This window comes from Bacillus sp. FSL R5-0820 (assembly GCF_038593385.1).
Classification (GTDB): domain Bacteria; phylum Bacillota; class Bacilli; order Bacillales; family Bacillaceae; genus Bacillus; species Bacillus altitudinis.
This window is the reverse complement of sequence record NZ_CP151991.1, coordinates 1,569,384-1,627,054: the sequence shown is the minus strand read 5'-3', so window position 1 is coordinate 1,627,054 and position 57,671 is coordinate 1,569,384. Positions and strand designations below refer to the sequence as shown.

Genomic DNA, 57,671 nt, shown 5'->3' with positions numbered 1-57,671 from the left:
CACAGGCGCAAAATCCGTCCCTAAGTAAATGCCGTCCTCATTAATTTTCTGCTCTGTAATGGAGAGTAAGTGTGACCCCTTCTCTTGAATGAGCAATTGGGCATTTAAGGACCGTTTAATCGGATGCCATCCCTCTAAGAGCAAATCCGTTTCGATATTCCTTCTTTCAATAAAGGTCAGCAGCTGCATAAATTCTCGGTCACTTTTTAAAATACGCAGCCCCTTCCCAGATGATCCATAAGGTATTTTCAGAACCATTTTGGAGAAATTCTTCGCCTTTAATTCTTCATACGTCTGTTTTAATTCGTCAGCATGATGACAGATAGCGCCGCACGTGACGTTAAACAGATGTTCTTCTGCCCATCTTCTAGTAGAAATCTTATGATTGAACCGCTTTACGAGTGTAGCATTTGAGCCGTATATCGTTCTTTTTTCAATCAATGCTTCTTTTTCAAGGGATTCATCTAAAAGATACGGTACAATCAGTCCATTTAATGTAAATGCATGGTCTAGTTGAGTCATATGCGGAAGCTGGACACCTTGATTTTCCAAATAGGCTAAAAAAGCTTTATCAGGCTGATGATGCAAGATGACATGATGCTCTTTAGATGCAATCAAAAGCAGTTGTTGTTCTTGCTGAAGAACCAGTTCATTTTGAACATGATCTGTCATGACTGGTAAAGCTCTTGTTTGATCCCAGCTTTGTTCTTGATTCATATTCCCATACCAAATCACGTCATTTCTTCCCTTAAAATCAAATAGCGATGCCGGATCTTTCATGACACTACTCCTTATGCACAGAATGCTTGTTAATATCTAAAGATCGATTAATATGAAAGAATCGTTTACGAATTGGTTGATTCCAAGTATGAACGACATCATTTGCATCCAGCACTTCGGATAAATAAGTAAGCGATTCAGGCTGAAGTGCATCCATGACAAGTTCAGGAATCGTTTGAGGAAAGACCTCATTCACATAATGAAAAGCAAAATAGACCATCTTTTCAAAGCCATACGCTTTCGTCTGGCGGACAAACAAATCCACATCGAGTAGGTCTTCCTTCATAAACATGCCATATATATCTAGCAGTTTATAAAGCAGTAAATCTTTCATTGACTCCACTTCATTTAAATAAATCGCTTCTTTATAAAAATGAATACATAGGAAAAGAAGCATATCCTCTTCTTTTAAAGACCATACAAGGTGCTCGTCAACAGACGTTTGAATTCGTCTAGACAGCATTTCTTTGACGATTGAATCCGTTCGGTTCCCTGTCATGAGGTCAACTGAAAACTGAACATCAATTTTATGACAATCAATAAAGCGGCAATCTGGTGTAGGTTTCATATAGGTGTAGGTTTGATGTGAGTTCATGATGAGGTAAAGGATGTCTTTGCGTTTCGCAGGTGTGACTGTCTCCGTTTCATAGTTCCAAGAACCTTGAATATAGCCTAATTCGTTTAATACGTGTCCAGTTTCTTGCAGCTGATCTTGTGAGATAAAGAGATCGTTGTCCCCAAACAAGCGAAGCCCAACATCACCGTATGCCCACTGACCAATCACACTTCCTTTTACAATGGCATACTCAATTCCTTTTTGATCAAGTGCTTGAAATAACTGATCATTTAACTTGATATTGTCTCGAGCCGTTTCTAGTTGACCCTTATACATAATCTCTAATGACTTTAAAAAATAAGTCGCTTTAAACTCTTTTCTTAAATGAATGGCATAACGTTTAATATTCTTCCACGCAATTCCTGCTGTCCGGTGAACATGCAGCATTCCGAGAATGACATTCCAGTCTTGCTGCTTATACAAAAGCTCCTGCATCTCTTCAATTTGACTCGCTTTTAAAAAAGGAGTGGATAAAGTGAGAGCTGTATGTTCTTCTTGAGTCAGATTACTTTGCAGCATAGCGCTCCTCCTTTAAATGAAGCATGTCTTTCGGCCAATCCTTTCGATTTCGACCGTATGTTTGTAAAAACACTTGAACCCAACGATCGATCCCAAATGCCGCACAACCTGAATAAAGCGGCAGACCATCTTCTCCGCTAATATGGAACCTTTCACAAAGCATCTCTCCACAGTCGTTAAAAGAAGCGATTGAAACGTCTTTCTTTTCTGTCACAGCGACTAATTCATATTTGCTATTAGCCATTAATTGATAATTCGCTTTATCCATATCATCATAAAAGAAAAAAGGGTCATTTGCGGTCGTGACCTTTCCACTTAGACCAAGTTGATGAAAGCATTCCCATGTGTTCTCAAGGAGTGTTTTTCTCGTTTCATTGATAAATTCTTGATGACCAATAAAGACAATTTCGCGCATACTAAATTCTATTTTCCTGAGAGGGTCCACTTTCCAAGAGATTTCATGTCTAAAACATTGCCCCGCTGCTGTCATCATTTGATTGTCTGTATATGTCTTCCCTTCCCATTCCTCATAGCAGTGATAACAAATACACGGCTGTAAAAAACGGCCTGCCTGCTGGAAATGTTCAGGCTGAAAACCATGATGCTTTTCTCGAATATCATCAATGATTTGATAATCATGAGGGATCTCAAAAACAGAATAAATATTTTGCGGAAAATTCGTATGATACTTACATTTTTCCATTAAATCTTTACTGATCGTCGAAGGGTATCGCCTTACTTTCGCTCCAAGTGAAATCCCTATATTTAAAAATAATTGATCAAAGTAGTTTGAAAGTTCCAATTCAACTTCATCATAGAAGGTTCTTTTCTGATCTTCCTCGCTTAGTTTCGAATGAACAGGCTCACTAGATAAATGAATATTTGATTTTATTTCTTTTTCACGAAATCTCCGCAGCTGTGCGATATTTGACGATAGATTCGAAAACGCAGTTGATATTGCCTCTTTGTCTCCCATTTTATCTACGGTTACTTCAATCATAGATTCCTCTTCGTTAAGAGTCACGTGCACAATATGAGCAGATAGAAATGAAATTCTTTCCATAAAATCCGATATCATTGTATCTTCTAATGCTTCTGGTAAAGGCAGTTGAAGGGTCCTCAACTAAATACCTCCCTTTTCATTGATAACGTGCGGCGTTTCAAATGATTGTAAAACTTTAAATAGATAATCAGAAATAGGCTCCTGTAAATGAACATCACTTAACTCAATCGCCGACGGATGACTATCTTGAACGGCTAGCCCCCACTTGGCCTTCTTCAGCATCAGCCTGTCATTATGACCATTTCCAAAGGCAATCACACGATCTAAATCTCTTTCTCCAAAACAATCGAATAAATGGTGCTCAAGCATGTCTGCCTTACAAATCCCCTTTGGAGATATCACTTGAGCATTTAAAAACTGGGCATCTGCTACATCGCAATGACAATTTTTTAATTGTTGAGCAAGATCCACTTTTTCTTTTGGTAAAATAAATAGTTTAGTTACAAGGTCAAAGCTAAATTCTTTCTTGTGACCAACCTCTATTTTTTCTCGTGGAAAGCTATATAGCATGCAGTATTTCAACTTAGCGCTTTTACTTGATGCCACGTGCTTTCCATGAGATTCCATGACAAATTCAGCTTTTCCATCAAGTGATGTGATGATCTGTTGGCATAAAGCTGCATCTACATACTGCTTCACCTCAAATGTTTTCTTTTCATGATGACAAATGACATTCCCATCATTCAGCAAAACATCATGATGAAATAAGGCGAGTAGAGATCGATCTAAATCCAGAGAGAAGAAAGAATCATAGGTTCTTCCTGTCACAATAATGGGAATAATGCCTCTTTGGCGCAGCATGTTCACTGCGCCATGGACATCACCAATAAGCTCGCCTCTGTCATCAATTAATGTTCCATCCAAGTCAAAAGCGGCAAATTTGATCTTGCGAAGATTGAGTTCCGCTTCCACTGGTTACACCTTTTTCAGCTCAGCATTTGCCACATATTCATTGAACAGACGTAATGATTCTGAATCGACTTGTCCAATTGGTGGACTCTTAAATAAGAATGGGCAGACGTCATGTATGACACCGCTATGATTCATATCTTTCGCTGCTTTTGCAACACGCATCGCATTCGCAATGACACCAGCTGAATTCGGACTATCTTCTACTTGTAAACGAATTTCAAGTGAAATGTCAGAATCTAAAACAGAATTCCCTTCTAATCGCAGGAAGCAGACCTTATGATCCCCTAGGTAGCTGACATAACCATTTGGACCTGCTGCCACTTCACTGGCATCAATACCTGAAGCGAACAATGCTTTTCTCTTCGATTTTTGCTTACTCGTTGATCTCATAGGGTTGGCTAGGTTTAAAAAGTCCGTATTGCCTCCAACATTTAGTTGGTACGTATTGGTGATATCAATCCCGCGGGATTTTAAAAGTTCAATTAAGGCTGTATGCAGTGTGGTTGCACCTAAGTGACTTCTTAAATCGTCTCCAAGGAGCGGGGTCTCCGACTCTTCAAACATTTTGACAAACTCAGGATCATTTGCCACCGGTTCAGGTGTTGCATTAATAAAGGCTGTTTGAGCGTGTGCACACGCCTCTGCGTACACACGAACTGCTTCAAACGAACCTGTTGGTAAGAAGCAGACGAGTACATCTGCCTGAACATCTTTTAACCTTTGCGTCACATCATGTGTTTTCATATTCAGTGAATGTTCATGTGGTTGAATGCAGTTGGACAAATCTCCTTCAAGTCCATCACATAAAGGACCTGCTTCGACGGTTACTTGAAAGAACGGAACATCGATATGTTTCACTGCAGCCGTTGGTTTAGTAAAGATGGCCTCTGATAAGTCTTTTCCGACTTTATTTTGATCTACTTCAAAAGCGGCAACAAATTCGACATCAGATAACTGATAGCCTCCAATGACGTCATGCATAACACCAGAGAGCGTATCCTTTTTTTCCTTAGCCAATTCCACAAATTGAACGATACTTGACGCACATGATCCTACTCCTGCAATTGCTACACGAACTTTTGTCATGTTCATAACCCCTTTTTTATGAATTTATAGAGCCAATTTTCGCTTTTGACGAGATTGAAAAATACACCATTCCTGGTAACCTAATTCCTTCAGCGTTTGTTTCACTTTCAGCCAATCATCTGCCACGCGGGCGGGCTGATGAGCATCTGAGCCAAATGTGACTTCCACACCATAAAATTTGGCTCGCTCTAATAGATCCATTGATGGATACCAGCCGCCGCAGTCTTTTGTTTTGCCAGAGGTATTCACTTCAATCACAGAACCACTCTCCGCAATGACTTTTAGCGCATCATCGACAGCTTCTGTTTTGAGATGAGCAATTTCTGGATAAAAACCTTTTAAGGCGTCAATATGACCTAAAATGTCGAACATTTGACTCTCGGCAGACATCTTAATCAACTGGTAATATGTCTCTTTTTCAATGATGGCTTGTTGCTCTGTGATTCGTTCCCAGCGTTTCCGGTTAAATAGGTCGTATCCATTACTGACATGAACCGAGCCAATGATATAATCAAATGGATAATGTCGATACACGTCTCGGTAGAGGGCTTCGTGTTCTGGAAAATAATCAGATTCAACACCTAACAGCACGTGAATTTTCCCCTCATATTCCTTTTTCAATTGCAGGACTTCCTCTACATATGATTGAAATTCACTCTTCGCCATCGCTACCCATGGTTTAAAATGATCAGCTTCTTCACCAAAAAACGGGGAGTGATCCGATATTCCGATACATTCTAGACCTAGTTTGACAGCCTCATCGATATATTCTCTGATGCTTCCCTCCGCATGACCACAGCGCTGATGATGTGTGTGCAGATCAAATTTCATCAAAATGTTTACTCCTCTACATGGCAGTATAGCCGCCGTCAACCATTAGATTTTCTCCTGTGATAAAACTCGCTTCATCAGAGAGAAGAAAGATGACAGCAGATGCGATCTCTTCTGGATCAGCTGTTCGTTTTAACATGTGCATCCCTCCAATATCAGGGTGCTGATTTGCTTGATCTCTTGTCAACCCAAGTTCTTCTAAATGAAATCGTTCGTTATTTTTGTTCCACACCGTACCGGGATTCACTGCATTCACACGAATACCTGCATCCGCCAAATCCATTGCCATGCATCGCGTCATATTCACAACGGCTGCTTTTGTTGCGTTGTATGTTAAATATTTCGGCTGGGCAATATGACCTGAAATGGAGGCAATATTTACAACGGATCCTTTTCCTATTTTCTCCATGTAAGGTGACGTGTGTTTGACACATAGGGCTTGCCCCATAATATTTAAGTCCATGATGCGCCGCCATTCTTCAACAGTAGCTTCAAGGCCACGCATGATAAAAACGGCTGCACAATTCACAAGCATGTCAATTTTCCCAAAATGATCGACTGTTCTTTCTACCATTGAGACAATAGCTGCCTCATCAGCAATATCAGCTTCTATAAACAACACATCATATCCGTTTTCTTTGAGCTGTTTTTCTGCTGCTAATCCGTAATCTACATGGTGATCAGCAATGACGACTTGCGCACCTTCTTGTGCTGCTCGTTCTGCGACCGCATATCCAATCCCCTGCGCCCCGCCTGTCACAATCACTGTCTTTTCTTTCATCCCTCGCATGTAGCTGCCTCCTCTTACCACTGAAGTCTTTTTCCGTCTCTTAGTAGCTCTCCTGTTGGTCCATCTCGGGGGAGCTGTGCCGCCCATACGATTCCTGATGCACCTTCCTGTACAGTTTTAACAGCCTCTGATGTCCCCATGTCCGTTTGTACCCAGCCAGGACAAACCGCATTCGCAAGAATAGAAAATGGCGCCCCCTCTAAAGCCGTGACTTTTGTCAGAACGTGCAAAGCCGCTTTTGACATCCTGTAGTAAGGACCGCTTTTTCCGTCACGCCTAACATCGTTTGAAGCGGAGATGGCGGAGAGCCTTCCCATGCCGCTAGATACATTGACGATTCGTCCATATCCAGCCTCTTTCATGTAAGGGAAAACCGCCTTGGTCATTCTAGCTGCGCCATATACATTGACATTCATCGTTTCTTGAAGTGTCGATACAGGAAGATCTAAAAAAGATGGAAAGGCGTCATCCATTATGTTGTCAAGAAAGACTCCCGCATTATTAATCAGCACATCCACTCTCCCGTACGAATCCTTCATAAATGCAGACAGACGTTCAACCGATTCTTCGCTTGTCACATCCAGCTGGTATGGCACAACCTGCTCATTCATATCAGATGCAGCTAATTCAGCATTTTCAATCTGCCGTGCTGTTAAAATGACAAGCATGCCATCTTGTGCAAGCTGTCTGCACACTTCTTTTCCAATGCCTCTATTTCCACCAGTGACAACAGCAACCTTCATATCCTCATCTCCTTTTGGAGATACCACTCTTCTTTCAGCTGGTTTGATGCGGATTCTAGTGCTTCCAAGGACCAATCAATATACCAGTTCAATAAGTGAGGTGTGTAAGTATGCAGAAGTGTTAAATACCGCCCTGTCGGAATATATAAAAGTCTGATAAAACCAGATATAGAACGCCACTCGTTTTCAGATAAGTCATTGGCATATGCCTTTAAAAATTGAATCGTTTTCACAATGTCTAGTTGAAATGTTCCCCGCTTGATTCTCGTTAACAAAAAAGCAGATATGGCCGCATCATAAATTCGGGGTCTATAACCTGCTGTATCAAAATCAAGAACCATGGCGAGCTTCTTATGACGGATGAGCAGGTTGCCAGAATGAAAATCGCCATGTGTGACAGCATGAGGTAATGCCTCATACAGACTGGGATTTAGCAGCGTGAGTACATTCATCAGCTCCTGTTCATACACTTTGAGCAAAGAAGCAGCCTTTTTAGAAGAAACAACTTTCTTTAATACACTTGCCGTCTTATCCAGTGTGTCGTCCGGTGAAGTTATCCAGTTTTTCAATTCACAGTTTGGGTTCACAGGCCCTTTCGGTAAGTTCTTTAATGAATGAAGTTGTCTTAATACCCGAATGGCTTCTTGTTCATCTGAACGGTTTCCCATTTCATATGGCCTTCCTTCAAAATAGGGCCGCAACTGCCAAAAATGTTCTTTGAATAAAATGGTTTTACGACCGTTCTCAGCCTCTATCATGGGTTGAATCGGGAAACCATGATCAAGCAAAGCATCTGTTAAATCTTCTAAATATTGAAGCCACTTTGCATCATGATTTCTCACACATTTTTTTAAGACAAAGCGGTTTTTAGCATCCTCTACAAGCCAGCCTTCATTAGGACTTCTTCCGTTTAAAGGTGTTAAGCGGATTGGCTGTTCCGAAAACCAATATTTCAGGACATTATCAGCATCATCAGATTTCATCATGTCCTCACCCCTTTTTCTCAAGGTTTTTGATTTTCCTAAGTACCAGATCTGCTGCTTCCTGCTTGTCTATGCGCAGGCATTTCACACGTGATTCTTTTTTTAATTTATGAAAAAGCTTCTCGTTTTGATGGAGCACCTCTGGATACACATGAAAGGCATATGAGAAAAATTGGAGCGCATTACCTAGTCGCTCCTTATTTCCATTCCAAAGTTTTTCCCTTGTCATGAGCCGCTTGAACGTCCTTTTCATGAGACGGGGGAATGTCTTCCTTCTCTTCACATCAAGCCATATGATCGTATCAGCATATTCAGTCAAGATATGGTGAACAGATGAATATTGACCATCAATCACCCATTTCTTTTGTTTAACAACTTCATGGACGTTATCGATAAACAACTTCCGATCTGTTTTTTTCCAGTTCGCTTGCCAAAATAGGGCATCGAGCTCATAGTGAGGTAACATGAATTCCTGTTTCAAGTGATGGGCAAGGGTCGTTTTTCCAGATCCAGGTGGACCAACAATCCATATTCGCTGGCTAGCTCCTTCATTATTCAAGTAGTTCCCCCCTGTTACAGAACACGTTCATGCTTTTGAATGTCGTTTCTCACTTTTGTTAACAGATCTAATGATTCATCCCAATTGAGGTTTTCAGTTAATTCAAATACTGGCACTTCGCTTGAATGAATGGACACATCTTCACATAACAGATCTAGTGATTCATCCGAAAAGCCATTTTTCTTTAACAACTGGCCAAAAAGTGTATGTGCGGGAGTCAGCCTTGTTTCAGGTGTACGAAAATAGTGAATCATTCCCGCCATTGCTTCTACAGGTCCTGGTGACAGGTGAATGCCATTAAATCGAGTACACACGTTCGTTAAACCAAACCGCTTTTGCTCCGACAGCAGCATGTGTTTAAAAGAACCTGCTTTTGCCTCTTTAGGGTCCGTTGCACCGATAAAATCTTCTCTTAACATCCTCATAGGCTTCTTTGAAAAACATTCCATGACGATAATAGACTTTGCAGGTGCAGTGAACCACTCAATTTGACAAGGGTGGAATGAATTGAGCAGAAACATCTGTTCTCCATCCACCTCGGCCTTTATGGCGTATGTGCCCGCACCTAGCTTGTCCACCTTCAAGTTCCGTGTCAGAAGCTCTAAACCATACGGCGTAAGCTCTTCGTACTTTTGTAAAAATTGATGGCCTCCATATATGAAATGTTCCTTCTGTTTAAACTCTGGATATTTAAAGAACAGCATCTTTTTTGCCGTATCTGACAATTCACTCAGACCGTTTTTAGAGATTTTGTTCAGCATCCCATATTGTTTTTCTATTATTTTCTTTTCTTTCAAATATAAGGATGATATAACGCGCACGGCTCCTATTTCTACATCATGATTATCTAAGCGTAGGAGAAGTTCATCTAGTATTCGATCAAGCTGTACACCTTTATGGATACTGGTTAATTCAGGCTTTAGCATCAATAGAAGATGATGTTGATCCAATTGTTGGTGTTTTTCAATTTCATATGGATGAATGGTCACTGCCATTGGTTCTTTTGTATGAATACATGCATGAACGGCATCAATGACTTTTTCTTTCATCCTTATTACCACATTGTCACGCCTTTAAAAATTAAATCTTTTGTCACATCGCCCATCGAATGAACCGCATTCATGACAATGTCTTCAATTCTCTTTCTATCCACTTCATTTCCATCCCACTGTTCAATACGGACGGCAATTTCATCAGGGTTGTGGAGCGGTGCTTCTTTTGAAGTAAAGATATGCACTTCTGTTGGCTTTTGAATGGTCTCAAAAATTTGATCTGCCAATCGTTGCGCGAGCACTCCATACAATTTCCCTGTATGATCAAGCGGGTTTTTACCAGCCGGTGCTTCAATACTCATAGACCGCATTGGGGTGATCAATCCATTTAATCGATTTCCTCTTCCAACAACACCTACATCGCCTGTATCTGCTACAGAACCAAGTGCTGTTAAGTACGGGCGACCATTGCGATCTGTTGCGTTCAGCATAAGATCAGGGGTAAGTCCTAACGTTTCATGAATATAGCGTGCGATTTGATCCTGACATTCTTTTTTACGGGAAAAATATTCCTCAAGACTATGAATATCTTTTGCTAGAAAAGGCATGTTTACTATGAGTTTGAAATCTTCATGACGTCTGCTTCCAAATATTTTCACATCCCAGCCGGTATCTGGGTTCACCTTTTTAAATTCCGGTCCATTCACATAACGCTCTGTATAGAGAACGAGCTTCTCAAGACGGCTTAACGGGGCATGAGCATGCAGTAAATTACAGTCATTTGAAACAAGCTTTGGATCCCCGATCTCGATCATATCTGTTTCAACCATCGGACGATATCTTGAATTTTTACGGCCTGCCCCTTGATGATCAACAATCCGGCAGTCAATGACGAGATGTTCGTCAGCATCAAATCCGGTCGTCACCTCTGATAACACATCTTTGGCTGCATCGAAAAGAATCTTTTTAAGAGGAATCGGCTCATCACCGTATGCGTATGCCCCTTTTCCAGCAAACACAACTTGATAAGGTTTGACCATTGTTCCTTTTCCGTACGATACATCAGCATCTCCGCCAAGAAGCATCACTTTGTCAAACCAGTGGTGTGCTACTCTGCCGAAATGTTCCATGCAATATTGAGAATAATATTGAGAAGCTCTTTCTGCGATGGCGTCACACATCGTATCTGGATGCCCTACTCCTTTACGTTCTACAAGCTCATATGGAATTTGTTCGATATCCTGGCCATCACCTTTTAAAATATCAAGAATGGTTTTTTGAATTGTTTTCATTATCAATCGCCCGCTCTCTTTTAAAATATAAAAATATTGATCGTTCATCTTAAAACAACATGAAACATTTGGTAATATATATATATTCTGTATGAAAGAGGTGTCTATTTTGATCAATGAATCGATCCTACAACGCTTGCAAGATACAACCACTGACATGAAGAAGTTATTGAATCAACATCAAATCCCTGGCTGCTCTATTTGTATTTCTCATGAAGATAAGCACATTTGGTCGTGGCATGAGGGCCTCGCTGATATTGAAAGCGGCACCCCTATTACAAAAGACACAACCTTTCGAATTGGTTCTGTGACTAAGCCTTTTACTGCAATGGTCATGATGAAAATGCGAGAGGAAGGATTGATTCAACTCGATGAGCCTATTCATACTTACGAACCTTTACTATCTTTCATAAAAAGTCACATATCTGAACCAATTCCACTCACTTTCCGAATGATTGCCTCTCATATCTCAGGACTGCCCAAAACACTCGATAAAGCAACTCATCTGCGAGATATGACATTAGCTCAGTGCATGGAAATACTGACTATTTTTACACCGCCTTGGTCTATCATCAATTATTCCAGTCTTGGCTATTCAATCTTAAGTAAAGTACTAGAAAAAGTGAGTCAACAGCCATTTAGAGAATTAGTGCATACCCGCATATTAGAACCGCTCGATTTGCAGCAAACTGGATTTATTGAAACTGCATCAACAGCCAAAGGGTATACCCTTTCTTCCTCTGGCCTTTCCGGCATATCTTATCCAAGTGCTGAAACACCATCTTGGGAGGACGGTTCAAGCGGACTATTCTCTACAGCAGATGATTTGATTCGATTCATTCAAGCTCAATACGACGGAAACCGTCTGCTTCATCAGCATTCGCTAAAAGAAATGCAAAGCCCCGTTATGGTTGAAGAAGATTTCACTAGAGGTGTTGGTCTTTCATGGTTTTTGAGACCTTTTAACGGATTCACCTTAGCTGAACATAGCGGAGAAATTAAAGGCTTCACCTCCTATATTGGCTTCATTCCAAAGCGTAAATTAGGTGTTTGCATTCTCTTAAACTCTGACGAAAGGCTCGCTCGGCCGATTGCCGACATGCTCTTTCAAATCTTGCTGCCAGCAGATCACGAACAGATAAAAAAGCGTGAAGACCGGCTCAAACGAATGTTTAGACAATCGTCTCTTTAAATGGAACTCACTTTTTTGTTTAATAGATCTGGAATCGCGTCCTGTAAATACCGTGGATCACCCTCTAAATAAAAACATGGCATATTGAATAAATGATGGATTAGCTCAGATGCCTTTTGTTCAAGAAAGGTATCTGACACATGCCGAAGGCCGAGCCAGCCTTTTAAATAGTCAGGATCTTCTGGTTCTCTTATATTGGCGACCATGATATCTTTTGCTCTCTGATCATCGTTTTTTACTGGTACAAGCCTGATCTCACCTGAACCTATTTTGAGTGAAGGAAAAATCACCATATTTACTTTCGTAGAGCTCCGAATCGTTGTTCCTGTCATGTCAGCAGCTTCTTTTGGTGTAATTTCAAACTTACAGCCGCTCGCCCATTTTTCTTTTGCCTCTTCCTCTGTTGATATGGTTTCATCCCATATTCTTTTATCTTGAGACCGGCTGAATTTTTTGTTTTTCAGTTCCTGTATATTTGTTGTGGCTTGGACGGTTCCTACTCCAAGCGCCAAGCACATCGGCCATCCATACACAGTAAGTTCCTGATCTTCAAGCACTGAAATGGAACGATCGTTTGTGATAAAATCTGCTCCTCCATGATGCAAAAACTGCCACATAGTGGTTGACTTCCCGGCACCTTTATCGCCAATAATGAGCGCTCCTTTTTGGCCATCTTCAAAAGAGACAGCTGCTGCATGCGTAAAGCATCCACCTTGGTTTTCTAATGTTCTAAGGGCAATTTCTCGAACGATTCGCAGTGGACAGCGTATCGCAGATTCATTATTGTTTTCTCCAATCACAGCGTAACGCCCTTTATCCACCGCCACACTGTGCGGCTCGTCACCTTCATGCGAGGCAAACAATACTTGATCGTCTAATTTCAATCGTTTGTAAGTAAACTTCCTTTTTGCTGTAATCGTTTCACCCTTTTGAAAGCACGCATTGCGAACGGACTGTTCAAGCTCAGGATCAATGATAAACCGTATATCAATCTGTGAAGACATATCCCCCACACTGTCTGGTTCTTTCGGGATATAATGTTCGATATCTTCAATTGCCAGCGATTCGGTTGATAGAATGTTAAAATGAATACCTGCAAACACAAATGATTTTTCATAAGGAAAATCGTTCTTTGGCTTTTCAAAAAGCGCTTTTATCTCCATATAGAATCCTCCTCTTCATTTTGCTACTGCCTTTCAGGGAACAGCTGTACGACAGGCTCCTCTTCAAGCTCATCACGATTATCCAAGCTGAAAAAACGCTCAACAAAAGATTTCTTCCACATTTTCGAAGAACCGAAATCATTTTCTCCATAGGCTTCTAAGAACGATTGGTCACTCATATCTAACTGCTGCAATTGATCGATATAGTTCGTTTGATACAATAAATCTACAAACGTAAACGTGTAAAAAAGTGCTTTCTCGGCCCCTAATTCCTTCGCTCTTGCTTGCAAAGCATGCCAATCAAGTTGGTTTTGCTCTTCAGCAAACTTGACGTACTCCCTTACATCGCAAAACTTAATCAAATTGAGATCTGCATGTAAATAGACATACTGTACATTTGTTGCTTCCTTGTATAAATGGAAAGCAAGATGAATGAGAAAATCTAAAGGTTCAAGCATATAAGTATCCGTTTGCAAAAATGACTTTTCTATAGCAGCATCTAGCAAAGCATTTGTAGCGTCGTAGTTTTTTTTCAGCTCAACATCGTATGAGAAATCAACACGGTGAACCTTCAAAAAGTCTTCTCCGCTTCGTTTAATATGTGAATAAAGATTCCCGGCATTCATTCTCCACATCATTTCTTCTTCTCGGGAAATCGGTATTTCTTGATCGGTTGCCCAGTCATATTTACCGATGATAAACCCTTCCTCCTTGAGCAATGAAGAAGCTCTTTTTCGATCATCTGGATGAATTAAGAAATCAATGTCTGACATCATTCGGAGTCCATAATCTTTGTAAACAAGAGGCGTTAAAATGGCTCCTTTGAGAGGGACTGCTTTCAGCTTTGCTTTTCGAAATGTTTGTAAGAGACGCTTTAATTCCTTGAATCTCTCCATATTTTTTTGACGATTCCCGATATAATGATAATGAAGTAAAAATTTGTAGGTTGTCGTGATTTTTTTTTCATCATCAAGGCGAATCAAATGAGGCGTCATCAGTTGAAGTACCTTATGTCTTGATGCAAGTCCAATCAATTGAGGTACATCGATGCCGTCTTTTAATAAATCTCTCATCAACTCTTCTTCTTTTTCATTTAATTGAATACGTGAGCCAAGTAATAGCAGCCTCTCTTCATTTGTGAGAGTGGATTGATCCAAAACAGCCCGCATGTTGATTACTCCTTCCCGTATAGTGATTTAAATCTAGTGATAAATCGAGAGCGTTTCCCTTTTCGATTGACTGGTATGTCCAAATCATCCGTTAGTCTATGAAACCATTGATCTGCCTCATATGCTTTTTCACTGTCATATTCAATTTCTAATTCATGATCTGTGATGCCAAGATAGCTGCTTTGATCCAAATCCACTTTGATGCCTGTCTCGATATAAAAGGTAGTTCGTTCAGTAACCAATAGTCCTAACAACTCTGGCTGTTCAGTCATTGTAAAAGGTAAAGACGTTACGATGTTCTGTACATCTAGTTTTTGCGGTAGATCCTCAATAGGAAATGACTTTTCTTCTCTTACTCTTTTATAGCCAGATGTTTGACTGGGACATTTGATCTCAAGTGTTCGTTTGCCGCTGGTTTGACGGATCCGTACGGTATAGCCATATCGTTTTAATAAAAAATCTGAGGTGTCATAATAGTAATTGAAGTTAAGTAGATACGCGGGTTTATGATTTTGACTTAATATGTTGTAGATGTGTTGAAAATCTGCTTGTGACAACAAATATTTATACTCCTGCTCAACCATGACTCACCTCCAAAACGTCTTACACGACAATATCGGATTGTTCAAGAAGCTCTTGAATGAGAAAGGTTCCTTTCTCTAAAGAAGTAAATGCCTGTTTTAATGAATAACAAGGGATCTTTTCCGCTAGATGTTTAAGAAATGGTTCTAGCGCTTCGGGTGTCGGTAATGTGAAATATGGTAAGAGGAACTCATTATGTCTTCCAGGATTGATGACTGCGTGCTCCTTTAGACGTTCCCCTGCTTCATGTGGACTGATTTTCGAAAGTGTGGCGCCCGTTTGCCCATGAGGTAAAAACTCAGGAAACACCATGACGTCAATTTTCCCCATTGTTTTGACTTCACGTGAAAACCATTTTTCTAATTCCTCCGGATAGACGAAATGATAGTTCTTATCATCTTCATTAAATGGGTGACTCGATGTTTGAAGCCTATATGGTGTATCAAACTTTTCAATGGCTTCAAAAGAATCTTTCCGAATACTCATAGATCTCGGCCAACCAGTTCCTTTGTACTCGTTGTTCGTATATGAAATCCCTATATCATCGTTTGTGATGTACGTTGCATCGGTTAAGGATAACAAGGATAAAATGGTGGATGTTTTGCCCGCTCTTGATCCGCCTACTAGTGCAACCCCTTTTTGATTCATCTCCATCATGCCGCCATGCAAATAGACAAGTCCATCCTGATAACACAAAAGGCGAAGCAGTACTCTTATTAATCGCAGTGCGTGTTGTGCTGTCCATCTGACATCTTTTGGTTCATCTATTACAACGACTTTCTTCTCTCCGTGATACAGGTAGCGGCAGCGAGGTTCCATCTTGGTTTGATAAAAGACTTCTTCAAGTGGCACTTCTGTTTGTATGTCTTGTGCATATTTGCTGGTTAAAATCGTCCAAACGTCTCCTTCAGGTCTGTCTGTTATTTTGCTGCACTCAACATAGGGATGTACTTTACTGATGACTAAATTCTGAACTGATTCATCTGCCCCTAATACCACACGAACATTATTTTTTTGATAGCTTACATATGACAATGAATGCCACCCCTTATGATAGATTGATAAAAACGATTGCAATTTTCTTCTTCATCCACCAAAATATAACACATATTAATCTTTTAGAAAGGAGCCACGACATGAATGAACTGACACGAACAGAAGTTGAAGAAAAAATTGTCCAACTTGTGATGAATAAGTTATCGCTCACTGAGCAGCCAGGCCTTGATGATAGTTTAAAAGCTTTAGGATTAAATTCTGTCCAAATTGTCTCTTTTGTTATTTCATTAGAGGACACCTTTCACATTGCGTTTGAAGACGAAGAATTACACCCTGACCACTTCCGCACCTTAGATCGACTCTTTACTTTGGTCAACACCAAACTGACTAAGACGCTGTGATGACCTGCGCCATAAATAAAGAGCGGTAATGCGAGGAGGCTTCCATCAGCTCCTCATGAGTACCGCAACTTTGAACAGCACCGTCTTCAAGTACATAGATCATATCTGCATTTTGTATGGTCGATAATCTGTGTGCAATTACAAGCAAAGTGCTTCCTCCTTTTGCATCATCTATCCCTTTTTGAACCTGCCTTTCTGTCTGCCGGTCAAGGGCCGATGTCGCCTCATCTAATATCAGAAAATCAGCCTGTTTTAAAAGCGCTCTAGCGATAGCTAAACGCTGTCGTTGTCCCCCTGACAAGGAAATTCCCCTCTCTCCAATGACTGTATCAAATCCTTTTTCAAGTCCTTTAATGAAGGGAAGAATTTGTGCAATCTCACAAACCTGTTCAAGTTGTTCTTCAGTAATATCAGTTAATCCCATGATGAGATTGAGACGTATGGTGTCTGGGAAGAAATAGGGTTCTTGCGGGACAACGGCTACTCGTTTTAAGAAATGAGATGGCTCTATCTCTGATCGTTCAACGCCATTTACTAAAACGTTTCCGCTATCCGGTTGATAAAGTCCAAGTGCCAGCTTTGAGATAGTCGATTTCCCGCTGCCGCTCGCTCCAACAATGGCCACTTTTTTTCCTTTTGGAATATGAAGATTCAAGTCGTTTAAAGCCCCTTTAGATGTTTGTTCATAAGAAAAACAAACATCTTCAAACACCACATCTTCCACAGAATGTATTCGCTTCGTTCCTTTTTCTTCGTTTTCTATTTGCAGTACGTCTGCAATTCGATGAACAGATGCACGCTGCTGGAAAAATTCAAATACATACTGGAATAACTCCTGATAACTTTTCATTAATTGAGAAGCATATTGGTAAATGACCACAAACAAGCCGATTGACATGTTTCCTGCTGCTACTTGATAAGTGCCAAACACAAGCACAGATAGTATTCCAAACCATTTCAATGGTTCTGTTAAAAATAGAAGCTTATTTTGAAACTTACCTTCTTTAATGACACGATCCATCATCTTGTTAAATAGCTTTTTATACAAACCGATTTCCCATTTGCGTCGATCAAATGCAACCACTTCTCTTGTAGAAGAAATTCCTTCTTCGACATGCACGAATAGATCTGACTTTCTCTCTTGCACTTCTTTTGCGATGTTTGTTGCCGTTTTCGCCATTTTTTTACCGACAATGAAATAACACGTACTTGCAAAAAGAAGCAAGAGAAATAATACAGGACTCACAGATAGTAAAATGATCGATAAAACAACGGCCATAAAAATGGTTTGTACAATCTTCGGTATATGTAAAGCAGCTGTGACAGCGACTGTCTTTACATCTTGGTTAAGCTTGTGTAAATAATAACTAACTGGATGAATTTTATATGATCTCATCGATACTTGCTGAAGCTGATCTAACATCTTTTTTTGTAATGAATGGTGGATGGTAAGGTAGTTTTTGTGCATCACATATGGACTGGCGACAAACATGACAACATAGACAAGAAAAATGATGGCAAACAGCATCAAGATATGGGGGAAATGTTGATTGCCGCTATTCAAAAGGACATCGTCAATGAGCCACTTTTGCAGCCCGATCATGGCTAAATTAGCTGCTGCTTCAATCAAAACGAGTAAAAGAGCAAGGATGAGCATCCATTTTTGCTTTGTGATCAAAAGAAACAGCCAATTTTTCCTCATGTTACACCTGCCTCCTTTTCTGAGCGGTCAGACGCCAATTGATAAAAATGTCCCTTTTTTCTCATCAATTCATTAAAATGTCCAGTTTCTAACATACGACCGTCTTCTATCAAAATAATTCTGTCAAAATGTCTTACAGTAGATAAACGATGTGCGACTGCAATGACAGTAGATTCCTTAAATGTTTGATGTAATGCCTGCTGGACTTTTTGCTCGCTGACACTGTCAAGAGATGCTGTTGCTTCATCGAGTAATACAACACTTGGATTTTTAGCAAATAGCCGGGCAATGGCGATCTTTTGCTTTTGACCACCAGATAGTTTTAATCCTCTTTCCCCAAGTATGGTGTCGTATCCGTTTTCTAGTTCTCTTATAAATGAGTCGCAATCAGCTTTTTTAGCGGCTTCAATAATCTCTTGATCTGAAAGACTTGTATCTCCAAAACGAATATTGTCCTTTACACTCATATTAAATAAAAACGTTTCTTGAAAAACAAACCCCATCGCACCTCTTATTTGACTAGTAGGTAAACAGCGAAAATCAACTCCATCAAGTGTGATCATCCCAGATGAGGGATCATAAAAGCGTCCAATTAATTTAAGAAGCGATGTTTTCCCTCCACCACTCGTACCGACAAGCGCCACTTTTTCACCACGCCGAATATGTAGATTCATCCCCTTTAATAAAGGAGGATGATTGGGATAATGAAAATCAACGTCATGAAACACGATATCGCCTTCGACTTGATCAAGCAGCATAGGCTGACGAGGCTCTCTAATATCGGGTGTTTTTTTCATAAAATGATATAAAGGTTCAATTTGAAAGGTTAAGATTCGTTGTTCTGTTAGAAGTGTGACAATAGAAGTAAGCATATGCATTGCTGAAAAATAATATAGTATATATGCCACAAAACCGCCTGTCGTCAGCTGGCCATTATTTACAAGGTAGATGCCGAGAGCAAATGTAGCTAGAGCACCAATATAATAAGTGAGCCTGCGGTTGCTTCCTCGTAAGTAAGCGAAAAAAACATTTTTTTCATGATCTTGGCGGACCTGTTCATGCAGCTTTTGAATCCGCTCCATGTCCCAATTCATATAACCTAAAATTCTAAGCTCTTCCATTGAAGCAAGACTTTCGTATAATTTTGTTTGCAACGTGCGAAAACCTTCTGCACTTTGTCTTCCGTAGATCGTTGCCTTTTTTTCAAGCCAAGGGCCAAAGATATAGTAGAGAATAAAACTTGGAATGATGATAAGAGTGAGTAAGATAGAAATTTGTATCATAAAGTATAGTGAGATGGCGATAAATAGTGTCTGATTAATAAATTGTGGGAAGTAGCGTCTGTAAATTTCTTGTACAGCTCGTGTTTGTGTGTTAACAAAGGAGAGTGTTTCACTAACAGAATGTTGTTCGTAGTATGAGAAACCGAGTTGACGGATTTGCTGGAAGGCAGCAAATTGTGAATCTCTTGAGGCTTGTTCGATTAATTTTCTTTGCCATAAATTTCGTGCAGCTGTCAGTATAATACCAAGTGCTATCAAGCCAGTCAGGCCTAACAATAATCCATTCATTTTAGAAAAGTCTTTTGCTGGCAAAATCGTTTCAATAAAATATTGAATAAATTTAGGTATAATGAGTTCGCTCAAGGTAATAACGAATCCACTCATAATGACTAGAATCACTTTACCTGTATAAGGCTTTAAAAATGAGAGTGTCCATAAATATACACGCCATAACTGCTTTGAATCTTTGTCGATTTGTTTCAATCCATCACCAGCCTTTTGCTCTTTTTCAACAAAAAACGGAATTTTTTTACAACTTTTTCGATCCTTGTTTGGATTATATAAAATGTTTCTACTCATGACAATGTGTAATTTGTATCATTATAACAAAAAAGGCAGTGACTTCCATCACCGCCTAATCGTCCTATATTTCACTGTTATCTAGTGATACACGTATACCAATGAGGTTCTATTTGACGAAAATAATCATGATCTTTTAATACATTTTCTAGTCTTTCGATCATCTCATCCATTTGACCTGGATCAAATTTAATGACCCACATAATCGATGAAAAGATGCTCATTGCGACATATACAGAGTAAAGCTGCCAAAAATCAGCTGGTATTTCACCATCAAAATACCCATTTATTTGACCAGCCGCAAATGCTTCACTTGTTTCTCTACTGAAAAGAGCTACTTTATAAAAATCATGAATGGGGTCTCCCCAATCAAAATTATTAAAATCAATAACGCCTGCATAGTTATTATTCTTTATAATAATATTCCCTAAATGAAAGTCATCGTGCTGAAATTGGTTAGGTCTTCCCTTCACCTTATCTATGTGCTGTGCGATAAACTGCGCAACTTTTTCATCCCCTTCTATGGAGATACCGCTTTCCCGATAAGCAGCTAAATATCGATGATGCTTTTTCACAACACGCTCTTCCCAAGGTTCGATGTGTGATGGCGCTGGGTATGTATGCATGTTTCGTAAATCCTGTCCTGCACTTACCCCGATCGCATACTGCTGTTCTTCTGTTAACTGACTCATGATTTCTTTTGCTTCTTGACCTTCTACAAACGATAAAATATAGTACACTTGCTGTGTTTCATCTAGAACACCCATTTTCACTGGATCAGCACACTGAACACCGTGACGTCTTAATTGGGAAAGGAGCTCAAATTGCGTCTTTGTTTTGTCATATTGGTCTTGATCTGTGAATCGAAGGACATACTTTTCACCTGATGACATCGTCACGACCCATTTTTCATCTCGAGAATAGCCTTTATCAATTTGGTCTATGGAGATCGCTTTTTTTAATAAGGGAATGTGCTGCACAAGGTCTGTTTTATTCATGGATTGATCCATCCTTCCCAGTCTCTTTTCTTCTCACTCTACCAAATTTTTCATTTGAAGAGAATGATCAACAATTCCTATTTATCTCGAAACTGCTTTACAATGTTTTTCCATTCTAATATAGTTAATTTATGTAAAGAATAGAAAATTTGTAAAGAGGAGCGTTGCAGATGAATGAAACGACGGATGCCCTTTCACTATCAAGTCAAGTAAAAGATTTGGTCCTGCGTTCTTTGGACGATGATAGCAAGATTTCTATTGGTGCAGATGAAGAGTTAACAAATCACGGTCTCGATTCAATAAAAGCAGTTTCACTCATTTTGGAATTAGAAGAGGTTTTTGATATTCAATTTGCAGATGAGGAATTATTGACAGAGCACTTTTCGACAATCAATAAAATTGTTCATCAGCTGCAAAACAAGTTAGCTGATTAATCTTTAGACATGAAAAAAGGCATCTCTTTTAAAAGACATGCCTTTTTTTGATTAAGCAGAAGGTACATCACCCGTCGGACTAATAAGCGAGAGGGCATAATCTTCTGTAAAGATTCTTTTCGATAAATTGTTCACGCCGTCTAATGAGACGCGATTGATTTCATCAATAATTTCATCAAGCGTACGATGTTTGCCAAGGAGTAATTCATTTTTACCATTTCGGCTCATCTTGCTGTTTGTGCTTTCAAGACTAAGCATGAGGTTGCCTTTCATTTGCTCCTTAGAGTTTTCAAGTTCTTTCTGCGTAATTCCCTCACGTTTTAAGACGTCTAATGTTTGTAAGATGGTTTCAGATAGCAGATTTAGCTGCTTCGCTCCAGTTCCACCATAGATCGTCAGCATTCCGTTATCTGCAAATGAACTATGATAGCTGAATACAGAATACGCAAGTCCTTTATCTTCTCTTACGTCTTGGAACAACCGGCTGCTCATGCTACCGCCTAGAACATTATTTAAGACGATTAAGTCATAGATGCCCTGATCTCCAGCAGGAAGTCCGTTAAAGCCCATGCAAAGGTGCGCTTGTTCTGTTTCCTTTTTGCGTGTCAGTTTGTCATAGTGGAATTGTGGGGCTTCGACAGGCTGCTTTTTCCCCTTTCCTTCATACGAGCCAAATAATGTTTCGACCTCACGAATGAAGGTGTCATCGACGTTCCCTGCAACAGAGATGACGACGCGATCTGGCGTATAGAATTCATCCATATATTTTCTAAGGGAATCACCGTTAAAAGTAGAGAGTGTTTCCTCTGTTCCTAAAATCGGATAACCTAATGAATGATCACCGTAAATGGCTTTACTTAACAAATCATGAACGATGTCATCAGGAGTATCTTCATACATTTTAATTTCTTCATAGACCACATTTTTTTCTTTCTTCAGCTCTTCTTCGTCAAAAGCAGAGTTGAAAAACATGTCACTCAACACATCGAGGGCATACCCAGCATGTGAATCAAGTACCTTTGCATAATAGCAAGTATATTCTTTTGACGTAAAGGCATTCACTTGACCACCAATGCGGTCAAAGGATTCTGCGATATCACGTGCAGATCTCGTCTTTGTTCCTTTAAAGAACATATGCTCTAAAAAGTGTGAGATCCCATTTACTTCTGGTGTCTCATGTCTAGAACCTGTTCCAATCCAGACGCCAATTGCGACAGACCTTACAGTGGGATTGTTTTCAAGTACAATTCTTACTCCGTTTTGGCATGTATACGTTTTGACCAAGTTTTGCTCCTCCTATTCAACAAACAGATCGCATCACGGATGTCTTTTTTCACTTAGGAGGTCAGAAACCGTTCCTAATTCATATCCTCTTTCTTTGATTTGAGTGATAAGTGCGTCAAGACTTCTCGCTGTTGCGTCTGTTGGATGCATTAATATCATCGCCCCATTGTGAATTTTCCCAAGCACTCGTTTTTGTAATACAGCTGGTGATGGTTTTTGCCAGTCGATCGTGTCTACTGTCCACATAATGGTTTCCATTCCTTCTTGTTTCGCAAGCTTTACTGTTTCTTCTTTAAAGCTGCCACTTGGAGGCGCAAACCATATCGGTTTTTTCCCAAGGGATTCTTCAATTTGGCGATTTGTTTTAATCATCTGCTCTAATGCTCGTTCTCTTGTCAGTGTGCGCATATCCGGGTGATTGTATGAATGATTTCCAATTTCATGACCATCTGCCACGATTTTTTTAGCAAGATCTGAACTGTTTTTCACCCATTTGCCCTCTAAGAAAAAGGTTGCCTTCACTTGATGCTTTTCTAGTGTATTCAACATCTTTGTTAAATGCTCGTCGCCCCAAGCTACATTGATCAGGAATGCATTCATCTTTTTATCTGGATGTCCCTTATAGATAGGTTCAGCACCAAGTTCATGCAAATGGACAGATGGTTTTGTTTCTTTAAAAACAAGCAGCTTTTCATCGAAAGAGCCCTGTTTTTTCATTTTTTCGTAAGAAGCATCGATATCGACTGTCTGTCCATTTAAACCAGGCATCTTTTTCCACACTTTATCAATCTTAGCATTTTGCGGCTTCTCTTCATAGTCAGAAGACTTCGATTCGATCTCTTGATACAGAATATCTTTTGAAACAGATGCTACCTCGGCGTGCTCTTTCATTGAATTCATATATGTAACAGCAGCCGGCTGCTTCATCGTTTGATATGACACGAGCAGTAAAAATACAAACACAAAGAATGGTATCGTTTTTTTCAATGGTTGTCCCTCCCCTTTACCACAAATTATGATGGGGAGAAACAAGCTAGAACTATTGTTACGCGCAAGAAAAGAAAGAAGCCTGGCACGGATACCTGGCTTCTAACACATTTTATTTGTTCTCATTAAGACTGCTTTTCTTCTTTTTCTTTTTCTTCACGTAAAACAGCTTTACGAGAAAGGTTCACACGGCCTTGTTTATCGATCTCAGTGACTTTGACGAGTAGTTCGTCACCAATCTTCACGACATCTTCTACTTTGCCAACACGTTCAAGTGCAAGCTCAGAAATATGAACAAGTCCATCTTTGCCGCTGAAGATTTCGAGGAAGGCACCGAATTTTTCAATTCGTTTTACTTTACCTAGGTAAAGTTGACCAACTTCAACTTCTCTGACAAGATCTTCTATGATTTTCTTCGCTTTTTGGTTCATGTCTTCTTCAGTAGAAGAGATAAAGATTGTACCGTCTTGTTCAATATCAATTTTCACACCGGTATCTTCAATAATTTTATTGATTTGTTTACCGCTTGGTCCAATGACATCGCGAATTTTATCTGGATTGATTGTCATCGTTAAGATTTTTGGTGCATAACGTGACAATTCTCCTCTAGAAGCTGGAATCGTTGACAGCATGCTATCTAAAATTTCCATTCTTCCTTTTTTCGCTTGTTGAAGTGCTTCTTCTAAAATGTCTTTTGATAGACCATCGATTTTAATGTCCATTTGAAGCGCTGTTACACCTTTAGATGTACCTGCTACTTTAAAGTCCATATCTCCAAGTGCATCTTCCATTCCTTGAATGTCTGTCAGCACTGTGTAGTATTCACCAGATTTAACAAGTCCCATTGCAATCCCTGCAACTGGTGCTTTAATTGGAACACCTGCATCCATCATCGCAAGTGTGCTCGCACAAATACTTGCTTGTGAAGTAGAACCGTTTGATTCTAACACCTCAGACACAAGGCGAACCGTATAAGGGAAATCTTTTTCAGATGGAATAACTGGCTCTAATGCACGTTCGCCTAGCGCACCATGTCCAATCTCACGACGGCCTGGACCACGCATTGGGCCGGTCTCACCAACACTGAATTGTGGGAAGTTATAATGGTGCATGAATCGCTTAGACTCTTCAACACCAAGACCATCAAGAATCTGTACATCACCAAGTGCACCTAATGTACAAATACTGAGTGCCTGTGTTTGGCCTCTTGTAAACAATCCTGAACCGTGCGTTCTTGGAAGAAGTCCTACTTCTGAAGAAAGTGGACGGATTTGATCGACGCCGCGTCCATCTGGACGTACTTTCTCTTCAGTAATAAGGCGGCGAACTTCGTTTTTCACAAGCTTGTTTAAGACATCCTTCGCTTGTTTAATCGTTGCTTCGTCACGCTCTTCTTCTTCAAATTTTTGAACGACAGCTTTTTTCACAGCACTGATGGCATCTTCACGAGCATGCTTCTCATGTACTTGAATCGCTTTCAGTAGATCCACTTCAGCAAGTTGTTTTACTTCCTCTGCTAATGCTTGATCGACTTCATATAAAGGAATATCGATTTTTTCTTTACCGACAGCTTTTACAATTTCTTCTTGGAATTCGATTAAGCGTTTGATCTCTTGATGGCCGTACATGATGGCTTCAAGCATTGTTTCTTCTGGTACTTCATCAGCACCAGCTTCTACCATGTTGATTGCATCTTTTGTTCCAGCTACAACAAGGTTGATATCGCTTTGTTCAAGCTGCTCAACATTTGGGTTGATGATGAGCTTTCCATCTACTCGTCCTACTGTCACGCCAGCGATTGGTCCCTCAAATGGAATGTCAGACACACATAAAGCTAAAGATGAGCCAAACATTGCAGCCATTTCAGATGAACAATCTTGATCCACACTCATGACAATACTAATGACTTGTACTTCATTTCTAAATCCGTCTGCAAATAGTGGACGGATCGGTCTGTCAATTAAGCGGCTCGCAAGGATTGCTTTTTCACTTGGGCGGCCTTCTCTTTTAATGAAACCACCAGGAATTTTACCAACTGCATATAATCTTTCTTCGTAGTTTACAGTGAGCGGGAAAAAATCAAGTGGTTTTGGTTCTTTAGAAGCTGTTGCTGAGCTAAGCACAGCCGTATCTCCGTAGCGTACGAGAACTGCTCCGTTTGCTTGCTTTGCAAGCTGGCCAGTTTCAACTGTCAGTTGACGTCCAGCCCAGTCTATGGTGAAGACTTGTTTCTCTTGTCCCATTCTGAGATAAACTCCTCTCTTGTCGTAAAGTTTTTAGGTTATTTCTTATTATGAACAAAATGATTTTCACATATCAATGTGAAAGCTGTATGTAGAAGGGTTTTTGCCATTCTTTCAACATTTTAACCATAAAATATTAGTGATTATACGATAAAAAAGCGGGAATCCTCCCGCTTTTTACGATTATCGACGTAAGCCTAGTTTGTTAATTAACTCACGGTAACGAGTTACGTCTTTATTACGTAGATACGTAAGAAGATTACGACGTCTACCTACCATTTTCAAAAGACCGCGACGTGAGTGGTGATCTTTCTTATGAGTACGTAAATGCTCGTTCAAGTTGTTAATTGATTCTGTTAGGACAGCGATCTGAACTTCTGGAGATCCAGTATCAGATTCGTGTGTTTTGAACTCATTAATTAATTGAGTTTTACGCTCTTGAGTAATAGCCATCCTGTTTCACCTCCAAATCATGTTAGCCCCATCTACCTCGCAACCGTCGGTGAAGTCGGCCTGCCAAGTAAGTGGTTTTAAAGCTACAGGAATTATCATACTAAAAATATGCCGATTTTGCAAATGATAGAGCGGTTTTTCTGCGATTTTTTTGTTTAATGAAGATGATTTTGAAAAAACTGAATCGCTTCTTCTTTATCTTGACTAATTTGAGCCGTTAATTCTTGGATACCGTTAAATTTTTGTTCACTGCGAATCCGTTTGTACCACTGTAATTTAATCGGTTCACCATAAATTTCTTCGTTAAAATCAAAAAGGTTCACTTCAATGGCAGGCTGATCAGGACGTTTTTCATAAAATGTTGGTTTGTAGCCAACGTTACAAACACCGTCATACACCTTGCCTTTCACTTCTGCTCTCACTGCATATACGCCTGTTGGCGGGATGATGTATTCAGCAGACAAACCAACATTGGCGGTTGGAAAGCCAATCGTGCGTCCTCGTTTATCTCCATGAATCACAATGCCGCGCAGCTGATACGGTTTCCCTAAAAGCTCACTCACATATTCAACGTCTCCATTTTTCAATGCGGAACGTATAAGGGTCGAGCTGACTTTCCGGTCTTGGTTGGAAAGCTTAGGTACAATGGTCGCAGAAATCCGCCCTTTCCCGTATTCGTCAAACGTTTCCATTGTGCCTGCGCCAAACCGGCCGAAGGTAAAATCGAAACCAGCGACTGCATGCTTCACATTCAGTTCGTCCAAATATTGATCGACAAAGTCTTGAGGAGACAGTGCTGCAAAGCTTTCGCTGAATTGCACAATGTATAAGTAGTCAGCACCTAATTGTTCGATAAAATCAATCTTATCCTCAAGCGGTGTGATTAAGTCTTTTGGTTCACGTGCTTTTTGCAGAACATGTGATGGATGCGGATGAAAAGTCATGACAGCTAGAGCTAAACCCTCTTTTTCCGCAATGTTTTTCGCTGCATCAATCACTTTTTGGTGTCCGAGGTGAACACCGTCAAAATACCCTAAAGCCATCACAGACGGGACTTGATCCTTTTGATTCAATGTATGTGGGTGTGAAATATGTATAGTCTTCACGAGATGGTCACCTTTTCTTTAAGATTGCTTGTCCTGTGATAAAATCTTCGCCGGCTTCATCAGGTTCTGTTTGGTCGGGTGCTTCATATAAATCGCCATACAACGGCCTGAAGGAGCAAAGACAGCGACACGATCTTCCTCTGCAAAATGAGCAAATTCATCAGGCATAGGTAGGACTGCACCGTTTTCCACTTTACTTGCTAATGTATCATTTATCTCCCATTTCGGCAAATGATTGAGCGCACGCTCGATCGGCACAAGATGTTCCTCAACCGTTCCTTTCTCGCTGATCTCCCGCAACTCATCAAGAGTGATACATTCATCTAACGTAAAGTCACCAGATCCTATGCGAATGAGGTGAGACATGTGGGCTGGAAACCCAAGTTTTTTTCCGATATCGACGGCTAACGTTCTCACATATGTGCCTTTTGAACACAGTACGGTGAATCTAAATGATACTTTACCATTTTCAAATGTGACAGGTGTTGTCCGCTTGATGCGATGAATGGTAATTTCACGGCTTGGACGTTCAATTTCAATGCCTTGCCTCGCATATTCATAGAGCTTTTTCCCGCCAATTTTCACAGCAGAAAACATCGGAGGGATCTGTTCAATGGTTCCTTCAAATTGTTTCAACGCAGCATCAATGTCATCTTCTAACATCGGTACCGGCACTTTTTTTTCTTCTACTACTTCACCTGTTTGGTCTTCTGTCGTTGTAGAAAATCCAATGGTGATTTCCGCATCATACGTTTTCGATTTATCTGTTAAGTACTCCACAATTTTTGTCGCTCGTCCAATACAAATAGGCAGAACACCTGAAACCTCTGGATCGAGTGTCCCTGTATGTCCCACTTTTTTTGTGTGTAAAATCTTTCTCACTTTAAACACACAGTCGTGAGAGGTCATGCCTCTTTCTTTATGTAATAAAAGAACACCGTTTTGCACCTTCGTTCTCTCCTTTCATAAACGATGAAAAAGGACAGACGATCATCGCCTATCCTTATTTCAACGTCTTATTCGTGATCTTTTGTGTTTAGTTCAGCAATCAGGCTTTCAATTCGGTTACCGTAATCTACAGACTCATCGAATTCAAAGTGAAGCTCTGGTGTTTTACGAAGTCTAATTCGATTGCCAATTTCAGAGCGGATATACCCTTTCGCCTTTGCAAGGCCTTTTAGGGTTTCCTCTCTTTTCTTCTCGTCGCCAAGAACAGAAATGTAGACTTTGGCAATTTGCAAATCACCGGATACTTCAACATCCGTTACAGTCAAAAAGCCGATTCTTGGATCTTTTAGCTTTCTGCCAAGGATGTCGCCTAATTCTTTTTTCATTTGCTCACCCACACGGGTTGCTCTCATACTCATGATCTTATCACCTCTAATTAAAACCACTCAGTTTTCGTGATCGTTCGTTCAATTTCAGGAAAAGAATCAATAAAGCTTAACACACGCTGAAGTTCCTTTTCCACTTGAACCCGGGAGGAGGAAATGACGGCGATTCCGATCGAAGTACGCTGCCATGTATCCTGATAGTCCATTTCAGCAATGGTCACATTGAATTTATGGCGCGTTCTTGTCATGATACGCTGCAGAACCGCACGTTTTTCCTTCAGTGAGGATGCATCATAGATCATACACTCACACTCGGTATAACCGATCATTTTCTTTCGATTTCTTGCATAACGAATGATTCCATGACATCACCTTCACGGATATCATTGTATTTCTTAATGGTAATACCACATTCATAGCCTTGTGAAACTTCTTTCACATCGTCTTTGAATCGTTTTAATACGTCGACTTCACCTTCAAAGATAACGACGCCATCACGAATTAAGCGGATACCACTGTCTCTAGTAATGGTACCTTCAGTGACATAGCCACCAGCAATTGTACCGATTTTTGATACTTTGAACGTTTGACGAACTTCAACTTGACCGATGACTTTTTCTTCATATTCAGGGTCAAGCATTCCTTTCATCGCAGCTTCAATTTCATCGATGACTTTGTAGATGATGCGGTGTAAGCGGATATCTACGTTTTCTGTTTCAGCTGTGCTCTTCGCATTGCCATCAGGACGTACGTTAAATCCAATCACGATCGCATTAGAAGCACTTGCTAAAATGATATCAGATTCTGTAATCGCTCCAACACCCGTATGGATGATTTTCACTTTTACGCCTTCTACTTCAATTTTTTGAAGAGCTGCCGTCAGTGCTTCAGCAGAACCTTGTACGTCTGCTTTTACGATTAAGTTGATATCTTTCACATCACCTTGTTTGATTTGCTCAAATAGGTCATCGAGAGATAATTTCGCTTTGTCTGAACGCTGTTCATCAAGTTGTTTAGACGCACGCGCCTCACCGACTTGACGAGCTGTTTTTTCATCTTTGAATACGAGGAACTGATCCCCTGCATGCGGTACATCATTTAAACCAGTGATTTCAACAGGTGTAGATGGTCCTGCTGTTTTCACGCGGCGTCCGATGTCATTGACCATTGCACGTACACGGCCAAATGTATTTCCGACAACGATTGGGTCACCTACTTGAAGTGTACCAGTTTGAACGAGAAGGGTTGCAACAGAACCTCTTCCTTTATCAAGCTCAGCCTCGATCACAGTTCCTTTTGCCGCACGATTTGGGTTAGCTTTTAGTTCTGCTACTTCGCTGACAAGAAGGATCATTTCGATCAATTCGTCAATGCCTTCACCTGTTTTAGCAGATAAAGGAACGAAAATGGTTTCGCCGCCCCAAGCCTCAGGTACAAGACCATGCTCAGTTAATTCCTGCATCACGCGGTCAGGGTTCGCTGTTGGTTTGTCAATTTTATTGACAGCAACAATGATTGGCACCTCTGCCGCTTTTGCGTGGTTGATCGCTTCAATCGTTTGCGGCATGACACCGTCATCTGCTGCAACGACCAAGATCGTCGTATCTGTTACTTCAGCACCGCGTGCTCGCATCGTAGTGAAAGCTGCGTGTCCTGGTGTATCAAGGAACGTGATTTTCTTACCGTTTTCTTCAATTTGGTATGCACCAATATGCTGCGTAATTCCACCCGCTTCGCCTTCAACAACTTTCGTTTTACGAATGCTGTCAAGAAGCGTTGTTTTCCCGTGGTCAACGTGTCCCATGATCGTTACGACTGGAGGGCGTACTTGCATATCTTCTTCTTTATCTTCAACTTCATACTTTTCAAGTTCAGTTTCTTCTAAAATGATGACTTCTTCTACTGGAACACCATATTCAGAAGCAATTAATTCGACTGTATCTTTGTCGAGCTCTTGGTTGATCGTAGCCATAACACCAAGCATCATCAGTTTTTTGATGATTTCAGCAGTTTCTTTGCCAAGCTCGTCAGCAAGCTGGCCGACTGTCATTGAATTTGTAAATTCAATTTTTTCAGGAAGCTCTTTTTTCGGCTTCACAGGTCTTGCTTGCTGATGCTGCGCCTTGTTGTTGCCGCCGCGTTTATTTTTGTTTTTGTTTTGGTTGTTGTTTTTTTTGTTTTTATTAAATTGATTATTCTGCACGTCATTCTTCTTTCTATCATTGTTTTTGTTAGATGATTGTTTTTTTTGTTCTGCGGGTTTCTCGTTAGCTGTCTCTTTTGCTTTGGCTTTTTTATAGATAGCGTCTAGCTTTTTCACAGTGTCGTCTTCAAGCGTCGCCATGTGGTTGTTCACTTCCACGTTCATATCCTTAAGCGCTGCTATAATATCTTTACTTGAAACATCTATGGCTTTTGCGTATTCATATACTCTCACTTTAGCCATTCGTTCACCCCCAAATAAATTAATCGAGCAAGCTTATGAGCTTCTTAGCGAAGCCTTGGTCAGTGACAGCGACAACTACGCGAGCTTCCTTCCCTATAGAACGTCCGAGAACGGAACGGTCTTCAACTTTTCTAACCGGAACATTGTAAAATTTGCATTTGTCAGATACCTTTTTCTCTGTGTTGGATGAGGCATCTGCTGCAAGAAGAACCAGCTTAGCACGCGCATGTCTAATTTCTTTGATCACCAGATCTTCTCCTGACACGACTTTACGAGCTCGATTTGCTAGACCAAGCAAAGGATACCATTCAGATTCAGTCATTAGGTTTTTTCACCTTTTCAGCTAGTTCTAGTAATTCTTCAAAAATGTGTTCGTCAATCTGTGTCTGAAATTGCTGCTGTAAACTACGTTTGTTCTTCGCCGCAAGAATGGTTTCTTTATCGAGAGAAAGGTAAGCGCCGCGCCCGTTCATTTTTCCAGTTGCGTCAACAGACACTTCACCTTCTTTTGAACGAACAACGCGAATCAGTTCTTTCTTTGGTTTCATTTCTCCCGTCACGACGCATTTTCTAAGCGGGATTTTTTTTCGGCTTTTCACCTTTTATATCACCTCTTATTCGTCAGATTCCTCAGCTACTGGTTCAGCCTCTAAGAAAAGAGATTCAGAGTCTTCAGTTCTTGGGAAAATACCGAGTTCTCTTGCATCTGTTTCGCTTTTAATGTCAATCTTCCAGCTCGTTAATTTCGCTGCAAGACGCGCATTTTGACCTCTTTTACCAATGGCTAATGACAGCTGATAATCAGGGACAATGACAGTTGTCGCCTTATCTTCTTCATTTACAATGACATCAAGAACTTTTGATGGACTTAACGCATTGGCAACAAATTCAACAGGGTCATTCGACCAATGAACAATGTCAATTTTTTCGCCTTTCAGCTCATTGACAATTGCTTGTACACGCTGACCTTTAGGTCCTACACAAGAACCAACTGGATCAACATCAGGATCATCTGTACGAACAGATATTTTAGAACGGTCCCCAGCTTCTCTAGCGACAGATTTAAGCTCTACAGTACCATCATAAATTTCTGGCACTTCGATTTCAAATAAACGCTTTAAAAGACCTGGGTGTGTTCTTGATACATAAATTTGTGGTCCTTTTGTTGTTTTTTCTACTTTCGTAATGAACACTTTAATACGGTCATGTGGTTTGTAGTCCTCATTTGGCATTTGTTCGTTTACCGGAAGAAGGGCTTCGATTTTGCCAAGTGACACGTAAATGAATTTACTGTCAATTCGCTGAACGATTCCCGTCATGATGTCTTCCTCACGATCGATAAACTCAGTGTAAATCACACCTCGCTCTGCTTCTCTCACTCGCTGCGTCACGACTTGTTTCGCTGTCTGAGCTGCAATGCGTCCGAAATCTTTTGGTGTGACTTCAATTTCAACGACGTCACCAACCATGTAATTCGGGTTCATATTTGCTGCATCATCTACAGAGATTTCAAGGCGAGAATCATACACTTCATCTACAACATCTTTTCTTGCGAATACGCGAATCGTTCCCGTTTCACGGTTCAAATCAACACGCACATTTTGTGCTTGATTAAAATTACGCTTGTATGCAGAAATGAGTGCAGCTTCTATCGCTTCAATAATAATTTCTTTACTAATGCCCTTCTCTTTCTCAAGAACAGTCAGGGCATCTAACAACTCACTACTCATTTTTATGGTTCCCCCTTATATCAATGAAAAGGTTAATTGAACGAAACTGCTAATCTTGCGTTAGCGATTTTTTCGTATGGAATATTGATCTCTTTCTTTCTTGTCTTGATCTTCACTGTCACTGTTGCAATCTCACCATCAAAGCTTGTAAGCTCACCTTCAAATGCCTTTTCACCATCAATTGGTTCGTATGTTTTCATGAAAACATTTTTTCCAAGTGCTTTTTCAAAATCAGCTTTTTTCTTTAATGGGCGCTCCGCTCCAGGAGAGGACACTTCAAGAAAGTAGTTTTGGCTAATTGGATCTGCCTCATCAAGCTTTTCGCTCAAGGCTTCGCTCACTTTGGCACACTCCTCGATATCGACGCCTTTATCAGAGTCAATAAATACGCGAAGGAACCAGTTTTGACCCTCTTTGACAAATTCAACATCAACGAGTTCAAGCTGTAAGCCATCTAAAATTGGCTGCACCATGTCGCTTACGATATCCACTACTTTTTTGCTCATTCTCTTCCTCCTTGTGCTTTCGATAAACGCTCTTATCAATCATTCTGCATAAAAACCCTGCTTTATTGTGAGCAGGGGGAGCAGAAAACGGATGAATAATGTCGAGACAAAAATTGCCTGTTCAATACAAAAGAGCGGGTTTCCCCACTCTTGTCTCGGTAATCGTTAGCATTTCCATAAAAACTATACCATATCCAATTTTTTTATGCAAATGAAGTTCCTTATAAACAGGCATTCTTCATCAGTTCTTTTCATTCATTCTTTTGGCGTGTTCACGAATGATTCCTGCCTCCCGGCTCTCCTTTAAAACTCGAAAACCATCATAATCCGGGTAGAGGGAATCATCGTCTTGAATGCTTGTTAAAATCCAAAATTGGCTACCTGCGCCTCCGAGCTGTTCAATTGTCTTCAGCCAGCTATCATATACATCAGGACGGGCTGTTTGATTTTGATAGCCAAACTCTTCTAATACAACAGGTTTTCCGATTGCGTTTCCTCGGGTGATATGATCTTTGATCCATTTCACTCCCCATGCAGCAGACTTATTCCAGTGATCCGGGTATAAATGATAGGTTCCATAATCAATATGAGGGAGAGCAGTCAAACGATCCCAATCAACACCTTCTCCTCCACTGTAAAACCAATCATCATGACCTGTCATGCGAAAGAACCCTTCGTCTCCTACTGCAACAAGGTGATTCGAGTCAATTGATTTGATCCATGCACTCATTTCATCTGCCCAGTTTACTAGTATATCTCCCGAAGGGTCTGACTGAGCGCGCGGCTCATTGGCGAGCTCCCATGTCATAATAGCAGGATCATCTTTATATTGAACACCTGAGTACGTATTGGTTCTCTCTAATACATAGCGCACATAGTTTTTGTAAGCTGTTTTAATCCGAGGATCTGTATAAAAGTGATCATGTGATCCTGCCTGAAACCACTTCACATATTGATTCATCCCGCCAAAATCATCCCAATTGTTCACAAGCGGGATGACCAGCTTGATTCCTTCCTGCCCTGCTTTATGAATCGCATAGTCTAGTTTTTGAAAACCGGATTCTTCATAAACACCTGGACGAGATTGTAAGACTGAATTTTCTTGAGGGGTGCCATCGTGAAATCCCCAAATACGAATAACCTTTAAATCCATTGCCTTCATATCGTCAAAAACAGCATCTACCATCTTTTTTGATTTGTAATGGAAATAATAATTATTTGTGCCAGCAAAGTAAAATGGGTGGTTGTTCAATACAAAATGTGTACCAGATGTTTGCACATAGGAGGAGGCCTTTACGGTCAGAGTGAACCAACCCGCCCATAAAGTGATCAGCAGCATAAAACAAGCCACCCGTCGAACCCATTTTTTCATTCCATTCTCCTCACAATCTCTTATTCTACTGGTACGATGATATCTAGTTGAAGAGGTGTATGTTTGGTTGAGTCAAGTTCAATCGTCTGCTGCTGCAACATTTTACTTTCTTCACCAATTCGAACCTCATACGTCCCGTGAAACGCTGGACATGTCACTCGGCCATTCGCATCTGTTTTTTCCACTCTTTGTGTCGTCCATTCCTGCAGTAACTTTTCATAACGCCTGCCCGCTTCATTTAACGACCAATCATGGTTCACGATGGCTGCGTGCTCACCTCTCCAATGAGCACCTGCCCAAAATCCCCACATCAGCACACCTTTTACGGCTGGATGACTAAAGGCAACCCGATATAAAGCTTCTAAGTTATCCGCTCGTCTATTGGCATCCGGATGAACAGAGTCATACTCTGTCACCCATATCGGTAGACCAAGCTCAGCAAGCACATCTAGTCTTTCTTTTACAACGACTGGATCCACTCGATCTTCAAAGTGACCTTGAACTCCAATGGCCTCAACTGGTGCCCCCAACTGACGAAGTTCATTGATATGTGCTTTATATGCGTGATGTTCGCCGTATGAGATTACATTATAATCATTGACAAACAGCAAGGCTTGAGGGTCAATTTTTTTCGTTTCTTCATACATCCATTTCCAAATCTGTTTCCCAAATCGGTCTTTAAAAAATGAACCATGCATCATTTCGTTGTTTACATCCCAATGACGGAATTTCCCTTTGAAATGATTGCCTGCATGCTCAAGCCGCCTTTTCATGGCTTCATATACTTCATGATTCGGTAATGATTTCAGCCAGTTTGGATTAGCATCCTCTACCTCCCAAAATAAGGCGTGCCCCCTCACTGGAATTTGGTGTCTATTGGCAAAATTCAGCATGGCATCTGCTTTTTCGTAGGTTATTTTCCCTCGTTCAGGCTCATTTGCATACCATTTTGCCTCATTTTCAAACACAGCCCAATTAAAATGTTGAACAAAAAAATCAGCATACGTTTGATTGAATAGTACTTGGTCATTCATTGCTGAACCAAATGCAAATTCATGTCTGATTTGTTTTATTTCAACCTCTATTCCGGCTAAGGGTTTTTTTTCTTTATCGATGACGTTTATGACAAGCTCTCTTTGTCTATGCTGTAAGATTCGATCATTTGCTTCTTTTCTCCAGCTTTGATTTTCTTGTTCCTGTGATCCGCCATTCGATGAATGATTCATAAATTCTTTCTTTTTAACCATAATGACATCACCTTTGCTTTCACTTCATTTATCTTATGAGGAGACCGCCGACTAAAGAAGCCGGCAGCTGCACTAAGTTCTATTCGTTTATGAGACGATGGTATTCTGCATAAGCCGTAGCCATATCAACTTGCGACCAGAAACGGTGATAGGTGAAACTTGGCGCTCCGTTTTCCCATTTGCCTGTTGCTTCATTAAAAGATGCTTGATATTTACTCTCCAGTGCTGACCAAGCTGGGTCTTGCTTGATTTTCGGACGAAGATCTGCAAAGCTCGTATACACTCCGTTACCTCCTCGCTGCGGGTCAGAAGGAGTGGTGCTGGAACCAGGGATCTGATTTCCTTGACCAAATGTTCCGTTCCAGCCATTAGGGAAGTACACTTCTTTTTTAAAGAAACGGTGGTAGTCTTCTCTGTCTTCCTCTGTCACAATCCCTACACCATCATTGTAATTCCAAGCAACCTCAAGGAGCTGTGCCGCTGTCTCTTTTGCTCTTATGCCAAGTGCTGTGTAGTTTCCTGTCTCTTTCTGTGTTGCAGCAGCAAAGAATGTGAGTGCTTTGATTAGACTGCCCAGTACACCAGTATCTTGAGTAGGATCTTTTGTAACTGCCGTTAAATTTGGATTACCTGTTGCAGATTGGAACCCGCTCCAAGTGTCAGGCTGGCCGCTCCATTCTATATTCCCAGGAATCCAAAACTCTCCAGGTGCACTTGTCGTAGCAACAGCAACATTTGTCCCCCCTAGAATTCTTTGACCCTGACCATCTAAAAAATATCCATCTTGATCCGACACAGGACGAGTGCCAATAAAAATATAATCTAGTGAATAGTTGACCCATTTTGTGATGACAGATTTGGCCATTTGGAAATTTTCAGATGTTTTGTCGCCATCTTTTGCAAAGATATAATAAAGCTCTGCTACACGCTCAATCGGCCATGCTTGCATTCCAAACCAGTTATTGGACGGAGGATCATGGTAAACAGGCGCATCTTCATAAGCCATATCATAAAATGTGCTTCTTCCTGCTGGATAAGCGCTATAGTCTCCATTCCAGCTGTTGGTAGCACCTCCTGCAATCGCTCCCTCTTTTGATTGAAGCCAGACGTAAAATTCAAGCTGTCTCTTTAACGTCTTTTCCCAATCACTTGCACCAGTCGGTGACGATGGCTTTAAGCCTCCCTTATCTGAGGATAAAGCGTAGGCAGCGACTGGGTTTTGATACCCTTGATGACAATGGCTCGCTCCGATACGCCATGACCAATTCGCATATTCTCCAAGTCCCCCGCCCCAAGAGGTATACCATGCCATTAAGTGATGACATGCACTTTTTCCATTTCCAGGATACGGATTACCTTGCTTGCCGCTTCCAATTGTTTGAAAATATTTATCGTACATTCCGTAACGAAGGAAATCCCCCATCTTTTTCGCTTTATCAAGATAGGCTGACCCGTTATAGCCAAGTTCCTTTGCCCAATACATTGCCTGTATCGCACGTGCATCAGCGTCCGTCGCATTTGTGTAGCGCCACTGGGCGGCTGGCGCTTGATTTTCTTTTGTGAACAAGCTCATGAAACCTTCATTGGGCTTTCCGGCCGTTTTATCATCTTGTGATGGATGAGGAATGGCCTCCCATACGGATTCTTGCGGACCCCGCTGGAATGTGTTTACATATGCGGCTGTATGTGATGGGTTGAGCAAATTCCCATATTCATACCAGTTGTCTACATCAAGAAGCCAGTGCATTAAATACGTTTCATTCGTTCCGTAAGTTGACCTCAGTTCATGATCAATTGGATCTTGACCAGCAGGGCGAGCACCCGTCAACTGGCTCGGATATTGATCTGGATATGGTTTTTCTGAAGCGTATGTGGCTGGGCTAGATGGATTGTAAGAGCTCATATGCGGCTGTTCGTCATGTCCATCTTCGTTTACTGGAATAATAAACTTCTCCATATTATCCCAAGCAGCTTCTAGTTTGCTCCAATCGCCTGTGTAATGCCCATACAATACTTCAAGCCATAACCAGTAGCTGTAAGCTTCTGAAGTTGTCATATGCCCGTAATCAGGCGCCTCGCAAATGAGTGTCTCAACGGAATGATACGGAATGCCTTCTTTTGAAAAATATCCATTCGCATCGTTTTTCATTTGATGATAAAGCGCTAAAAACCGTTCTTTATTTGTCATGTCCTCACCCTTTATATTTATTTATTCGGAAGCGTACCAAATGCTAAAATACCTTGTTCAAAAACAGGAATTCTCGCTGTTTTCTGCATATTGGATGTTAATCCTTGAAAGGAATAATCATTTGAGGCATCCCATATATTCGCACCATTTGGCGCAGATAACCGGAACTGTATTTCTTTCTTATGAAGCGATTCGCCTCCTGGAAAAATAGCTACGCCAGTAAAATCGATTTCTGTAAAATAGATATGGGATGATGCGTCATACACCGTTAACGGAGATAAGGAAGCGCCTTCATTGTAGACAGCTGTCACTTGAATATCTTTATCAGTGAATCCCTTCGCAAATATCTCGCTCAGATTGACATAATATCTAAAAGAAAGTGATTGACTACTTCTTGCCGGCCAGCCTGATCGATTGTATAGAATGGCTTTGATCTGAGTAGATGTTGTATCGTTACTCATGACAGCTGCCTCTACAAAAAACTCATCTTCCACTTTTTCTTTAGGCGGAAAATTCGGCAGCTTTGACTGCCCCTGACCAAACAGCTGCACCATTTTGGCTACATTTCCAGTAAAGGCGGCATTATAGTCTGTTGCTACCTCGTTTGATACATAGTCAGAGATGTCATCGGTATACTGATCCTGTGCATTAGGCCCCCCAACAAGCGCTCCATAAAGCGTGTGCCGATGAGAAGAAGGAGTTGTCAGCTGATTAGACCATGAGCCATGTGCAGTTCGATGGTGTGGATGCATCGGCGGATTTTTGCCAAACCCAACGACATAGCTTCTATTTTGCGGATTATCCCCTAACATATAGTGTGTTTGCCTGATCGCAAACGTTTGATATCGATTCTTTTTTTCTTGATCAGAAACCCAATCTCCGTATACAAACGCTAAAAATGCGGCATTTGCTGTATAACGAAGTGACCCCCATTGATCTAACCACGCCAACCCGCCAGGCGTATAAGTGATTCTTTCTACTTTTCCATTTTGAACAAAACCCGTGGACCAGTAATCGAGATTACGCTCTGTCGATTCGATAAACCTTTTCTCCTTTGTGATTCTCGCAAGTAAAATTTGCGAAGCAAAAAAGGTATTGTCCCACGACATCGTAAACGTATAATCCCAATCCTTCGGCCATTCTTCTACTGCTTTTAGTGCTTTGTTTAAATAGGTCTGGTCATTTGTCGCCAAGTACAGCCATATTCCACCCCAAATGAGCTCATCAATATAGCCGCTCCAGGAGTTATAAAATGGCTGAGCATTGGTGACACAATCTGTATACTCACCGCGATATTGGTCAGCAAATGCATAAAGCTGCTTTGCATGGGTGAGAAGTTTTGCGGCATATGGCGCGTCTGTTTCTTTAAAAATAATTGAACCTGCTGCTAAAGCGGCTGCGGTTTGGGCGGCTACTTCTGTTCCTGGACAATGTTCATCAATTTTAAATGCTGGCCGGTTCATCGGCATCACTTCTGCTGGACCCCACCAGCCATGATCTGCGTTCCCATCGCCTACTTGTGCCCAAAATTCATTTGGACCTGTATGGGCTTTCAAAAAATAATCGGTTGCCCACTTGATTTGATCTAACATATCATCAAGCAGTTCTGCCTCTTCGTAAGCTTCTCGGTACTCATAGACTGTCCATGCAAGCACAGCTGCAGAGTAAGCCATCGGAAGCCCGAACTTCACATGATCACCAGCATCGTACCAGCCGCCTGTTAAATCATGACCAACATCTTTCCCATCCTCTAGTCCAGAATCCCCTCGCCAGTTAAGACGATTGCTTTCAGGAAGCTTTCCGGAACGCTGGGCTTCGTAAAACAAAATTGATTTTTGAAGCACCTCTACATAGTTGTAATCTGACATGTACCTACTTCTCACCCCTTCTTTTTTCTCAAACGTGAAACATTGAACAAGAAATGACCACCTCCTTGTCATTCCGTTCGTGTTTTGTACAGTGTTGAAAAGAATCAAGCGTGTTTCAAAAATGTGCATAGTAAACAGCCATCAGCTTGACGCTCACCGAGGGTTTTCTCCTGATTCTTCATGTGACTGTACCCAAAATGATCATATGTCGTATGAGAACATTTCAGACGGCTAAATTCTCTTTTTTGCTCTATTTGGGTAGAAAGAATGACATACAATCTCTTCTCTCAAAACACGACGTTAAATCAAGATATATGAACCAACAAGAAAATAATTCCAGTTAAAATATTTAGTTAACATAATAATATTATTGTATATATAAAAAAGAACGCCCTTTAAGGGCGCTCTTCATTTTTCACATTAGAACAAAGAAAGCTGGTTTTGATCAGGAAGTGCTTCTAAGCAGCCTTGACGATCCAAATACTCAAGGATGGTCTTAGACACTTTTCCTCGTTTTTGTAAATCTTCTTTTGAAAGGAATTCACCATCTTGGCGTGCGCGTACAATATTTAACGCAACGTTTGTTCCGAGTCCAGGGATGGAGTTGAATGGCGGGATTAACCCGTCTCCATCAATGATAAACTCAGTGGCACTTGATCGGTATAGGTCTACTTTTTTAAAGTGATAGCCTCTTTCACACATTTCAAGTGCAAGCTCTAGTACAGTTAATAGGTTCTTCTCTTTCGGTGATGCATCAAGACCTTTTGAGTTAATATCGTCCATCACCGCTCGAATCGCATTCGATCCTTTTGTCATCGTTTCGATATCAAAATCATCTGCACGAACGGTAAAATAAGCCGCGTAGTACAGAAGTGCATGGTGCACTTTGAAATAAGCAATCCGAACGGCCATTAATACATAAGCAGCCGCGTGGGCTTTAGGGAACATGTATTTAATCTTTTTACAAGAATCAATGTACCAGTTCGGTACGTTATTATTCTTCATTTCTTCTTCCCATTCAGGAGGAAGTCCCTTCCCTTTACGAACAGATTCCATAATTTTAAAGGCAAGTGACGGCTCTAAACCTTGATAAATCAGATATACCATAATATCATCACGACAGCCAATCACTTCACTTAGTTCACACGTTTTATTATGAATCAGCTCTTGAGCGTTGCCGAGCCATACATCTGTACCGTGAGATAGACCAGAGATCTGAACAAGCTCCGAGAAGGTGGTCGGTTTTGTATCCTCAAGCATCTGACGAACAAACCTTGTGCCAAACTCTGGGATCCCAAGTGTTCCCGTTTTACATCCAATTTGTTCTTCTGTGACACCGAGAGGTTCCGTTCCTTGGAAGATTTTCATGACCTCAGGATCATCTGTCGGAATCGTTTTTGGATCAATTCCGCTCAAGTCCTGAAGCATCCGAATGACCGTTGGATCATCGTGTCCAAGAATATCTAGTTTCAGCAAGTTATCATGGATTGAATGGAAATCAAAATGTGTCGTTTTCCAATCAGAACCTGTCGCATCTGCTGGATATTGAATTGGTGAGAAATCGTAAATGTCCATATAATCCGGCACTACGATAATACCGCCTGGATGTTGGCCCGTTGTCCGTTTGACCCCCGTACAGCCCTGTACAAGCCGGTCAATTTCAGCACCTCTCATATGAAGGTTATGATCTCCTGCGTAGCCTTTCACATAACCATATGCCGTTTTTTCTGCAACGGTACCGATTGTACCTGCGCGGTATACATACTCTTCACCAAACAGCTCTTTCGTATAGTTATGGGCAATCGGCTGATATTCTCCTGAGAAGTTCAAGTCGATATCAGGCACTTTATCTCCTTTAAAACCTAAGAACGTTTCAAACGGAATATCGTGTCCGTCTTTTTTATACGGCGTCCCGCATTCAGGGCAGTCTTTATCAGGAAGGTCAAATCCTGAGCCAACCGATCCGTCATTAAAGAACTCAGAGTGCTTGCAACTTGGACATACATAGTGCGGCGCAAGCGGGTTCACTTCTGTAATCTCTGTTAATGTCGCAACGAGGGATGAACCAACTGACCCCCTTGAACCAACTAGATATCCATCATCAAGTGATTTCTTAACAAGCTTATGAGAAATTAAATAAATAACAGCGAAACCATGACCAATAATACTCTTTAATTCTTTCTCAATCCGGTCTTCTACAATTTTCGGTAAATCGTCACCGTAGATGCTGCGAGCCATGTTATAGCTCATTTCCCGAATTTCTTCATCTGCACCTTCGATTTTTGGTGTATAAAGATCGTCTTTGATTGGTTTAATACTTTCGACCATCTCAGATACTTTTTGCGTATTCGTCACGACAATCTCTTTCGCCTTTTCGTCCCCTAGGAAAGAGAAGGCTTCTAGCATTTCATCAGTTGTTCTAAAATGAACTTTTGGCAGTTCATGACGATTAAGCGGATTCGCCCCGCCTTGTGATGAAATTAAGATTTTGCGATAAATTTTGTCTTCTGGATGCAGGTAGTGCACATTTCCAGTCGCCACGACTGGTTTATTCAGTTTTTCACCAAGTTTTACAATGTTTGTGATGATCTCTTTTAATGCACGTTCATCCCGAACAAGCTCCAGCTGGAGTAAATGCTGATACACTTCTGGCGGATGAACTTCTAAATAGTCGTAAAATGCGGCAATGTCTTCTACCTCATCAGGTGACTTCTGCATCATCCCTTCAAACACTTCACCCTTATCACAAGCAGACCCAACAATTAAACCTTCTCGATATTTCTCAAGCTGTGAGCGAGGGATACGCGGCACGCGGTAGAAATAATGAATATGAGAAAGTGAAACAAGCTTAAATAAATTCTTTAGACCCGTCTCATTTTGTGCAATCACCGTTGCATGGTAAGGACGTGAGCGCTGATACGCATTGGACTGCCCCATGTTTTCATTCAATTGATCGTGGTAGGCAATCTCTTTTTCAGCCGCATCTTTTAGCATCTTCAGCATGAGGTAACCAGTTGCTTCTGCATCATAAATCGCCCGGTGATGCTGCGTGAGTTCAATATCGAACTTTTTACACAGCGTGTTCAGCCGGTGATTTTTAAATTCAGGATAAAGGAATCGGCCGAGTTCTAGTGTATCAATGACAGGGTTTGACGCTTTATCTGTTTTTAACAGTCGCTTATATGCTGCATTTAAAAAGCCCATATCAAAGCTTGCATTGTGAGCAACAAGGATATCTTGTCCAATCCACTCTTTGAAATCCCGAACAACATCGACCACATCTGGTGCATCTCTCACCATGTCATCCGTGATACCGGTTAGTTCAATGGTTGTTGCTGATAACGGATGATGAGGGTTTGCAAATGCCTCAAAGCGGTCAATGATTTCCCCGCCTTTGATTTTCACGGCTGCAAGCTCAATGATCGTATCATACACAGCAGAGAGTCCTGTTGTCTCAACATCAAATACGACAAACGTCGCATCTTCTAACAAGCGGTGCTCTGGATTATACGCAATCGGTACCCCGTCGTCGACTAAATTGATTTCCACCCCGTACATCATTTTGATGCCATGCTTTTTACTTGCTGTATACGCATCTGGAAAGGATTGTACAACGGCGTGATCTGTCAGGGCAATGGCCTCATGCCCCCATTTTTTTGCTTGTTCAACAAGTTTACCGATGCCAGTGACAGCATCCATCTGGCTCATTGGCGAATGCAAATGAAGCTCAACACGCTTTTCTCCCTCAGGTGCAGTATCTTCTTTCAGCTGAGGTTTCATTTCATTGACGTCATTTGCGATCATGACAAGATCTCTCACAAACGTATCGTTTTGAATGCTTCCTCTTGCTTTGACCCACATCCCTTTTTTCAAGGATTTCATGAGCTGGGCATCTTCTTTTTCTCTCGCAAACATTTTGATCAAAATACTATTCGTATAATCGGTAATTTTAAAGATACAAAGGGTTCTACCGCTTTTTAGTTCGCGCGTTTCTGCATCGAACACGTATCCTTGGACGGTGATTCGTCTTTCTTCGTCCATAATACTATCAAGCGTACGTATTTCTTCATTGTCTTTGATTTGATAGCCAATCATCAGAGGGCCAGAAGGAGCTTCCTCTTGATCCTCACTTTCCTTCTTCTCCATCTCAACAAGGGCTTGCATGGCTCTTTCTTGATCTTCAGCAAGTTTTTGTTCTCTGAACTTCTGAATCTCTTGATCTGATACAAAAATTTCTGTATCAAATTGAAGTTCTGGAAAACCAACTTGTTTAAATGCAGCCTGAAGCATTGGGCTATATTTCTTCTTGATGGCCAGAGCCTCAGTTTCGCTTTTTGTTTTGATGATGATCTTATGTCCAGACAGCGCTGGTTTTTGCTGTTGAAGCAAGCTGATGATTGGGGGAGAAATTCCTTGAAGCTCTTCCACACAATGGGACCAATACGATTGAACGAGCTCTTCAGATATGTGCGGATCATTGACTTCAATCGTACAAGTGACTTGTGCGATATGAGAAAATGCATTTGTCAGCCTGCTTAAAAACATTGCATATACTTGGTAAGGCAAAAGCGCCTTAAATTTAAAATGGAAATGCCATGTTTTTGCCGCCTTATGCACCGTCAATTTGACGATCTCGCCTTCTTCAAAGTAACAGCTGAGGTCATCATCTGTCATTTGAATCTGATTGAGTAATATATGAAATTGCCGCCGGGTAATCGGTAATTGTTCATCCAAGACAGGACCCTCCTTTTGTAAATCAGAAAGGTACCTCTTTTTTGCAGGAGGTACCTTCATTTTTTTGTTCGTTTTTTATGCTTGGCGTATAAATGAAATCAGTTCATCAACAGATACTTCGTGTGATTCACCTGATTTTCTGAATTTCACTTCGACAATACCTTCTTCTGAACGTTTCCCGCAGCTAATGCGAATTGGCAGTCCAATTAAGTCACTGTCGGCAAATTTGACGCCTGCTCGCTCTTGGCGGTCATCGAAAAGGACATCATAGCCCTCTTCCTGTAAACGCTCATACAACGTTTCAGCCAGTTCCTTTTGTGCATCGTTTTTCATATTTAAGGCAAGTAGATGAAGATCATATGGCGCAACTGTTTCTGGCCAAATAATCCCCTTATCATCATGATGCTGTTCAACAATCGCAGAAAGGGTTCTAGAAATTCCAATACCATAGCAGCCCATGATCATTGGCTGCGCACGTCCATTTTCATCAAGGTATGTTGCATCCATTGCCTCTGAATAACGTGTGCCTAGCTTAAAGACTTGTCCTACTTCAATTCCTTTTGCGAACTGGATTGTGCCTTCACCATCTGGAGAAACGTCTCCTTCTTGAATCAAGCGAAGATCTGTATATTCCTTCACTGATAGATCACGAGCAGGATTGACATTGACATAGTGATAATCCGATTCATTTGCACCTGCAACTGCATTTGTCATTCCTTTGACAGCGTGGTCTGCATAAATCGTTACTTCCGCTTCAAGCTTCACTGGTCCAACAAATCCTGGTTCTGTTCCGATCACGTCTAGTACTTCCTCACGTGAAGCAAGCTCTACAAGCTGTGCTCCAACTAAGTTTTTCACTTTCACATCATTTACTTCATGATCGCCTCTTGTCAGGACAAGTACATACGCATCGTCCGCTTTAAACAAGACAGATTTGATACATGTAGAAGGAGCGACTTCTAAGAATGCCGCAACATCTTGTATCGTCTTTACCTGCGGCGTGTGTACTTTCTCAAGTTCTTTGAAGTCCGCAGGGTTTGCTTCTTCTCCGTGATACACAGCCTCAGCCATTTCAATGTTCGCAGCGTAGGAAGATGTGTCAGAGTATGCGATTGTATCTTCTCCTACTTCTGACAGCGCCATAAACTCATGTGTATCTTTTCCTCCCATTGCCCCAGAATCGGCAATGACGGGTCTAAAGTTAAGACCTACTTTTGAAAAGACATTCGAGTAAGCTGTAAACATTTTGTTGTATGTGTCATCAAGGCTCTCTGGTGAAGAGTGGAATGAATAGGCGTCCTTCATAATAAATTCACGTCCGCGCAATAACCCAAAGCGAGGTCTTTGTTCATCACGGAATTTAGATTGGATTTGATATAGTGTCAAAGGAAGCTTTTTATACGATTTTACTTCACTGCGTACGAGTGATGTGATCACTTCTTCGTGTGTTGGGCCAAGTGCAAACTCGCGGCCGTGGCGATCTTTCATACGCATGAGTTCTGGACCGTATGTATACCATCTTCCTGACTCTTGCCACATTTCTGCTTGCTGCAGCACTGGCATTAACAGCTCAGCTGCTCCCGCCTTTTCCATTTCCTTGCGAACAATGGATTGAATGTGCTGAATCACTTTATGTGCTAGCGGCAGATAATGATAGATACCGCTTGTGTTTTGTCTAATAAATCCAGCTCTTACTAACAGCTGATGACTTTTTGCCTCAGCATCTGCCGGCACCTCTCGAAGAGTTGGAATGAAAGTCAGGGATTGTCTCATGTCGTTACACCTCATTTAAGAAATAGGACTTCTCACAAAAACTCTTGTTTCCCATAATGAGAAACAAGAGACAATGGTTTTTATAAAAATAATCGCTGGATGTCATTCCATGTCACTACTAGCATTAATAGCATGAGGAACGCAACACCAATGAAGACAACAAGTGCCTCTTTCTCACGATTAATTGGTTTGCCGCGAATGGCTTCAACGAATAGGAAAAGTAATCTTCCTCCGTCTAATGCAGGAATCGGTAATAAATTCACGATCCCTAAGTTGATACTAAGAAACGCAGCAAACTGCATTAATGTTAACACACCTTGTTTCGCTACTTCTCCTGTCATGTCATATATTCCAACAGGACCTGCAAGCATATCTAACGAAAATTGTCCTGTGACAATCTTTTGCAAGTTCGTTAAGATGAGACCTGCTGTAGATATCACTGTAGTGCCTGAGGATGAAATGACTTTGAGAAAGCCATTTTCCGTTGGCGGATAAGAGCCAAAACGGCCAATGGTTTTTCCTTCTGCCTTCACAGCTTCCGGTACAACTTGAATGGTGCTTTCTTTGCCATCTCGGTCAATGACGACATTCATTTTTTTATCTGGGTTCTTTTGAACCGTTTGAACAACATCTGTCCAAGAATTCATTTTATCCCCGTTAATTGAAACGATATGATCTCCCTGCATAAGCCCAGCTTGCGCTGCCCGGCCGTCTTTTGTCAGCTTACCAAGTACAGGATCATCCACGGTTACACCTTGAATAAATCCTAAAGCCACAAGAATCACATATGCCAAGATAAAGTTCATAATCGGTCCAGCTGCAATGGCTTTAATGCGCTGCCATACTGTTTTTGAACCAAACTGACGGTTGTATGGTGCAATTTGAATTTCTTCACCATCTGCAATATAGAAGCTTGTTTGGCTTACATTGTAGCCAGTAAGGATGTCTTCATTTCCAGCCTCATATCCTGAAATTCTCATCGCATGATCTAAATCAATTTGTTCAACTTCAATGACAAGTGCATCAGGATATTTCTCTTTATCATTTAAAATGATTTTTTCTACTTCATTTTGCTCATTGAATAAGAGCCCCACTGTATGACCCGGTTTAATTTCAATGACTTCAGGATCTTCTCCAGCCATTTTAACAAATCCGCCGATTGGCAGAAGTCTGATGGTATAGACGGTTTCTTTTCGTTTAAAGGAGAAAATCTTCGGTCCAAAACCAATTGCGAACTCGCGGCATAAAATGCCTGCGCGCTGCGCCATAATTAAATGGCCAAGCTCGTGGAAAAAAACGAGCGTTCCAAAAATAATAATAAACGCAATCACTGTATTCACGAACATACCACCTTATGCGAGGATTGATTGAACAAAGTCTCGTGTATCTTTGTCCACTTCATGGATATCTTGCAAACTAGGCGTTGAAATCACATGATGTCTGTTCAGTGCCTTTTCAATCAATTCTTCAATTTGCAGGAACGTTACTTTGCCTTTTAGAAATGCATCAACAGCTATTTCATTGGCTGCATTAAGCACAGTAGGCATTGTCCCTCCTATTTTACCTGATTCATAAGCAAAATGTAAGCAGTGATACCTGTCAAAATCCGCTTTTTGGAAATTTAATTGTCCAATCTCCCAAAGGTTTAATGATTTCGCTTCTTTTAATGGCGCTCTATCAGGGTAAGTGAGCGCGTATTGAATCGGAACCCTCATGTCAGGTGTACCTAACTGAGCCATGACACTTTTGTCATGGAATTCCACCATGGAATGGATGATGCTCTCTTTATGTAACAGCACATCAATTTGATCGTATGGGATATCAAACAGCCAATGCGCCTCAATCACCTCAAGCCCCTTATTCATCATGGTCGCTGAATCAATCGTGATTTTTGCGCCCATGGACCAGTTTGGATGATTCAGCGCTTCTTCAACCGTTACACCTTCAAGCTCCGTGCGTTTTTTATCTCGGAAACTGCCGCCCGAAGCTGTCACGATTAAGCGTTCAATGTTTTTAGCTTGTTCACCTTGCAGGGATTGAAAAATAGCGGAGTGTTCACTATCGACAGGAAGTAAAGGCACGTCATACTTTTTGGCGTACTCTTTTACTATATGACCAGCTGTCACAAGTGTTTCCTTATTTGCAAGTGCGATCGTCTTTTTTTGTTCAATGGCTTTTAATGTTGGCACAAGTCCGACACTTCCTACCAGTGCATTGACCACAACATCCACTGCATCATAGGTCGCTGCTTCGATGTTCGCTTCATCACCCGCAGCCATTTTGACATCGTATTGAAATGAATGACCTTTTAACGTGCGATAGGTCTCTTCGTCTACACATCCAACAAATTCAGGGTGAAATTGTTCAATGATAGGGATGGCCTTGTCTATATTTCTGCCAAACGTCATCGCTTTCAACTTGAATTTGTCTGGATGCTGCCTGATCACATCTAATGTTTGTTCTCCAATTGATCCTGTTGCGCCTAATAGCGAAATATATTTCAAATTGCCACTCCTTCTCTCGTTCAATTAGTTTCTATGAGGTTAGCTAGCAAACGTGGCCAGCAATAGATATAAAAACGGCAGAACGAATAAAAAGCTGTCAAACCTGTCCAAAATTCCGCCATGACCTGGGAGTATTGTCCCTGAATCCTTCACATGGTAATGACGCTTTAAAGCAGATTCCACAAGGTCGCCAAGCTGTCCAAAAATACTGAGCAAAAGAGTAATAAACATAACAAGCAGATATGATGGCAAAAATCCTGTAACCGCCTGGAACACAAGTGACAGCACGACCGCTGTGACGATTCCGCCGATAAATCCTTCTACTGTTTTGTTTGGGCTGATCTCTGGCCAAAGCTTTCGTTTCCCCATAGATTTCCCAATAAAATAGGCACCTGAGTCAGTGGACCAAATAATCACCGCTGCGAAGAAGATCGCACTCATGCCATACAAGCCTCTAATTTGAATAAAATAATAGAAACTAACGCCAATATATAATGTGGCTAATATAACAAAAGCAACCTCATCGAATGTGAAAGAGTTTTTGCTCAGAACTGTATAAGTTAAAAGGATTAAGACTGCAAATAAAGCAATCTGCATTTTTGATGCGTCTACGTTCGGGAAGAAGCTATTTTCTCCGCCCATTAAAAGCCAAAGCAATATTAAGCTGACAATGCCAGGAAAGCTGAAAATCGAAATCTTTTTCATTCTAAGAAGCTCAAAGAGAGCGACACTTCCCATTAAATAAATCAGCAGGGTAAATGGCATTTGTCCATAAATCACTGCAAGTAAAAACACTGCAGCTGCCAGAACACCCGTCAAAATTCTTTGTTTCATCTGCACCACCCTCTAAATTCCACCGAACCTCCGGCCGCGGCGCTGGTACTCTCCGATAGCGCCTATGAGATGCTCATCAGAAAAGTCAGGCCAAAGCACATCCGTAAAGACAAACTCGCTGTATGCAATTTGCCAAAGCATAAAGTTGCTTAATCTAATTTCTCCACTCGTGCGAATAAGCAAATCCGGATCTTGAAGAGATTCTGTCATTAAATAAGCTGAAAACATCTCTTCTGTGATGTCTTCTGCTCGAAGCTTGCCTTCTTTGACTTTTTCAGAAATTTGTCTGCATGCAGAAATAATTTCTGTCCGTCCTCCATAATTGAGCGCAAAATTTAAAATGAGTCCGTCATTATTCGCCGTACTCTTCACTGCGTTCTCTACCGCTTTTTTCGTATGCTGCGGGAGGCCGTCTGGATCACCTGTTAAACGTACACGGACATTTTCCTCGATGAGTTCAGGCAGATAGATGTTTAGAAACTCTTCAGGAAGCTTCATTAAAAAGTCTACTTCTAGTTTTGGACGTTTCCAATTTTCTGTAGAGAAAGCATACAAAGTCAGCACTTTGACATTCAGCTCATTTGCAAGCTTGGTCATGCGCTTGACAACTTTCATTCCTTCATGATGTCCTGCTACCCGTGGAAGCGCACGTTTCTTCGCCCATCTTCCATTCCCATCCATGATAATGGCGATATGTTCAGGAATTTCTCCATTTAATATGTCTTCTTTTGTCAGGCTTTCTAAGTTGGAAGCTGCTGTTTGCTGATTCTTCCAATTTTTGAGTATATTGAGCATGAGATTCCTCCATCACCCAAAAAGGTTGCGTTCCCGCTAATAATATAGTCCTCAACAGTATTAACAAAAAAACCCCCTGTAAACATGAAGAGGGTCTTTTCACTATTATCTATTGTACATAGTTTTTTCTTAAACTTCCATGATTTCTTTTTCTTTATCTTTTGTCACTTCATCAATTTTAGCGACATATTCATCTGTCAATTTTTGAACATCCTCTGTAGATGATCTTAATTCATCTTCAGTGATCTCCCCATTTTTCTCTAGCTTTTTCAATTCATCGTTTGCATCACGACGAACGTTACGAACAGCTACTTTTGCTTCTTCTGAGTATTTTCTCACAACTTTTACAAGTTCTTTACGTCTTTCTTCTGTTAGTGCTGGGATCGCAATACGGATCACGTTTCCGTCACTTGTTGGTGTGATACCAAGATCAGACTTTTGGATCGCCTTTTCGATATCACCGATCGCTGTTTTATCGTAAGGTGTGATAATCAGCATACGTGCTTCTGGCACTGTAATTGACGCAATTTGGTTTAGTGGTGTTTGCGCACCATAGTAATCCACTGTTACTTTGTCTAAAAGGGAAGCATTAGCTCTGCCCGCACGGACAGTTGCTAGTTCACGCCCGTATGCTTGAACGGCTTTTTCCATTTTTTCTTTTGTTTGGTTCAACACTTCTTTTGACACGTTATTTCCCCCTCACGATCGTTCCGATTGATTCGCCATTGACGGCACGTTTAATATTTCCTTCTTCCATAATAGAGAAGACGATTAATGGAATGTCATTGTCCATACATAATGAGGACGCAGTAGAATCCATTACAGCAAGCCCTTCTTTTAGTACATCAAGATATGAAAGCTTATCATATTTTACTGCATCCGCATCTGTACGAGGATCAGCACTGTAGACACCGTCTACATTGTTTTTCGCCATTAAAATGACATCTGCTTCAATTTCAGCTGCACGAAGTGCTGCTGTTGTATCAGTAGAGAAATAAGGGTTACCAGTACCTGCAGCAAAAATCACGACACGTTTCTTTTCAAGGTGACGGATCGCTTTTCTTCTTATGTATGGCTCTGCAACCTGTCTCATTTCGATAGAGGTTTGTACTCTAGACTGAATGCCAAGCGTTTCTAGGCTGTCTTGTAATGCCAATGAATTCATTACTGTTGCAAGCATCCCCATATAGTCTGCTGTTGCCCGGTCCATTCCTAAGTCACTGCCTGTCTTACCACGCCAAAGGTTTCCTCCACCTACAACGACTGCAACTTCAACATCAAGTTCTGCAATTTCTTTTACTTGCTTTGCAATTGATTGAATGACAGTTGGGTTAATTCCATTTCCAGCATCACCAGCTAGTGCTTCTCCACTTAGCTTAAGTACAATGCGATTATATTTCGGTTTGCTCATGATAACCTCCAAGTGTAAACTATACCGTCTCTTATTATGCGTAAGAAACCGTCTTTTGTAAATCAATATCCTCTAAAAAATAGGGAACACAGTGCTTGTGCTCCCTAAAAAAGCCCCAGAGAGCTTTTCAAACATTATTTTTTCACTTGGCTCATGACTTCTTCAGCAAAGTTGTCTTGACGTTTTTCGATACCTTCGCCCACTTCATAGCGAACATAAGTTTGAACAGTTGCGTTTTTCGCACCTACAACTTGTTTCACTTTTTCATCTGGGTTTTTAACGAATGCTTGGTCAAGTAAGCAAATTTCTTCGAAGAATTTGTTTAGACGGCCTTCTACCATTTTAGCAACGATATTTTCAGGCTTTCCTTCTTGAAGCGCTTGTTGTGTTAATACTTCACGCTCACGGTTTGCTTCTTCTTCAGACACTTGGTCACGAGAAATGTATTTAGGGTTTACAGCAGCAACGTGCATTGCGATGTCTCTCGCAAGCTCTTCATCAGTTGTTCCGTTAAGAACCGCTAATACACCGATGCGTCCGCCCATGTGTAAGTAAGAACCGAATGCAGCGTTATCTTCTTTTGTGATGACTGAGAAACGGCGCAGCGTAATTTTTTCTCCGATTTTCGCAATTGCAGAAGTAATATGTTCTTCAACTGTTGAACCATTTTCCATTTTAGAAGCATGTGCTTCTTCAATTGTTGCAGGTTTCGCAGCAAGTAAATGATCAGCAAGTTCGTTAAGAAGATTTTGGAATCCTTCGTTTTTCGCAACGAAATCAGTCTCAGAGTTCACTTCTAGGATAACACCAGTGTTGCCGTCAGTTTTAATAAGAGTTAATCCTTCTGCCGCAATACGGTCTGCTTTTTTCGCAGCTTTTGCGATCCCTTTTTCTCTTAGAAGATCGATTGCTTTGTCGATGTCACCATCAGTTTCTGTTAACGCTTTTTTACAGTCCATCATACCTGCACCAGTTTTTTGACGCAGTTCTTTTACTAATTGAGCAGTAATTGCCATTTTACATTTCCTCCTTCTATGTTAAAACACGGATTACTAGGTGAAAAAAAGGTGATAAAAGGCAGTTCCCTCTTATCACCTTTTGAATAGGTTACGCAGTTGTTGTTTCAGTTTCTGTCGTTTCTTCTACAACAGCTTCTTCTTCGCCTTGTTTAGACTCAAGAATCGCATCTGCCATTTTAGCAGTTAGAAGTTTTACAGCACGGATTGCATCATCGTTTGCAGGGATCACAACATCAATTTCGTCTGGATCACAGTTTGTGTCAACGATACCGATAATTGGGATATTCAATTTACGAGCTTCTGCAACTGCAATACGCTCTTTACGAGGGTCGATAATGAAAAGTGCATCTGGAAGACCCTTCATGTCTTTGATTCCGCCTAGGAATTTTTCAAGACGTTCTAATTCTTTTTTCAGTTGAACGACTTCTTTCTTAGGAAGAACTTCGAACGTACCGTTTTCTTGCATTTTTTCAATATCTTTTAAACGTTTGATACGTTTTTGGATTGTTTCAAAGTTTGTTAACGTTCCACCAAGCCAGCGTTGGTTTACATAGAACATACCAGAACGGATTGCTTCTTCTTTCACTGAATCTTGTGCTTGCTTTTTCGTACCAACGAAAAGGATTTTTCCTCCATCAGCAGCAAGGTTTTTCGTGAAGTTGTAAGCTTCCTCTACTTTTTTCACCGTTTTTTGAAGATCGATGATGTAGATACCGTTACGCTCTGTAAAGATGTAACGCTTCATTTTTGGGTTCCAACGGCGTGTTTGGTGACCGAAGTGAACACCAGCTTCTAGCAATTGTTTCATAGAAATAACTGACATGTTGTTGCCTCCTAATATAATGGTTTTTTTTCCTCCGCTTAAGTCATGTTCACATAAAACTGCGCCACGGCAGCACCTTCATACGAATCATTAAGCGTGTGTATTTAACACCAAGAAATAATATAACACATGATGGACTGACAATCAAGAATCCTTTACAGCTTTCCGCTAAATTTTAATAAAAGTTCGATTTCTGTCTTGCCCGTTTTTAATTCTTTCGCTATTTCTTCTAATGATAGCCCTTGATCATATAAGGCCTTTACTTGTTCCTCGAATGTTTCTTCTATTTCACTTTCAGAAGGCGTAGAAGCTTCTGTTTCGAGACTTGAAACGGGTTCGTTTACCTTCTCTTCCTGCACCTCAACTTCGCTAAGGAGAGTCGACAGGTGCTCTGGAACTGGATCTTCACTTTCTACCGATTGCAGGGATTCAATTGGTGGTTGTGGCTGCTTTGGTGTCTGAAGATCCGATTTCAGCTCTTCAGCAGAAAAATCAGGGGAAGTGGCTGCAGCTTTTGATAGTTTTTCATTCTCTTCTTTGACTTCCATCAAAAATGCAGCCAGGGTATTTTCCGTTTCTTCTAAAAGCTCTCGCTGCTTTTGTTCTGTTGCCTTCAGCGAATTCATTCTCGTGTATAAAATGATCACAAAATAAATAAGTGCAGCATGAAGCATAAAGCTAATCAGCCATAGCATATTTTTTCACTCACTAACTCTTTAAGATTGAATGGCTTTATCAAGCAGATGCTTAAGCTTGAACAATGCCTTTGAATGAATTTGCGAAATGCGGGAGGTCGATAAATTAAGCACTTGACCAATTTCCGTTAACGTCAATTCCTCTTTATAGAAAAGACTTATCACAAGCTTTTCTTTTTCCGAAAGCTCTGTCATTTTTTCGGCAAGCTGTTCAATTAATTCATCTTTCAGCATTTTTTCTTCAGGTGTCACAGTCTTTTCGTCGCGAATCATGACTTGAACGTTTTCTCCGTCTTCTTGATCATGCAGCTTCTCATCAATCGAGAGCAAATTCGCAAAGAACCCTTCATTCATCGTTGTGACCACATCTTGTTCACTCATGCCGAGTTCTTCAGCAACCTCTGTTGGTGTCACATTTCGTAAATATCGCTGTTCAAGCTTTTCAATTGCCGCTTCTACTTTTTTTGTTTTTTCTCTTGATGTACGAGGCAGCCAGTCCTCTTTACGAAGACCGTCGATGATGGCCCCACGAATTCTGAAGGATGCATATGTATCAAACTTCAGATCTCTTCCGGGGTCAAATTTTTCAAGGGCATCATATAAACCGAGCATCCCTAGACTGATCAAGTCTTCTTTGTGCACTGACTTCGGGAGACCGATGGAAATTCTTCCAACATGATATGTGACGAGCGGCATATAGCGGCGCATAAGATCATCTCCAGCAGCTGGGTCCTTCCACTCTTTCCATCTAGCCCATAGCGCCTGATCTTCGTAATTTAAGGATTGCATCTTTCTCCCCCTATACTTCCTTAGTTATATCTTCATAATGCCTTGTTTCACAGTGCGGATCTCAAGTTCTGTTGTAAGCGGATCGAATTCAATCGTGCGTCCATTGTTTCCGCCCGTGTCCTCACTAATGATCGGGATATGATGAAGAGACAGATGTTCTTTCACAGCTGATACATTTCTAGGTCCAATTCTCATCAGATCATTGGTTGACTTAAATTTAAACATTTCTGCGCCGCCAGCAAGCTTCGCTTTTAGCGCATGTTTGCGCGCTCCTTCTTTTAAGAGCAGATCAATTGTATGCTTGACACCTGTATCTGCATACTTAGCCAAGTTCTCTACCGCTCCTTTTGAAAGAGAGGAGTCTGGAAGCATGACATGGACAAGTCCTGCCAGTTTTTTTTCTTGGTCAAAAAGGACAAGTCCTACGCAAGAACCGAGACCGGATGTCCGAATACGGTCCGGTGTTTTCACAAGCTGAACATCCGCTATACCAACCTTTACAACTGCCGGAATCTGCACGTTCATTATAGGTTACCTAATGCTTTGAACAGTTTTTCAAACGATTCAAAGTCTGGTAATAGAAACATATTTCCTTTCAGCTCTTGCTGATTTTGATCATCAAAAATAGATGTATCAATCACAATCGCCTGATCGCCGAGAGGGCTAAACTGCATTAATCCTTCACTAATGACAGCCCCAAACATGTCGAGCGTGACATCTGGAACACTTGGGTGAAGCTGCAGTTTTGTTAAATCGGCAAGTGCTGATAAATAAGAGCCTGCTAAAATATTTCCTAACTCATGAAGCGCTGATGTTCCTAGCATGTGTTCATGAATCGTATCAATATCAAATGCTGGGTCCTGAACAAGCTCTCTTACAAATTGTTCAGCTTGTTCAAACGGCATAATGAAAAAGATTGAACCGGTAAGATCACCCTCCATTCGCAAAAAGATACTGGCAACTGGAAGGTCTGCTCCACCAAAGAAATCCATTAAATCTTCAAACGAGAGAACTTTGACAAAAGGAACAGCCATATCAATTTTGCGATTCAATAGGCTGGCAAGAGCAGACGCTGCATGGCCTGCTCCGATATTCCCAACCTCACTTAATATATCTAGCTGTTCATCTTTAATTTCATTGAAAATGCTCATTTCACATCCCCCTTAATGAACAGGTGCATCTTGCACGCTCTTGTCGAGGACCGCACCAGCATGAATGATATTGAATAGGCGCTGATCATGCTTAATAATACCTGTCACCCATGACAGTCCTTCTTTTTCAGCTGTATCAGTAGAAGATTCTACCTCTTCCTGATGAACAGTAATGACATCATTTGCTTCATCAACAATCCAGCCGACTTCAATGTCACCAACTTGTACAATAATCATTCTTGTTTCGTCTGTAATCTCGTTGTCAGTTGATCCAAGTCTCACTCTAAGGTCAATGACAGGTGTCACGACACCACGTAGATTAATGACACCGCATATATAAGGGGCAACGCCAGGAACTCTTGTCGGCTGCTGCCATTTTTCAATGGACTTTACTTCTGATACTGAAATGGCGTATTCTTTTTTGTTTACGATAAACACAATCATCTTTTCGCCAGTTTTGATATCTGTACTCATTTCAGACCGCTCCTCTATTGTTTTTTACTTAATCAGTGCATTACAGTCAACGATGAGTGCAACCTGACCGTCACCTAAGATTGTTGCGCCTGATATCGCAAATACGTTTGGTAGGTAATCTCCAAGTGATTTCAATACAACCTCTTGCTGACCGATAAACGAATCGACCACAAATGCTGTTAGCTTGTCTCCTTTACGGACAACAATAATGTGCAGTTCTTCTTCTAAATCATTCGCATT

Annotated in this window: 55 protein-coding genes (2 of these 55 cut by a window edge); 3 read left to right on the top strand and 52 right to left on the bottom strand. The window is 41.0% G+C overall.

Translation table 11 applies throughout. The annotated features are described in order from the left end of the window. The 12 genes in view from NST15_RS08285 to NST15_RS08230 are tightly spaced (at most 24 nt apart) and all read right to left on the bottom strand, a layout consistent with a single transcriptional unit that may run on beyond the window. Positions 1–780 carry the 5' portion of an ATP-grasp domain-containing protein gene (locus NST15_RS08285; protein ID WP_053069926.1) on the bottom strand. It extends 477 nt beyond the left edge of the window, so 780 of the gene's 1,257 nt are visible here — the first part of the coding sequence; the start codon lies at positions 778–780; its stop codon lies off the left edge, out of view. Between the two features lie 4 nt (positions 781–784). Continuing rightward, the gene (locus tag NST15_RS08280) at positions 785–1,915 is read right to left on the bottom strand and encodes a nucleotidyltransferase family protein (RefSeq protein ID WP_041507277.1); all 1,131 of its coding nucleotides are present in this window, start codon (positions 1,913–1,915) and stop codon (positions 785–787) included. Beyond that, positions 1,902–3,038, bottom strand: coding sequence for an aminoacyl--tRNA ligase-related protein (locus NST15_RS08275; protein WP_342499002.1), 1,137 nt, complete (start codon positions 3,036–3,038; stop codon positions 1,902–1,904). Before NST15_RS08275 ends, NST15_RS08280 begins: the two co-directional genes overlap by 14 nt. After that, positions 3,039–3,890 carry an HAD hydrolase family protein gene (locus tag NST15_RS08270; protein WP_342499001.1) on the bottom strand — a complete coding sequence of 284 codons (852 nt, stop codon included), beginning with the start codon at positions 3,888–3,890 and terminating at the stop codon, positions 3,039–3,041. Between the two features lie 3 nt (positions 3,891–3,893). After that, a complete protein-coding gene (locus tag NST15_RS08265; RefSeq protein ID WP_057079536.1) occupies positions 3,894–4,976 on the bottom strand; it encodes a myo-inositol-1-phosphate synthase in 1,083 nt (360 codons plus the stop codon). A 24-nt stretch (positions 4,977–5,000) separates the two neighbouring features. Continuing rightward, complete coding sequence (locus NST15_RS08260; protein WP_342499000.1) at positions 5,001–5,807, bottom strand: histidinol-phosphatase; 807 nt, start codon at positions 5,805–5,807, stop codon at positions 5,001–5,003. 16 nt (positions 5,808–5,823) lie between these two features. After that, the gene (locus tag NST15_RS08255; RefSeq protein ID WP_250026510.1) at positions 5,824–6,597 is read right to left on the bottom strand and encodes an SDR family oxidoreductase; all 774 of its coding nucleotides are present in this window, start codon (positions 6,595–6,597) and stop codon (positions 5,824–5,826) included. A gap of 14 nt (positions 6,598–6,611) precedes the next feature. Continuing rightward, a complete protein-coding gene (locus NST15_RS08250) occupies positions 6,612–7,340 on the bottom strand; it encodes an SDR family NAD(P)-dependent oxidoreductase (RefSeq protein WP_148943092.1) in 729 nt (242 codons plus the stop codon). After that, positions 7,337–8,326: a phosphotransferase gene (locus NST15_RS08245; protein ID WP_268439259.1), complete on the bottom strand. Its 990-nt coding sequence runs from the start codon at positions 8,324–8,326 to the stop codon at positions 7,337–7,339. The genes NST15_RS08250 and NST15_RS08245 overlap by 4 nt, the downstream gene beginning before the upstream one ends. A 4-nt stretch (positions 8,327–8,330) precedes the next feature. Further along, positions 8,331–8,882: an AAA family ATPase gene (locus tag NST15_RS08240; RefSeq protein WP_052472184.1), complete on the bottom strand. Its 552-nt coding sequence runs from the start codon at positions 8,880–8,882 to the stop codon at positions 8,331–8,333. A 14-nt stretch (positions 8,883–8,896) separates the two neighbouring features. After that, positions 8,897–9,931, bottom strand: coding sequence for a hypothetical protein (locus tag NST15_RS08235; RefSeq protein WP_342498999.1), 1,035 nt, complete (start codon positions 9,929–9,931; stop codon positions 8,897–8,899). Between the two features lie 5 nt (positions 9,932–9,936). Continuing rightward, positions 9,937–11,166 carry a methionine adenosyltransferase gene (locus NST15_RS08230; RefSeq protein WP_073413546.1) on the bottom strand — a complete coding sequence of 410 codons (1,230 nt, stop codon included), beginning with the start codon at positions 11,164–11,166 and terminating at the stop codon, positions 9,937–9,939. Positions 11,167–11,275: 109 nt separating this feature from the next. Between NST15_RS08230 and NST15_RS08225 the strand changes: the two genes are divergently transcribed. Continuing rightward, entirely contained in the window at positions 11,276–12,358 is a 1,083-nt protein-coding gene (locus NST15_RS08225; protein WP_342498998.1) for a serine hydrolase domain-containing protein, read from the top strand. Here NST15_RS08225 and NST15_RS08220 read toward each other — a convergent pair. Genes NST15_RS08220 through NST15_RS08205 form a run of 4 tightly spaced genes read right to left on the bottom strand, consistent with a single transcriptional unit; the run spans position 12,355 to position 16,307 of the window. Next, positions 12,355–13,521, bottom strand: a complete 1,167-nt coding sequence (locus NST15_RS08220; protein WP_342498997.1) for a hypothetical protein — start codon at positions 13,519–13,521, stop codon at positions 12,355–12,357. The two genes, NST15_RS08225 and NST15_RS08220, sit on opposite strands and share 4 nt — an antisense overlap. A 23-nt stretch (positions 13,522–13,544) precedes the next feature. After that, entirely contained in the window at positions 13,545–14,690 is a 1,146-nt protein-coding gene (locus tag NST15_RS08215; RefSeq protein ID WP_282833621.1) for a nucleotidyltransferase family protein, read from the bottom strand. Between the two features lie 5 nt (positions 14,691–14,695). Further along, the gene (locus NST15_RS08210) at positions 14,696–15,274 is read right to left on the bottom strand and encodes a CYTH domain-containing protein (protein WP_342498996.1); all 579 of its coding nucleotides are present in this window, start codon (positions 15,272–15,274) and stop codon (positions 14,696–14,698) included. A gap of 19 nt (positions 15,275–15,293) precedes the next feature. Next, positions 15,294–16,307 carry a hypothetical protein gene (locus NST15_RS08205; RefSeq protein WP_342498995.1) on the bottom strand — a complete coding sequence of 338 codons (1,014 nt, stop codon included), beginning with the start codon at positions 16,305–16,307 and terminating at the stop codon, positions 15,294–15,296. A 101-nt stretch (positions 16,308–16,408) separates the two neighbouring features. Here NST15_RS08205 and NST15_RS08200 point away from each other — a divergent pair, with 101 nt between their 5' ends. Then, positions 16,409–16,669, top strand: coding sequence for a phosphopantetheine-binding protein (locus NST15_RS08200; protein ID WP_041090484.1), 261 nt, complete (start codon positions 16,409–16,411; stop codon positions 16,667–16,669). Here the strand turns inward: NST15_RS08200 and NST15_RS08195 are convergent. From NST15_RS08195 to NST15_RS08185, 3 genes are all read right to left on the bottom strand, one after another. Continuing rightward, positions 16,656–18,371: an ABC transporter ATP-binding protein gene (locus NST15_RS08195; protein WP_342498994.1), complete on the bottom strand. Its 1,716-nt coding sequence runs from the start codon at positions 18,369–18,371 to the stop codon at positions 16,656–16,658. The two genes, NST15_RS08200 and NST15_RS08195, sit on opposite strands and share 14 nt — an antisense overlap. Next, positions 18,368–20,137: an ABC transporter ATP-binding protein gene (locus tag NST15_RS08190; RefSeq protein ID WP_342498993.1), complete on the bottom strand. Its 1,770-nt coding sequence runs from the start codon at positions 20,135–20,137 to the stop codon at positions 18,368–18,370. The genes NST15_RS08195 and NST15_RS08190 overlap by 4 nt, the downstream gene beginning before the upstream one ends. A 173-nt stretch (positions 20,138–20,310) precedes the next feature. Then, positions 20,311–21,231 carry an aminoglycoside phosphotransferase family protein gene (locus NST15_RS08185; RefSeq protein WP_342498992.1) on the bottom strand — a complete coding sequence of 307 codons (921 nt, stop codon included), beginning with the start codon at positions 21,229–21,231 and terminating at the stop codon, positions 20,311–20,313. A gap of 170 nt (positions 21,232–21,401) precedes the next feature. Between NST15_RS08185 and NST15_RS08180 the strand changes: the two genes are divergently transcribed. Continuing rightward, complete coding sequence (locus NST15_RS08180) at positions 21,402–21,665, top strand: acyl carrier protein (protein WP_052463354.1); 264 nt, start codon at positions 21,402–21,404, stop codon at positions 21,663–21,665. A gap of 51 nt (positions 21,666–21,716) precedes the next feature. Here the strand turns inward: NST15_RS08180 and NST15_RS08175 are convergent, their stop codons facing one another. From NST15_RS08175 to NST15_RS08015, 33 genes are all read right to left on the bottom strand, one after another. Further along, positions 21,717–22,949: a pitrilysin family protein gene (locus NST15_RS08175; RefSeq protein WP_041090488.1), complete on the bottom strand. Its 1,233-nt coding sequence runs from the start codon at positions 22,947–22,949 to the stop codon at positions 21,717–21,719. Positions 22,950–22,982: 33 nt separating this feature from the next. Beyond that, positions 22,983–23,876: a polysaccharide deacetylase family protein gene (locus NST15_RS08170; protein WP_234781057.1), complete on the bottom strand. Its 894-nt coding sequence runs from the start codon at positions 23,874–23,876 to the stop codon at positions 22,983–22,985. A 185-nt stretch (positions 23,877–24,061) separates the two neighbouring features. Beyond that, on the bottom strand, positions 24,062–26,179 hold the full coding sequence (gene pnp / locus NST15_RS08165) for a polyribonucleotide nucleotidyltransferase (RefSeq protein WP_017367264.1): 2,118 nt from the start codon (positions 26,177–26,179) through the stop codon (positions 24,062–24,064). Positions 26,180–26,362: 183 nt separating this feature from the next. Continuing rightward, on the bottom strand, positions 26,363–26,632 hold the full coding sequence (gene rpsO / locus NST15_RS08160; protein WP_008354438.1) for a 30S ribosomal protein S15: 270 nt from the start codon (positions 26,630–26,632) through the stop codon (positions 26,363–26,365). Positions 26,633–26,787: 155 nt separating this feature from the next. Next, entirely contained in the window at positions 26,788–27,738 is a 951-nt protein-coding gene (gene ribF, locus NST15_RS08155) for a bifunctional riboflavin kinase/FAD synthetase (RefSeq protein ID WP_255233787.1), read from the bottom strand. Between the two features lie 18 nt (positions 27,739–27,756). Further along, entirely contained in the window at positions 27,757–28,686 is a 930-nt protein-coding gene (truB, locus tag NST15_RS08150) for a tRNA pseudouridine(55) synthase TruB (RefSeq protein ID WP_255233786.1), read from the bottom strand. A gap of 68 nt (positions 28,687–28,754) precedes the next feature. Next, a complete protein-coding gene (gene rbfA / locus NST15_RS08145) occupies positions 28,755–29,105 on the bottom strand; it encodes a 30S ribosome-binding factor RbfA (protein WP_007499525.1) in 351 nt (116 codons plus the stop codon). 17 nt (positions 29,106–29,122) lie between these two features. Then, positions 29,123–29,401, bottom strand: a complete 279-nt coding sequence (locus NST15_RS08140) for a DUF503 domain-containing protein (protein WP_017359071.1) — start codon at positions 29,399–29,401, stop codon at positions 29,123–29,125. Continuing rightward, positions 29,398–31,518 (bottom strand): translation initiation factor IF-2, encoded by a 2,121-nt coding sequence (gene infB, locus NST15_RS08135; protein WP_007499526.1) that lies wholly within the window; start codon positions 31,516–31,518, stop codon positions 29,398–29,400. The genes NST15_RS08140 and infB overlap by 4 nt, the downstream gene beginning before the upstream one ends. Positions 31,519–31,537: 19 nt before the next feature. Then, the gene (locus NST15_RS08130) at positions 31,538–31,840 is read right to left on the bottom strand and encodes a YlxQ family RNA-binding protein (RefSeq protein WP_007499528.1); all 303 of its coding nucleotides are present in this window, start codon (positions 31,838–31,840) and stop codon (positions 31,538–31,540) included. Next, a complete protein-coding gene (locus tag NST15_RS08125; RefSeq protein ID WP_008344742.1) occupies positions 31,833–32,117 on the bottom strand; it encodes a YlxR family protein in 285 nt (94 codons plus the stop codon). The genes NST15_RS08130 and NST15_RS08125 overlap by 8 nt, the downstream gene beginning before the upstream one ends. 15 nt (positions 32,118–32,132) lie before the next feature. Next, positions 32,133–33,248 (bottom strand): transcription termination factor NusA, encoded by a 1,116-nt coding sequence (gene nusA, locus NST15_RS08120; protein ID WP_003211013.1) that lies wholly within the window; start codon positions 33,246–33,248, stop codon positions 32,133–32,135. A gap of 32 nt (positions 33,249–33,280) precedes the next feature. Continuing rightward, positions 33,281–33,754: a ribosome maturation factor RimP gene (gene rimP, locus NST15_RS08115; RefSeq protein WP_008344744.1), complete on the bottom strand. Its 474-nt coding sequence runs from the start codon at positions 33,752–33,754 to the stop codon at positions 33,281–33,283. Between the two features lie 241 nt (positions 33,755–33,995). Beyond that, entirely contained in the window at positions 33,996–35,126 is a 1,131-nt protein-coding gene (locus NST15_RS08110; protein ID WP_060781062.1) for a cellulase family glycosylhydrolase, read from the bottom strand. 20 nt (positions 35,127–35,146) lie between these two features. Continuing rightward, complete coding sequence (locus tag NST15_RS08105; RefSeq protein WP_057079552.1) at positions 35,147–36,373, bottom strand: endo-1,4-beta-xylanase; 1,227 nt, start codon at positions 36,371–36,373, stop codon at positions 35,147–35,149. A gap of 79 nt (positions 36,374–36,452) precedes the next feature. Beyond that, positions 36,453–38,561: a glycoside hydrolase family 48 protein gene (locus tag NST15_RS08100; protein WP_057079553.1), complete on the bottom strand. Its 2,109-nt coding sequence runs from the start codon at positions 38,559–38,561 to the stop codon at positions 36,453–36,455. A gap of 17 nt (positions 38,562–38,578) precedes the next feature. Further along, positions 38,579–40,429, bottom strand: coding sequence for a glycoside hydrolase family 9 protein (locus NST15_RS08095; protein WP_272511499.1), 1,851 nt, complete (start codon positions 40,427–40,429; stop codon positions 38,579–38,581). A gap of 420 nt (positions 40,430–40,849) precedes the next feature. Then, positions 40,850–45,103, bottom strand: coding sequence for a PolC-type DNA polymerase III (locus NST15_RS08090; RefSeq protein ID WP_342499052.1), 4,254 nt, complete (start codon positions 45,101–45,103; stop codon positions 40,850–40,852). Between the two features lie 135 nt (positions 45,104–45,238). Further along, positions 45,239–46,936: a proline--tRNA ligase gene (locus NST15_RS08085; RefSeq protein ID WP_057079555.1), complete on the bottom strand. Its 1,698-nt coding sequence runs from the start codon at positions 46,934–46,936 to the stop codon at positions 45,239–45,241. 80 nt (positions 46,937–47,016) lie between these two features. Then, positions 47,017–48,282: an RIP metalloprotease RseP gene (gene rseP, locus NST15_RS08080; RefSeq protein WP_007499546.1), complete on the bottom strand. Its 1,266-nt coding sequence runs from the start codon at positions 48,280–48,282 to the stop codon at positions 47,017–47,019. Positions 48,283–48,288: 6 nt separating this feature from the next. Further along, complete coding sequence (gene dxr, locus NST15_RS08075; RefSeq protein ID WP_342498991.1) at positions 48,289–49,440, bottom strand: 1-deoxy-D-xylulose-5-phosphate reductoisomerase; 1,152 nt, start codon at positions 49,438–49,440, stop codon at positions 48,289–48,291. A 39-nt stretch (positions 49,441–49,479) separates the two neighbouring features. Continuing rightward, positions 49,480–50,274, bottom strand: coding sequence for a phosphatidate cytidylyltransferase (locus NST15_RS08070; protein WP_007499550.1), 795 nt, complete (start codon positions 50,272–50,274; stop codon positions 49,480–49,482). Positions 50,275–50,286: 12 nt separating this feature from the next. Continuing rightward, complete coding sequence (locus NST15_RS08065; protein ID WP_007499552.1) at positions 50,287–51,069, bottom strand: isoprenyl transferase; 783 nt, start codon at positions 51,067–51,069, stop codon at positions 50,287–50,289. Between the two features lie 129 nt (positions 51,070–51,198). Next, positions 51,199–51,756, bottom strand: a complete 558-nt coding sequence (gene frr, locus NST15_RS08060) for a ribosome recycling factor (protein WP_008344764.1) — start codon at positions 51,754–51,756, stop codon at positions 51,199–51,201. Position 51,757: 1 nt separating this feature from the next. Beyond that, entirely contained in the window at positions 51,758–52,480 is a 723-nt protein-coding gene (pyrH, locus tag NST15_RS08055; RefSeq protein ID WP_008344767.1) for a UMP kinase, read from the bottom strand. A gap of 134 nt (positions 52,481–52,614) precedes the next feature. Further along, on the bottom strand, positions 52,615–53,496 hold the full coding sequence (gene tsf, locus NST15_RS08050) for a translation elongation factor Ts (protein ID WP_007499558.1): 882 nt from the start codon (positions 53,494–53,496) through the stop codon (positions 52,615–52,617). Positions 53,497–53,587: 91 nt separating this feature from the next. Next, complete coding sequence (gene rpsB, locus NST15_RS08045; RefSeq protein WP_007499561.1) at positions 53,588–54,322, bottom strand: 30S ribosomal protein S2; 735 nt, start codon at positions 54,320–54,322, stop codon at positions 53,588–53,590. A 155-nt stretch (positions 54,323–54,477) separates the two neighbouring features. Next, on the bottom strand, positions 54,478–55,017 hold the full coding sequence (locus NST15_RS08040) for a hypothetical protein (protein ID WP_017359079.1): 540 nt from the start codon (positions 55,015–55,017) through the stop codon (positions 54,478–54,480). A 21-nt stretch (positions 55,018–55,038) separates the two neighbouring features. After that, complete coding sequence (locus tag NST15_RS08035; RefSeq protein ID WP_007499565.1) at positions 55,039–55,806, bottom strand: FliA/WhiG family RNA polymerase sigma factor; 768 nt, start codon at positions 55,804–55,806, stop codon at positions 55,039–55,041. A 24-nt stretch (positions 55,807–55,830) separates the two neighbouring features. Further along, positions 55,831–56,331, bottom strand: a complete 501-nt coding sequence (locus tag NST15_RS08030; protein ID WP_007499566.1) for a chemotaxis protein CheD — start codon at positions 56,329–56,331, stop codon at positions 55,831–55,833. Next, positions 56,331–56,957 (bottom strand): chemotaxis protein CheC, encoded by a 627-nt coding sequence (locus NST15_RS08025; protein WP_007499567.1) that lies wholly within the window; start codon positions 56,955–56,957, stop codon positions 56,331–56,333. The genes NST15_RS08030 and NST15_RS08025 overlap by 1 nt, the downstream gene beginning before the upstream one ends. 12 nt (positions 56,958–56,969) lie before the next feature. After that, positions 56,970–57,431, bottom strand: a complete 462-nt coding sequence (locus NST15_RS08020; RefSeq protein WP_007499568.1) for a chemotaxis protein CheW — start codon at positions 57,429–57,431, stop codon at positions 56,970–56,972. A gap of 24 nt (positions 57,432–57,455) precedes the next feature. After that, positions 57,456–57,671, bottom strand: partial view of a chemotaxis protein CheA gene (locus tag NST15_RS08015; protein WP_007499569.1) — the final stretch only. Its footprint extends 1,812 nt past the window's final position; the window shows 216 of its 2,028 coding nt (coding positions 1,813–2,028); the start codon falls outside the window, past its right edge; it ends in the stop codon at positions 57,456–57,458.

What these genes read in the sequence shown, in the direction of transcription:
- NST15_RS08245 (WP_268439259.1), bottom strand. Translation starts at nt 8,326, where the DNA reads ATGATGAAATCTGATGATGCTGATAATGTCCTGAAATATTGGTTTTCG.
- NST15_RS08215 (WP_282833621.1), bottom strand. Translation starts at nt 14,690, where the DNA reads ATGCGGGCTGTTTTGGATCAATCCACTCTCACAAATGAAGAGAGGCTG.
- NST15_RS08265 (WP_057079536.1), bottom strand. Translation starts at nt 4,976, where the DNA reads ATGACAAAAGTTCGTGTAGCAATTGCAGGAGTAGGATCATGTGCGTCA.
- NST15_RS08110 (WP_060781062.1), bottom strand. Translation starts at nt 35,126, where the DNA reads ATGAAAAAATGGGTTCGACGGGTGGCTTGTTTTATGCTGCTGATCACT.
- NST15_RS08085 (WP_057079555.1), bottom strand. Translation starts at nt 46,936, where the DNA reads ATGAGACAATCCCTGACTTTCATTCCAACTCTTCGAGAGGTGCCGGCA.
- NST15_RS08210 (WP_342498996.1), bottom strand. Translation starts at nt 15,274, where the DNA reads ATGGTTGAGCAGGAGTATAAATATTTGTTGTCACAAGCAGATTTTCAA.
- NST15_RS08250 (WP_148943092.1), bottom strand. Translation starts at nt 7,340, where the DNA reads ATGAAGGTTGCTGTTGTCACTGGTGGAAATAGAGGCATTGGAAAAGAA.
- nusA (WP_003211013.1), bottom strand. Translation starts at nt 33,248, where the DNA reads ATGAGTAGTGAGTTGTTAGATGCCCTGACTGTTCTTGAGAAAGAGAAG.
- NST15_RS08105 (WP_057079552.1), bottom strand. Translation starts at nt 36,373, where the DNA reads ATGGTTAAAAAGAAAGAATTTATGAATCATTCATCGAATGGCGGATCA.
- NST15_RS08185 (WP_342498992.1), bottom strand. Translation starts at nt 21,231, where the DNA reads ATGAATAAAACAGACCTTGTGCAGCACATTCCCTTATTAAAAAAAGCG.
- NST15_RS08280 (WP_041507277.1), bottom strand. Translation starts at nt 1,915, where the DNA reads ATGCTGCAAAGTAATCTGACTCAAGAAGAACATACAGCTCTCACTTTA.
- NST15_RS08235 (WP_342498999.1), bottom strand. Translation starts at nt 9,931, where the DNA reads ATGAAAGAAAAAGTCATTGATGCCGTTCATGCATGTATTCATACAAAA.
- NST15_RS08140 (WP_017359071.1), bottom strand. Translation starts at nt 29,401, where the DNA reads ATGATCGGTTATACCGAGTGTGAGTGTATGATCTATGATGCATCCTCA.
- rseP (WP_007499546.1), bottom strand. Translation starts at nt 48,282, where the DNA reads ATGTTCGTGAATACAGTGATTGCGTTTATTATTATTTTTGGAACGCTC.
- NST15_RS08100 (WP_057079553.1), bottom strand. Translation starts at nt 38,561, where the DNA reads ATGACAAATAAAGAACGGTTTTTAGCGCTTTATCATCAAATGAAAAAC.
- rpsB (WP_007499561.1), bottom strand. Translation starts at nt 54,322, where the DNA reads ATGTCAGTTATTTCTATGAAACAATTGCTAGAAGCTGGTGTTCACTTC.
- NST15_RS08195 (WP_342498994.1), bottom strand. Translation starts at nt 18,371, where the DNA reads ATGAGGAAAAATTGGCTGTTTCTTTTGATCACAAAGCAAAAATGGATG.
- pnp (WP_017367264.1), bottom strand. Translation starts at nt 26,179, where the DNA reads ATGGGACAAGAGAAACAAGTCTTCACCATAGACTGGGCTGGACGTCAA.
- NST15_RS08260 (WP_342499000.1), bottom strand. Translation starts at nt 5,807, where the DNA reads ATGAAATTTGATCTGCACACACATCATCAGCGCTGTGGTCATGCGGAG.
- NST15_RS08090 (WP_342499052.1), bottom strand. Translation starts at nt 45,103, where the DNA reads ATGACAGATGATGACCTCAGCTGTTACTTTGAAGAAGGCGAGATCGTC.
- NST15_RS08180 (WP_052463354.1), top strand. Translation starts at nt 21,402, where the DNA reads ATGAATGAAACGACGGATGCCCTTTCACTATCAAGTCAAGTAAAAGAT.
- NST15_RS08130 (WP_007499528.1), bottom strand. Translation starts at nt 31,840, where the DNA reads ATGACTGAATCTGAATGGTATCCTTTGCTTGGTCTAGCAAATCGAGCT.
- NST15_RS08070 (WP_007499550.1), bottom strand. Translation starts at nt 50,274, where the DNA reads ATGAAACAAAGAATTTTGACGGGTGTTCTGGCAGCTGCAGTGTTTTTA.
- NST15_RS08220 (WP_342498997.1), bottom strand. Translation starts at nt 13,521, where the DNA reads ATGGAGATAAAAGCGCTTTTTGAAAAGCCAAAGAACGATTTTCCTTAT.
- NST15_RS08035 (WP_007499565.1), bottom strand. Translation starts at nt 55,806, where the DNA reads ATGCAATCCTTAAATTACGAAGATCAGGCGCTATGGGCTAGATGGAAA.
- infB (WP_007499526.1), bottom strand. Translation starts at nt 31,518, where the DNA reads ATGGCTAAAGTGAGAGTATATGAATACGCAAAAGCCATAGATGTTTCA.
- rimP (WP_008344744.1), bottom strand. Translation starts at nt 33,754, where the DNA reads ATGAGCAAAAAAGTAGTGGATATCGTAAGCGACATGGTGCAGCCAATT.
- NST15_RS08200 (WP_041090484.1), top strand. Translation starts at nt 16,409, where the DNA reads ATGAATGAACTGACACGAACAGAAGTTGAAGAAAAAATTGTCCAACTT.
- tsf (WP_007499558.1), bottom strand. Translation starts at nt 53,496, where the DNA reads ATGGCAATTACTGCTCAATTAGTAAAAGAACTGCGTCAAAAAACTGGT.
- NST15_RS08025 (WP_007499567.1), bottom strand. Translation starts at nt 56,957, where the DNA reads ATGAGCATTTTCAATGAAATTAAAGATGAACAGCTAGATATATTAAGT.
- NST15_RS08170 (WP_234781057.1), bottom strand. Translation starts at nt 23,876, where the DNA reads ATGAAGCAGCCGGCTGCTGTTACATATATGAATTCAATGAAAGAGCAC.
- pyrH (WP_008344767.1), bottom strand. Translation starts at nt 52,480, where the DNA reads ATGAGCAAACCGAAATATAATCGCATTGTACTTAAGCTAAGTGGAGAA.
- NST15_RS08230 (WP_073413546.1), bottom strand. Translation starts at nt 11,166, where the DNA reads ATGAAAACAATTCAAAAAACCATTCTTGATATTTTAAAAGGTGATGGC.
- NST15_RS08095 (WP_272511499.1), bottom strand. Translation starts at nt 40,429, where the DNA reads ATGTCAGATTACAACTATGTAGAGGTGCTTCAAAAATCAATTTTGTTT.
- NST15_RS08040 (WP_017359079.1), bottom strand. Translation starts at nt 55,017, where the DNA reads ATGCTATGGCTGATTAGCTTTATGCTTCATGCTGCACTTATTTATTTT.
- NST15_RS08030 (WP_007499566.1), bottom strand. Translation starts at nt 56,331, where the DNA reads ATGAACGTGCAGATTCCGGCAGTTGTAAAGGTTGGTATAGCGGATGTT.
- NST15_RS08020 (WP_007499568.1), bottom strand. Translation starts at nt 57,431, where the DNA reads ATGAGTACAGATATCAAAACTGGCGAAAAGATGATTGTGTTTATCGTA.
- rbfA (WP_007499525.1), bottom strand. Translation starts at nt 29,105, where the DNA reads ATGAGTATGAGAGCAACCCGTGTGGGTGAGCAAATGAAAAAAGAATTA.
- NST15_RS08255 (WP_250026510.1), bottom strand. Translation starts at nt 6,597, where the DNA reads ATGCGAGGGATGAAAGAAAAGACAGTGATTGTGACAGGCGGGGCGCAG.
- rpsO (WP_008354438.1), bottom strand. Translation starts at nt 26,632, where the DNA reads ATGGCTATTACTCAAGAGCGTAAAACTCAATTAATTAATGAGTTCAAA.
- NST15_RS08065 (WP_007499552.1), bottom strand. Translation starts at nt 51,069, where the DNA reads ATGCTCAATATACTCAAAAATTGGAAGAATCAGCAAACAGCAGCTTCC.